Genomic DNA, 57,671 nt, shown 5'->3' with positions numbered 1-57,671 from the left:
CAGCAGCGCGGTGAACAGCGCGCCGGTGCCCACGTCGGCCCAGCGCACCTTGGCGCTCGGCAGGATCTTGTAGATCAGCGCAAAGACGATGGTCATCAGCCCCACGGACAGCACCTGGTTGATGACCTCGACCAGCAGCGCCCATTCGCCGAACCAGCGCGACCACCAGCGCAAGGTCGCTGCGATGCCGGCCGACAGCACCAGCGACACCGCCAGCAGAAAGCCCAGGCAGAGGATCAGCCCGAGGCCCAGCAGGCGCGCCCGCACCAGCGACCACGGGCCTGAACTGCGCGGCGTGGGCACGCACCAGATCTGGTCCAGCGAGCGCTGCAGTTCGGCCAGCACGCTGGTCGCGCCGATCAGCGTCAGCACGATGCCCAGCAAGGTCGCGCCCAGGCTTTTGTGCGGCTGGTTCACGCTTTCCAGCAGGCCCTGGATCGCAGCCGCGCCGGTCGGTCCCATCAGCTCGCGCAACTGGTCGAAGATCTCGCCGCGCGCAGCCTCCGGCCCGAAGACCAGGCCGGCCACACCGATGACGATCAGCAGCAGCGGCGCGGCCGAGAACAGCGTGTAGTAGGCCAGCGCGGCGCCGCGGCTGCTGCCGTCGTCGTCCAGGAAGGCCTGCAGCGTGCCTTTCAGCAGGCTCCAAACGCCGCCGTCGCCCGGCGGTGCCGGGCACGGCTGCCCGGACGCCGTGCCCGGCACCGGCTTGGGGGCCAGCGCGGGGTGGACGGGGGGAGTTGGCGGGCCCATCGGCGAGAGCCGGTCTCTGTCAGCGCGGCGCCGGCTGCGGTGCCTGCCCGGGCGCGCGCACCACCAATTCACGCATCACGCCGCCTTGCTGCACGCTGCCGGTCGTTGCGCCCTCGCCTTCGATGCGGCGCAGGCAGGCTTCGCGCTGGTCATTGGGCAGCGGCGCGCAGCGCGCCACCGCGTTGGTGTGCAGCTGCTCGGGACTGACGCTGGTCAGCTGGCCGCGGCGCGCAGCGTCCTGCGCGGCGCCGGCTTCGCGCAGGCAGGCCGCGCGGTCGGTGTCGGGCTTGGTCGCGCAGGCCTGGCGCTCGGCCTGGTAGCTCGACACCGTGGGCGTGGCCGCATGGCCGGCGGCGGCCAGCGTCAGGCTGGCGATGGCCAGCAACGCGGCGCGCGCGCCGCGGCGCATGGGGTGGGGGGTAGAAGGGGCAATCAAACGGGTCATGGCAGTCTCCTGGGCCGGCCGGCTGGCAAGCAGGGCGGCCTCTGTTGATGAACAAGAAAATCGACGCCGACGGCGCGGCGCGTGTGCTCAAAGCGCGGCCGCTGGCGTGCCTTGGGCGGGACTGGAAGGGCTGCGCGGTGCATTGGCCTGTGCCTGGGCGCTCTGGGTGGGCACCGGCAGCGCAGGCGTCACCACCGCGCCGCCTTCGTCCTCCCAGCGCGCCACGTCCTGCTTGTGCGCGGCCTTGTGGGCGAGGTGCTTGCGTTCGTCGGCGCGCTGCACGGCGCGTTCGACCACCCGGCGGACAAACTCGGTGGTCAGCGCGGTCAGCACGATCAGGGACAGTTTCTTCAGCATGGTGTTCACTCCTGGCGGGCAAAGAGAAGAGCGGGTTGGACAGGGGACCCTCACGGCTCAGTCACGCCGCAGGATCACGGTGTGGCGCTTGAGCGGATCGGGTGAGGGCGGGGCGAGTCCGGCGGCCGCAGCGAGCAGGCGGGCGTACTGGCCCAGGCGGGTGCCGTCCTGGGCCCATAGCTCGGCGCGCTGCGGCCGCACGCAAAGCAGGCGCAGCGCGGGGTCGGCCGGGCCGCCGTGGAAATAAGCCTGGTCCATCGGCGCCCACATGTCGCGTGCCAGTGCCTCGTCGCGCAGCACCACGCCGCCGCCTTCGACGGTCACGTAGCGCTGGGCGCCGGGGTCGGCGTAGGTCAGCAGCAGGCGATGTTCGCCCGGCAGTGCGCGCACCAGCTCGCTGGCGGCGGGGGCGAAGAACCACAGCCGGTCCTCGTCGTCCAGGCGCTGGGTGATCATCGGCCGCGGCACCACGCGGGCGCCGGGGATCGAGACCATCGCGAAGCGGATGTCGAAGGCCATGTCCAGCGCCTGGCGCAGTGCCGCGCCACTGCGGTCGGGGTTCGGCGTACTGGAATGGGAGGTCATGCAGGCTTCCTGGCGGGCCGCGCGAGCGGCGTGTCGGGCGGCGAGCAGGACGATCAGATGATCGATTGACGATGCGCGCCGATGAGCCTTGATGGTGGGCCGCCGGCGCGGCCGCCGGGGTCGGTGCGGACCGCGAGCCCCTGTGGGATCAGGCCGACGCGGCGGGCAAAATAAGACTGCTCCTACACATCCCGTCAGACCCCACCTCTACACTCGGTCCTTTGTTGCGTGCTCGTCGCCGACGACAGCGTCGGGCGCCTCCGCTGATGCCCAATCTCAAGATCTTTGTCGTCGAGGACAGCCCCATCATCCGCGGCAACCTGGTTGCCGCGCTGGAGGAAATGGCGCCGGTGACGGTCGTGGGTGCGGCGGAAGATGCGCAGTCGGCCACGCAGTGGCTGGTGCGGGAAGTGCACGATTGCGATCTCGTGATCGTCGACATCTTCCTGAAAAAAGGCTCGGGAATGGACGTGCTGCGGGCGCTGAAGGAAGACGAGCACCTGGCGGCGCGCGTGGTGCTGACCAACTTCGCCACGCCCAGCGTGCGCAGCCAGTGCGCCTCGCTCGGCGCAGACCGGGTGTTCGACAAGTCCAGCGAGATCGAACTGCTGATCGACTACTGCATTGAACTCGCCGGCCAGGGCGCCGCGGGGCCGCAATGAGGGCGGCGCGGACGGCAACCCTACTGGATCAGGCCGTTCTTCAGCGCGTAGTAGGTCAGCTCGCTGTTGGTCGACAGCGAGAGCTTTTCCATGACGCGCGCGCGGTAGGTGCTGACGGTCTTGACGCTGAGGAACATGCTGTCGGCAATGTGGCTCACCGTCTCGCCCTTGGCCAGCCGCAGGAAGACCTGCAGCTCGCGCTCGCTGAGCGCTTCGTGCGGCAGCCGGTCGAGGTTGCCGGTGATGTTGTCGGCCAGCATCTCGGCCACGCTGGGCGTGATGTAGCGACGGCCACGCGAGACGGTGCGGATCGCGGTGGCGATCTCTTCCGGGTCGCATTCCTTGTTCAGGTAGCCGCTGGCGCCCTGGCGCAGCAGCGTGGTGGCGTAGTGGGCTTCGGGGAAGCCGCTGAGGATCAGCACCGGCAGCTCGGGCCGGCGGGCCTTGATGGCGACCAGCGCATCGACGCCGCTCTGGTCGGGCATCGAGATGTCCATCAGCAGCACGTCGACCTCGTCGCCGCGGGCGATCTCCAGCGCTTCCTTGCCGTTGACGGCCTCGGCCGTGACGCGGAAGTCCACTTGCTCGGTGAGGAACTGGCGCAGCCCCGCACGAACAATGGCGTGATCGTCAACGATGCCAATGCGAATCATGTTTTTCTCCTGCGGGCCAAGATACCTGTGTGGCAGTGTAAGGGGTTGCGATGCGCAGCGTGACAAGGGGATTGACCAGCATCCCGTTCGCCAGCTTGATCGGCCCGCTCGCGGTGGCCCTGGCGCTGCTGGTGCTGCTGGTCAACGAGATGGGCGTGCACAGCGTGGCCTCGTACAACGCCGAGCGCGAGAACGCGCTGGAGACGCGCAATGTCGTGGGCCGGCTGCGCCGCCTGCTGCTGGTCGTCGAGTCTTCGCAGCGTGGCTACCTGCTGACCGGCCGCACCGCCTATCGCCAACCCTATGACAGCACGCTGGACGACCTGAACGGCGCGATTGCAGACGTGCGCGCGCTGGCCGACCGGCGCCCGGCCCAGCGCGACACGCTGCTGAAGGTGGCCGACGTGGCCGCAAGCAAGGTCTCGGAGACGCAGGAGGTTGTGCGGCTGTTCGACACCGGCGACCGCAGCAATGCGATGGCCTTGTTCATGACCGACATCGGCCGCGACTACATGGAGCAGGTCACGCACCAGGCCGATGAGATCAACCTGATCGAGGCCCAGGCCTTCGACGCCGCCGGCCGCCAGCGCGACCGCATGCAGGTCTGGGCCCGGCTGGGGCTGGCCGCAATGGTCGCGCTGTGCCTGGCCGCGGTGTTCGCGATGCAGCGGTTGTCGCGGGACCGTGAGCGCGAGCGGGTGCAGCACCTGCTGGCGCTGCAGGCCGAGCGCGACAAGCTGGAGACCGAGGTCGACCGCCGCACCCACGAGCTGGTGGACCTGGCCAAGCACCTGCAAAGCGTGCGCGAGGACGAGCGCCACCGGCTGGCCCGCGAACTGCACGATGAACTCGGCGGGCTGCTGACGGCCGCCAAGCTCGACGTGGCGCGCATGCGCAAGCGCCTGGTCGAAGCCACGCCCGAGGTCAACGAGCGCATCCTGCACCTGACCAAGACACTGGACGAAGGCATCGCGCTGAAGCGCCGCATCATCGAGGACCTGCACCCTTCGTCGCTGAACAACCTCGGGCTGCAGCGCACGCTGGAGATCCTGTGCGTGGAGTTTGCCCAGCGCAGCGAGATCGCGGTGCACACCGAGATCGACGATGTGCAGATGGCGCCCGACCGCGCGCTGGCCATCTACCGGCTGGTGCAGGAGGCGCTGACCAACATCGCCAAGTACGCCTCGGCGCACGACGTGCATGTCACGCTGCGCCGCGAGGGCGACCAGGTCCGGGTGCAGGTGAAGGATGACGGCCTGGGCTTCGACCCGGCCCACATCCGCCAGGGCGCCCACGGCCTGGCCGGCATGCGCTTCCGGGTGCGCTCCTGCCAGGGCGAGCTGACGCTGCATTCCAGCCCCGGCGAAGGCACCACGGTGCAGGCGACGATGCCGGTGTGAAGCCGCCCCGGGCAGGGCGGCTCTGCGCGCTCAGCGGTGCGGCGCGGCCTGGTCGTCGAGGTAGCGGGCCAGTGCCTGCATGACGCGGGCATGCTGCACTGCCAGTGTTGCCTGCAAGGCCTCGCAGCGGGCCGACTCGCCGGCATTCGCGGCCTGCTCGAGCGCACGGGCGGTCTGCGACAGGCCTTCTGCGCCGATGGTGCCGGCGGTCGAGATCAGGTCATGGGCCAGCGCGGCGGCCTCGCGCCAGGCCGCCCGCGCCAGCGCCGCGGCCAGCTGCGCCGGCTGCTCGGCATGCACGCTGACAAAGCGCTGCACCACCTTGCGGTACAGGTCGCGCTGGCTCAGGCAGCGCTGCAGGCCCAGCGCAAAGGACACGGCTTCTTCGGTGTTGTCGCCGTCCGGTGGCAGGGCCGTGCTGCTGGCGCGTGGGCTGGCCGCAGCCGCCCCTGGCAGGGCCGGCGGCGGGCGCACCGCAGGCGTGTTCGCCGGGACCGGCCGCGGCGCCAGCCAGCGCACCAGCACCTGGAACAGCTGCGCCGGGTCGAAGGGTTTGGTCACGTAGTCGTTCATGCCCACGGCCAGGCTCTTGTGCCGGTCCGAAGGCAGTGCGTGAGCGGTCATCGCGATGATGGGCAGCGTCTGGTGCCGCGCCTCGCGGCGGATCAGCGCCGTGGCCTGGTAGCCATCCATTACGGGCATCTGCACGTCCATCAGCACCAGGTCGAAATGCTGGTCGCGCAGGCAGGCCAGCGCCTCCTTGCCGTCGCGTGCCAGCTGCACCTCCATGCCGGCGTATTCGCGCAGCAGGTCGCCCGCGACGATCTGGTTGGACTCGTTGTCCTCCACCAGCAGCACCCGCTTGCCGCGCAGCATCGCCGGCACCGCCGCCGGGTCGGTCGACTGGCTGGCCGCAGCGGCCTCGCGCTGCTGCACCAGCATGCTGGCATGCTCGGCCGTGCCCACCTGCAGCCGCGCGTCGAAGCTGAATTCGCTGCCTTCGCCAGGCTTGCTCTGCACGCCGATCTTGCCCCCCATCAGCGTCACCAGCTGCTTGCAGATCGCCAGGCCCAGGCCGGTCCCGCCATGCTGGCGCGTGCTCGACGGGTCCAGTTGATCGAAGGGCTGGAACAGCCGTTCGGCCTGCGCCGGCTGGATGCCGACCCCCGTATCGTGCACCGCAAAGACCAGGGTGCAGGTGGGCACTTCGCTGCTGCTGTCCTGCTGCGTGCAGCGCACGGCGACCCGGACCTCGCCGCGTGCGGTGAACTTGACCGCATTGGCGCAGAGGTTGACCAGCACCTGCTCCAGCCGCAGTGCATCGCCCACCAGCACCGGCGGCAGGTCTTCGGGCACGTCCATCTTCAGCGCCAGGCCCTTGTCCTGCGCGCTCGCGCCGATGGCGGCCTGCAGCTTGTCCAGCACCTGCACCAGCAGGAAGGGCCGGTGTTCGAGCGCCAGCTTGCCGGCCTCGATCTTCGAGAAATCCAGGATGTCGTTGATGATCAGCAGCAGCGTGTCGGCCGCGGCCCGGGCCTGGTTCAGGTAGCCGCGCTGGCGCGAGTCCAGCCGGCTGCGCAGCGTCAGGTTGATCAGGCCCTGCATCGCATTCATCGGCGTGCGGATCTCGTGGCTCATGTTGGCCAGGAACTCGCTCTTGGCGCGTGTGGCCGCCTGGGCCTGCTCGCGCGCTTCGGCCAGTGCCTGGTGGGCCTCCTGCCACTGCGCCTGGCGCTGCTGCAGCTGCTGGGTCAGTTCGGCCTGGCGGGCCTCGCTGGCCCGGGCCCGGGCCATGGCCTGCTCAGCCACGCTGCGTTGCTGCGCGAGCTGCCAGCCCAGCTGCCGATGGGCCCGCAGCAGCCGGCTGCCCAGCGCGGCAATGCCCAGTACCGCCACGGGCATCCAGCTGGCCGCGGCCAGCAGCCCGGGCGGCGAGCCGGCCAGCCCGAACACCATGGCCAGCTGCACCAGCGCCCAGAGGCCGAAACCGGCTGCGACGTGGCGCGCCTCGCGCTTCTGCGATTGGCGCGCCAGGGACAGGAACAGCAGTGCCAGCGTCCCCTGAAAGAAGACGCCCGCGACTGCCAGAAATTCGCTGGGATTCATGGTGGCCACGGCCTGCTGCCTGTTCAGGAGCTCGGGTTGAATTCAGACTAGCACCAAGCTTGGCGCGGCGCCATGCGGGCATTGCCGCGTCTGCACTGCAGGCTGTGCGAACGGTCGCCTTTGCTGCACGCAATGGCAGTCTGGAGCAGGCCCGTGACAGTCCTTGTTCAGCGGCTGTTCAGGTGCCTGAAACCACTTTGGCGCCGATGGGATCAGTGCGCGTGGCCACCGTCCATCGCGTGGCGCTGGACGCGGTTGCGGCCGGCGCGCTTGGCCTGGAACAGTGCCTGGTCGGCCGCGCGGACCAGCCGGGCGCTGTCGCTGGCCGCGTGCAGCGGCGCGCAAGCCAGGCCGATGCTGATGGTCACCACCTGCTGCGGACTTGCCGGGTGCGGCAACTGCAGCGCCTGAACTGCTGCGCGCAGCCGCTCGGCGACCACGGCTGCACCTTCCGAGTCCACTTCCTGCAGCAGCGCGATGAATTCTTCGCCGCCGTAGCGCGCCAGCATGTCGCCTGGCCGCACCAGCGCGCGCTGCAGCGCCTGCGCAACCTGGCGCAGGCAATCGTCGCCGCAGGCGTGGCCGAGCTGGTCGTTGAGCGGCTTGAAGTGGTCGATGTCCATCATCAGCACCGCCACCGACGGCGTGCCGTGTTGCTCCCGCCACCAGGCACCAGCCAGCGTGTGGTCGAGAAAGCGGCGGTTGCCCACGCCGGTCAGCGCGTCGGTCCAGGCCAGCGAGCGCAGCGCGGTGTGCTCGCGCTGCAAGGCCTCGCCGCGGGCGATCTGGCTGACCTGCGAGACGACGCTGCGCAGCGCATAACCCAGCACCGCGCTGACCACGCCTGCCGTGCCCCAGGCGTAGTCCACACGGATCAGGAACAGCGAGACCACCAGCAGCGCGCCCGGCACCACCAGCGGCCCGGCCGCATGCACGCTGCGCACCAGCGCCGCAGAAGGCTGCGGCAGCGCCAGCCCGGCCTGCGGTGGCCGCAATGCCAGTGAGGCCAGCAGCGCGAATGCAACCGTGACCACCGCGCCGTATTCCGGGCCATAGGCTGGATCGCCGGCAATGAAATGGTTGTTCCAGCCGGCCACGCCCATGTAGAGCAGCGCGTGCACCAGCAGCGCGCCGAACAGCGTGCGCTCATCGGCTTCTTCGGCCGCGCACCAGCGCACCAGCGCACCCAGCACGATGAACAGGTTCTGCGCGTCGAACAGCCACATCATCGTGTGCACGCCGGGCTGGTCCTGCGCGCCATGCACCGTCAGCACGTTCCAGGTGATCAGGAAGTAGCCGAAGCCCAGCGCCAGCGCCAGCAGCGCGTCGATGCCGCGCACCCAGCGCTGGCCAAGGGGCTGCCAGCTGCTGGCCAGCAGAAAGGTCAGCGGCACGGCGGCCAGGTGGAAGGCCAGCATCGCGCCGCGGTACATCTCGTTGGCCAGGCCCATCACCCATTCGTGCCACAGGTTGCCAAAGCCGCCGGCCGTCCACACCAGCAGGCTGGCCGTCACCAGCCACCAGCCGGTGCGCGCCGCGGGTTGCTGCTGCTGCCAGCCGCGCCAGGCGGTGGCCAGCCCGGTCAGCAGCGGCGCTACCACCATCGCCAGATAGGCCACGCCGCCCGCAGCCTCAGGCCAGGCAAGCGGGAGGCCGAATTGCAGCAGCAGGAAGCCCAGCGGCAGCGAGATACAACGAGTTACAACATGACGCACGGCACGATTCTGACCCAAGCCGCCGCCGCCTTTGCGCGGCGCAGCGTCAAAGGCAATCTTTACCCGGGCAAGGGCAAACCGCCACACCAGGCGGTGACATAGGCCGGCGCCGCCGCGGTGCTGTGCGGTGCCGCCACCGGGGCCTGCGGCTGCAGCACCAGCGGCAGCACGCCGGCCCAGACCGGCAGGTCCAGGTCCTCGGCGTCGTCCTGCGGTCCGCCGCTGCGCACCTTGCAGGCGGCCTCGTTCAGCGGCAGGGCCAGCAGCGTGGTGGCGGCGAATTCCTTGTCGTTGCCGGCCCGCGCCTCGTGCTCGCGGCCCGGTGCAATCTTGTGCATGAACAGGTCCATCAGCCGGCGCTTCTCGACGTCACCTGCCACCGCCTCGAAGCTGCCATAGACCACGGCCGAGCGGTAGTTCATCGAATGGTTGAAAGCCGACTTGGCCAGCACCAGCCCGTCCATCAGCGTGATGGCCACGCTGACCTGCTGGCCGCTGCCCAGCAGCTTGACCAGCCGGCCGCCGTTGGAGCCATGCACATACAGCCGCTCGCCGTCGCGCCAGCAGGCGGTGGGGATGCAGTGGCTGCTGCTGCCGTCATGGAAGGCGATGTGGCAGAGGTAGGCGGCGTCGAGGATGGCGTGCAGCGTGGCCGCGTCGTAGCGGGCCAGCTCGGCCAGGCGTTTGACGCGGGTGCGGGCACTGGGCGGGGACATGGGGCAACTCCTCGGGTGCGAACTGGAAAGCGGCGCAGCATAAGCAACAATTGGCCCCTCACCTAGAGCCATTACCCGCCAGTTTTTGGGGCCAACTTCCGCACCGCCATGGACTACGCCCTGCTGCTGCGCCGCTTTGACGACGCGCATCCCTCCGCCGGCTCCCGCCAGGCGCAGCTGCACCAGGGCCTGCGCCTGGCCATCCTGGACGGCCAGCTCGCCGCGGGTGCCGCGTTGCCGCCCAGCCGCCAGCTCGCCGCTGACCTTGGCGTGGCCCGCAACATGGTGCTGTACGCCTACGAACAGCTGGCCGCCGAAGCGCTGGTGCGCACCGAAGGCCGGCGCACCCGTGTGGCGCCGCTGCCGGTGCAGCCGCGGGCCGAAGAAACGCTCGCGCTGCCGCTGTCCCGCCGCGCGCTGTCGCTGAGCGAGCCGTTGGACGGGGTGGACGGCTCGCACCTCGTCACCCCCGGCCCGGACCGTGCCTTCGTGCCCGGCCTGCCGGACCTGCCCTCGTTCCCGCTGGCGCTGTGGCGCCGCCTGCTGGACCGCGCCTGGCGCGAGGCCACCCCGCCGGACCTGGGTTACGCCGGCGTGCAGGGCGACGCCGCCTTGCGCGAAGCGCTGGCCCAGCACCTGCGCGCCAACCGCGGCCTGCGCTGCAGCGCCGGGCAGCTGTTCGTCACCGACGGCACCCAGCAAAGCCTGCAGCTCTGCGCCAGCGTGCTGGCCGATGCCGGCGACACCGCGTGGCTGGAAGATCCCGGCTACGGCGGCGCACTGACGGCCTGCCAGTCCGCCTTGCTGAAGGTGGTCGGCAAGCCGGTGGACGGGGAAGGCCTGCGCCTCACCGAGGCCGACTGGCGCCGCCCGCCCAGGCTGGTCTACGTCACGCCGTCGCACCAGTACCCGCTGGGCTCGGTGCTCAGCCTGCCGCGCCGGCTGGCGCTGATCGCCAACGCCCGGCGCCACGGCAGCTGGATCCTGGAAGACGACTACGACAGCGAGTTCCGCCACACCGGGGCGCCGCTGCACGCGCTGCAAGGCCTGGAGCCGGCCGCGCCGGTGTTCTACTACCTCGGCACCTTCAGCAAGACGCTGCTGCCGGCGCTGCGCACCGGCTACATCGTCGTGCCGGCCGGCATGGTCGCGCCGTTTGCCGAAGCCATGAGCCGGCTGCAGCCGCGCGGCCGCCTGCCCGAGCAGCGTGCGCTGGCCGCGATGCTGCACAGCGGCGCCTACCTGGCCCACCTGCGGCGCATGCGGCGCCTCTACCGCGAGCGCCGCGAAGCCCTGCTGGCTGCGCTGCAACGCCACCTGGCCGACACCGTCGTGCCCGTCGGCCACGGTGCCGGCCTGCACCTGTGCATCACGCTGCCGCCGGGCGTGCGCGATGTGGACGCCAGCGCGCGTGCCGCTGCGCGCGGCCTGGTGGCACGCCCGCTGAGTCAGCACCACTTGCCTGGCCGGCGCGCGGCACCGTGGAACGGCCTGGTGCTGGGCTACGGCCATGTCGGCGCGCAGGCCATGGACCGACAGGTCGCAGTGCTGGCCCAGGCCATCGCGGCTTAGCGCGCAGCGGGCCCGCACGCGGCCGGGCCGATCCAGCGCTCGCTGGTTTGATCTGCCGCAATGGTGAGGTGGCTGCCGCTTTCTACATTGGCAGCACTCTGGCGATCGCCGGCATTGGTGTGGCGCTGTTCAGCGTGTCGCCGGCGCGCTTTCGGCGCACCATCGGCCAGATGGCTTGACGGCTTGATGGCCTGACCCCTCGTGGAGGAAATACCCAACATGCCCGCTCCCGTGATGCCTGCCGGCGAAGTCGGCCTGGTGCGCAACCGCCTGTTCAGCGAGATCGCCATCGGCGACCATGCCGAGATCGAACGCCGCCTCACCGCCGAAGACATCCAGCTCTTCGCGGTGCTCTCGGGCGACGTCAACCCCGCGCACCTGGACGCCGACTACGCCGCGGCCACCCGCTTCCACGGCGTGATCGCCCATGGCATGCTGGGCGGCGCGCTGATCTCGGCCGTGCTCGGCACCCGCCTGCCCGGCCCCGGCACCATTTATCTTGGCCAGACGCTGACGTTCCTGGCCCCCGTGCGCATTGGCGACCTGCTGCGCATCTCCGTCACCGTCAGCGGCCGCGAAGAGGCCCATCAACGGCTCACGCTGGCCTGCGCCTGCGTCAACCAGGACGGCGTGACGGTGATCAGCGGCGAGGCCCGGGTCATCGCCCCGACCGAGCGGGTCGAGCGCGCGCGCAGCACGCTGCCGGACGTGCGGCTGGAGGCGCACAGCGACGGCCCGCAGCGCCTGATGGACCACGCCCGCACGCTGGGCGCGATCCGCGTCGCGGTGGCGCACCCTTGCGACGCGACCAGTCTCTCCGCCGCGCTGGATGCACGGGCTGCCGGCCTGATCACGCCGGTGCTGGTGGCGCCGCGCGCCCGCCTGGAGGCGCTGGCCGCCGAGCTCGGGCTGGACCTGGCAGGCATTGCCATCGAGGACGTGCCGCACAGCCACGCCGCGGCCGAGCGCGCGGTGCAGCTGGCCGCCAGCGGCCTGGTCGAAGCCTTGATGAAGGGCAGCCTGCACACCGACGAGCTGATGGCCGCGGTCGTCAACGGTGCCACCGGCCTGCGCACCGCGCGCCGCATCAGCCACTGCTTCCTGATGCAGACCCCCGCCTACCCGCGGCCTTTCATCATCACCGACGCGGCGATCAACATTGCGCCAACGCTGGAGGACAAGGCCGACATCATCCGCAACGCCATCGACCTGGCGCATGCCATCGGCGTGGCCGCGCCGCGCGTGGCCATCCTTGCTGCCGTCGAGACGGTGAACCCGAAGATGCCCGCCACGCTGGACGCCGCCGCGCTGTGCAAGATGGCCGACCGCGGCCAGATCAGCGGCGCGCTGCTGGACGGCCCGCTGGCCTTCGACAATGCCGTGTCAGTCGCGGCGGCCACCATCAAGGGCATTCGCTCCGAGGTCGCAGGCCGGGCCGACGTGCTGGTCGTGCCGGACCTGGAGAGCGGCAACATGCTGGCCAAGCAGCTCGAATACCTGGGTGGCGCGCACAGCGCCGGCATCGTCATGGGCGCCCGCGTGCCCATCGTGCTGACCAGCCGCGCCGACAGCCGCGAAGCCCGCATCGCCTCCTGCGCGCTGGCGGTGCTGCTGGCCCACGGCTACCGGGCCACGCCGCCATGAAGACCGAGATGCATCTGGTGCTGAACTGCGGTTCGTCGAGCATCAAATTTGCGCTGTTTGAAGGGGGCGATGGTCCCTTGCCGCGCGAGCCCGAATGGGGCGGCAAGGTCGAAGGCATCACCGGCGCGAAGCCGCGCCTGACCAGCGCTGCAGCCGGCCAGCCTGCGGTGGCCGAAGACGTGGCGCTGCGGGCTGAGGCGCCCTACCACGACGCGCTGGCCATCATCGAGGCGCGCGTGCTGGCGCAGCTGGCTGGCCGGCCGCTGTCCGCCGTGGCCCACCGCGTGGTGCATGGCGGCGCCAAGTATTCGGCCCCGGTGCGGGTGGACGCGCATGTGCTGGCTGATCTGAAGGGCTACATCCCGCTGGCCCCGCTGCACCAGCCGTTTGCGCTGGAGGCCATCGAGGTGCTGCTGCAGACGCGGCCCGGCCTGCCGCAGGTCGCCTGCTTCGACACCGCCTTCCACCACACGCTGGCCGAAGTCGAGCAGATGCTGCCGCTGCCCTACGCCGCCTGGGAACGCGGCCTGCGCCGCTATGGCTTCCACGGCCTGTCGTACGAATACCTCGGCATCGCGCTGGCCGATCGCCACGGCGAGGCCGCGCGTGGCCGCACCCTCGTGGCTCACCTGGGCAGCGGCGCCAGCCTGTGCGGCATGCAAGGCCTGCAAAGCGTCGCCACCACCATGGGCTTCTCGGCGCTGGACGGCCTGATGATGGGCACCCGCTGCGGCGCGCTGGACCCGGGCGCCGTGCTCTACCTGATGGAAATCGAAAAGCTCAGCCTGCAGCAGGTCGGCCACCTGCTGTACCACGAGTCCGGCCTGCTGGGCCTCTCCGGCATCTCGGCCGACCCTCGGGAACTGCTGCCGCTGGAAGCCGACACGCCGCGCGTGCAGGCCGCGCTGGCGCTCTACGTGCGCCGCATCGTGCGCGAGATCGGCGCGCTGGTCGCGGTGCTCGGCGGGCTGGACCTGCTGGTCTTCAGCGCCGGCATCGGTGAACACAACCCCGAGATCCGCGCCCGCGTCTGCGCCGGCCTGGGCTACCTCGGCCTGGCGCTGGACCCGCCCGCGAACGCAAGCCACGCCCCGCTGATCTCCACCCCCGAGAGCCGCGTGCGCGTCGCGGTCGAGCCCACCAACGAGGAATGGATCGCCGCGCGCCATGCGCAGGCGCTGCTGGCCCGCGGCTGAGCACGAGCGCCCCGGCCGCCACCCTTCCCCCGGATGCGGGATGGCGGCGGCCACGGCGCTGCCGACAATGCCGGCATGGCACTGACCGACGAACAGCGACAGGCAATCCGCGAGGAAGAGCAGTTCAGGCTGCAGCTGCGCGAGGAACTGGCCAATAGTTTGCCGCGCGCGGCGCCCGGCCCGCTGGAACGGTTGGCCGCCTTCTTCGACACCAAGGCCGGTTTCTGGCTGCTCACCACCGTGCTGGCCAGCGTCACCGCCACTGGCTTCGGCACCCTGCAGCGCTACCTCGACCGTAACGAGATCCGAGAGCGCGAGGTGGCCGAAGCGACCCGCCGCGACACTGAAACCCTGCTCAAGCTGGGCCCGATGCTCACCTCGGACAATCGCAGCCAGGTCGACATGGCCATCGTTCTGCTGGATGGCCTCACGGCCCGCAAGGGCGTTGACGACGTGGTGGCCGGCCAGGTGCGCCGCCTGTTCCAGGCCACGCTGACCGCAGGCCTGAAGTCCGACGCAAGCGACCCTGAGAAAACCCAGGCCCAGGCCATCATCGCTTTTGCCGACAGCGCCCGTACCGCGGCCATTCAGCGCCCCGGCGCCGCTGCCTCCGAGCCGGCCGCCACGCAAGCCAGCGTCAGCGCGGCGGTCGACCAGCTGACGCTGCCGGTACGGGTCTACCTGCAGATCGGCAGCGACGACGACCGGCCGCGCGCGACCGCCGCCCTCGAGGCGCTGCGCCAAGCCGGGCTGATTGCGCCGGGAGTCGAGCGGGTGCCGCCCAGCAGCGCACCGCGCAGCAACGAGCTGCGCTACTGCGGCGACAAGGTCGACCCCGCCGCGCTGCAGCGGGTACGCGAAGCCGTGGCAGCCGCCGTCTCGCCGCCGCCCGCCGAGAAAGTGCTGCAGCCTTCGCAGTGCGGCAAGGTGCGCGCCAACCACTTCGAGGTCTGGTACGCCCGCGCTGCTCCCTGAGGGCCGCTGCTGCCGTCAGGCGCCGGCAAAGCGCTGGCCGATCTCGCGCAGGGAGTCCTGCACCCGCGCGGTGATGGCCGAGCCGCCGTGGGCCGAGAGCACCAACTCATGCGTGGCCCGGGTCATGCCCACGTAGAGCAGGCGCGCCGCGTCTTCCAGGGTTTCGGGCTTCATCGGCATGGCCTGCAGCCCGGCCACGAACACGTGCGGGAACTCGAGGCCTTTGGCGCTGTGCAGTGTCAGCAGCTTGACCGAAGGCCGGCTCCAATCAAAGCGCCGGAAGGCCTGGGCATTCATCGACTGCAGCGGCAGCTTGCGCCTGGTCAGCGCCTGCTCGATGGGCCGCATCAGATATTTGGCCCGACACAGGACAGCCATGTCCTGCAGCGCCGTGCCTTCGGCATGGGCCTGGGCAATGCGCTCGGCCAGCAGCTCCGCCTCCTCCCGCTCGTCCCTGGCGTTGATGAACACCGGCAAGCTGCCGCGACGGCCGGCGCTGGCCGGGGCCACCAGCGGGATCTCGTCTTCGCCGCGCGATTCGCCTGCGCCTTCGAGCAGGCTGTGCGCGCAATGCACCGCCAGCGCCAGGACTTCGGCGGTGTTGCGGTAGTTCATCTTGAGCACGCTGGTACGGCCGCGTGCCTCGATCTCGACGTTCGCGAAATTGAACTTGCGACGCTTCTTCTGGTAGATCGATTGCGCGTCGTCGTACAGCACCAGCAGGCTGTTGGTGGCCGGGTTCACCAGCCTGGTGGCCATGCGCAGCCAGGCGTCTTCGAAGTCGTGCGCCTCGTCCACCAGCAAGGCGGTGTACTGGCCGCCGGGCACGAAGCCGGTCTGCAGCGATCGGTCCACCACGTCCACCAGCTGCCGGAACTGCGCATCCTTGTCGGGCGCCGGCGGTACGTGCAACTGGTAGCTGTCGACCACATCCTTGCACCAGTGGTGGAAGGTGCGCACCTGGACTCGTTCGTCCACGCCGCGCTCGCGCAGCTGCGCGCCAATGCGGTCGGCCAAGGTGCGGTTGAAACACAGCACCAGCACTGGCTGGTCTGGCCGCGCGGCGGCAGCCAGGTGCTGCGCGCGGTAGATCAGGATCATGGTCTTGCCCGATCCCGCCGCGCCGTGGATCACCCGGTGGCCTTCGCCCAGCGTGCGCGCGATCTGCTCCTGCTGCAGGTCCATCACCTGCAGCAGGTCCGGCAGCTGCGGCGCGGGCACGTCGTCCAGAGCCAACGCGCCCTGGGTCGACATGCGCAGCTCGGGGAACAGGTGCCAGCGGATGCGGTCACGCTGCGGCAGCGTCAGCGTGTGCGGGTAGCTGACGGTGAACATGCCCCACAACCGCTTCTGGAAGTCGCCGGCGTCCAGCGTGTCGGCCAGGTCGTCGCGCAGCAGCGTGGTGTGTGGCGCGAACAGTTCGGCGAAGTCGCTGCCAGCCACATCGCCGGCCTGCAGCCCGGAGAAGACCACGCCCCAGCCATACGGGAAGATCAGCTTGCCGCGGAACGAACCCGCGCCATGCGTGAGCAGCGGGTCGTGCTGCATCACGTTGACCAGTTCCATCGCGTAGTCGCGTGCCTGGCGAAGAGGGTTGGCTTCGGTCACGCGCCCGCGCGGCGTGTTCAGCGTTACCGCGTCGCGCGTCGCCTCGGCCAGCGTGGCCTTTTTCCAGTCCTTCACCTCCAGCAGCAGCACGCCCTGGCGCGGGCTGAGGATCACGAAGTCCGGCTGGCGCGCCTTCGGGCCGACCGGCACGTTGTGCCAGACCAGGTAGTCGTCGTCCAGACAGCGCTTGAGCTGGTTCAGCACCCTGCGTTCACCAGTGTTGCAGCGGCTGTCGACGTTGCTGAGTCCTTGAGGAAAGATGGCCATCGAAGCTCGCGCAAGACTTCGCGCCTTGTGTCGGAGTGAAGCGCGGACGAGGCGCGGAGACGGTCAGTCAGAATCCTAGTGCAAGTCAGCGCCTACCCGGCACGCGCCTGCTCGCCAAAGCCAAAGGAGTTCACATGCCCCTCCTCACCCCCGCCGAACGCCGAGCCCTGCGCCGGCAATGCCCGCACATCGTCACCGGCTTCACGACGCTGACGCCCGCCGAGGAGTTTGCCGCGATGGCGGCCTGGTGCGAGGCGCAGCAGGTCGAGCACGACATGTATGGCGAGGGTGCGGTGGTCGAGGATTTCGAGGCCAAGGTGGCAGGCTTGCTGGGCAAACCGGCGGCGGTGTTCATGCCCAGCGGGGTGATGGCGCAGCTGGCGGCGGTGCGCGTCTGGACCGAGCAGGCGCGGCTGCCGCGTTTTGGCCTGCATGCGACTTCGCACCTGGCGCAGCACGAGGAGCAGGCCTTCGAGGCCTTGTTGCAATGCCACGGCGTGGTACTGGGCCATGCGCTGCGGCCGTTGGTGGCGGGTGACCTGGCGGCTTGCAAGCAGCCGCTGGCCTGCTTGCTGGTGGAGCTGCCGATCCGCGAGGCCGGCGGGCAGTTGCCAAGCTGGGACGAGCTGACCGAACTGTCTGCTGCGGCGCGCGAAAGAGGCATCGCGCTGCAAATGGACGGCGCGCGGCTGTGGGAAAGCGTGGCCTTTTATGGCCGGCCGCATGCCGAGGTGGCGGCGCTGTTCGACTCGGTCTACGTCTCCGTCTACAAAGGCATTGGCGGCGTGGCCGGCGCGGTGCTGGCCGGCAGCGAGGACTTTGTCGCCCAGGCCCGGCTGTGGCGGCGCCGTTTTGGCGGCACGCTGCATCACCTGAGCCCGATGGTGGTCTCGGCCGCGATGCGCTTCGACGAACGCCTCGCGTTGATGCCCGCCCTCTACGCCCGCACCGTGGCCTTCGCCGAAATGCTGAACGCCGTGCCCGGCCTGCGCGTGAACCCGGGCGTGCCGCACACCAACATGTTCCACCTCTACGTGGACGCACCGATGGACGCGGTGATGGCCGCCCGTGACGCGCTGGGCGCCGAGACCGGCCACTGGCTGTTGGACAACGTGCGTGCCGCCGAGGTGCCTGGCTGGAGCCTCAGCGAGCTGTACCTCGGCGACCGCCTGCTGGCGCTGGACGACGCGGTGCTGGCGCCGCTGTATGGGCGGCTGCTGGCCGATGCGCGGCGGTTGCCGGCGTGAAGGCGGGCCTCGCGTTCAGGACGGCGCCCGCCAACGCTCGCGCAGGTCGTCCAGCGCGGGCACGCAGGCCATCACCACCAGCACCAGCGCGAGTGGCACGGTGCACAGGTAACCAAAGCCCTTGAAGCCCCAGGCGCCCAGCAGCCCGCCAAGGAAGAAGCTGGCGGCCAGCGCAAGCAGCATGCGCAGCCGCTCGCTGTTGGCCCGCACCGGCGGCGCGCTGCTGCGGCTGTCGTTCCAGTAGACCAGCTTGCCCAGCTCGATGCCGATGTCGGTGATGGTGCCGGTGATGTGGGTGGTGCGGATCTCCGAATGCGTGATCTTGGACATCACCGCGTTCTGCAGGCCCATGATGAAACACAGCAGCATCACCGTGCCCGGCACGAACAGCCCGCGCAGCCCTTCGAGCTGCGCGCCGGCCAGGCCAAAGCACAGCAGCAGCCCGGCCTCCAGCAGCAGCGGCCAGGCGTATTCGGCGAACAGCTGGCGCCGCCGCGCATGGTTGACCAGCACCGCCGAGGCCATCGCGCCCAGCACGAAGCTGACCAGCCCGCCCAGGCCCGACAGCACCACGTCGCTGACGCCCAGCACCAAGTTGTCGGCCATGGCCGAGACGATGCCCGTCATGTGCGAGGTGTACTGGTGCACCGCCAGGAAGCCGCCGGCGTTGGTCGCCCCGGCCACAAAGGCCAGCGTGTAGCCTAGGTGGCGGTTGGCCTGCGCCGTGCGCGTGCGGCCGGTCAGACGGCGGGCGTAGTTCAGGGGCATGGCTTGGGAGCGGTGCTGCGGCTTCGGTGCCTTTGCAGAGTGTGCCTGCAAAGTCCGGCTGAGCGTTGATGGGCCTGATTCGGGCGATTGCCCTGGCGCGGTCCCTGCTTTTGGGGAACAGTCGCGGCGACGCCGCTCCACCTCTGCAGCTTGTGACCACTCTTGCGCCCTCCGCCGCCGATCCGGCCGCGACGAATTCCTCCGACCCGCGCAGCCGCGCGGACCGGGCCTTCTTCGGCCACCCGGCCGGCCTGGGCTGGCTGGCCTTCTGCGAGCTGTGGGAGCGTTTCTCCTATTACGGCATGCAGGCACTGCTGGTGATCTACCTCAGCAACTACCTGTTCCTGCCCGAGCACATCGGCCAGGTGGCCGGCATCGACGCGCTGCGCGCGGCCATCGAAGGCGTGACCGGGCCACGCAGCACGCAGCAGCTGGCCTCGGTGGTGTTCGGGCTGTATGCCGGGCTGGTCTACCTGACGCCGATCTTCGGCGGGCTGGTGGCCGACCGCTGGCTGGGCCGCACGCGCACCATCGTCATCGGCGCCACGCTGATGGCGCTGGGCCATTTCCTGATGGCCTTCGAGGCCAGCTTCCTGCTGGCGCTGGCCTGCCTGCTGCTGGGCGTGGGCTGCTTCAAGGGCAACATCGCAGCGCAGGTCGGCTCGCTCTACGCGCCGCAGGACAAGCGCCGCGCCAGCGCGTTCCAGATCTTCATGCTGGCGGTGCAGGTCGCGGTGATCCTGGCGCCGCTGGTCTGCGGCACGCTGGGCGAGAAGGTCGCCTGGCACTGGGGCTTTGGCGCCGCCGGCGTGGGCATGGTGATCGGCCTGTTCGTCTACCTGGCCGGTCGCCGCTGGCTGCCGCCGGAGGACTTGAAGGGCGACAAGCAGGTGGCAGCCACCGCGCCGCGCACGCCCATGGCGTCGGCCGAAAAGGCCAGGCTGGTGTTGCTGGTCGTGATGATCCCGGTGCTGATGCTGTCCATCGTCGGCAACCAGCAATACAACAATGCCTTCCCGCTGTGGTCGCAGGATCACATGGACCTGCTGCTGTTCGGCTGGCAGATCCCGGTCACCTGGCTGCAGGCGGTGGACGCCATCATCAGCACCGCGACCATGGTGCTGTCCATCGCCTTCTGGCGCTGGTGGGCCACGCGCCGCCGCGAGCCGGACGAGCTGGTCAAGATGGCGCTGGGCTCGCTGCTGGCGGCGGGCGGCCCGGCCTTGATTGCGGTGGCGGCCATGCTGATCGAAGGCACCGGCGAGAAGGTCAGCCTGGTCTGGACGCTGGGCTACACCTTTGTCAACGACCTGGGCTTCGCCAACATCCTGCCGGTCGGCCTGGCGCTGTATTCGCGCACGGCGCCACGCCGCTTCGAGGGCCTGATGATCGGCGTCTACTACCTGCACCTGTTCCTGGGCAACACCTTCGTCGGCTGGCTGGCCGGCCTGCTGGAAGTCATGCCCGGCCGCGACTTCTGGGCCCTGCACGCCGCGCTGGTGGCCTCGGCCGGCGTGCTGCTGCTGGCGCTGCGTTTCTTCTTCGGCAAGCTGTTGTTGCCCGAAGAAGACGCAGCTGCCGCCAAGGCCTGAGCGGGCCCAGCAGCACGATGCGCCGCCGCATGATTTTTGCCTCATCAACCGCAGTGCCCCGATGACCTCACGCCGCCACTTCCTGATCCAGGCACCTGCCGGCGTGCTGGGCGCCGCTGCCGGCGGGCAAGCCGCCGAGCCTGCGCCCGCCGAGGCACCGCCGCCGGGCGCGCCGCCGGCCTTCGGCACCGCGCTGCCGGTCGGCCCCGAGGTCTCGGCGACGACCTTCGCCGAGGCCGGGAAGCTGATGCGCGTGACGCTCAGTGACGCCGAGCGCGAGATGGCGGCGAGCAGCTGGCGCAGCACCATGCCGGCGATGATGGAACGCCGCGCCGGCCCAAACACGCTGGCCATTCCCGACAGCGTGGCGCCAGCCTCGCGCTGGCAGCCGGCGCACATCCGCGCAGGCGCGCGGCCCGCCGGTTCCGAGCACGACCGCTTCGTGCGCTCGAAGGCTGGCGCTGCGCCGCTGCCCGCCAGCGAGGCCGACATCGCGTTTGCGCCCGTCACCCAGCTCTCGCGCTGGATCGAGCACAAGCAGCTCAGCGCCGAGCGGCTGACGCGCATCTACCTCGCGCGCATCCAGCGGCTGGACCCCAAGGTGCGCGCCGTCATCACGCTGACGGCCGAGCACGCGCTGGCGCAGGCCAAGGCGGCCGACCGCGAGATCGCCGCCGGTCATTACCGCGGCCCGCTGCACGGCATCCCGTTTGGTGTGAAGGACCTGCTGGACACCGCCGGCATTGCCACCACCTGGGGGGCGGAGCCCTTCAAGGACCGCGTGCCCGTGCAGGATTCGGCCGTGGTGCGCCACCTCTATGCCGCCGGTGCGGTGCTGCTGGCCAAGCTCAGCCTGGGCGCGCTGGCGCTCAACGACATCTGGTTCGGCGGCCAGACGATGAACCCGTGGCTGCTGGAAGAAGGCGCGTCCGGCTCCAGCGCCGGCCCGGGCGCGGCGATGGCCGCCGGCCTCGTGGCCTTTGCCATCGGCAGCGAAACCGGCGGCAGCATCGTCAGCCCCAGCATGCGCTGCGGCGTGACGGGGCTGCGCCCGACCTATGGCCGCGTGCCGCGCACCGGCGCGATGACGCTGTGCTGGTCGCTGGACAAGCTGGGCCCGATGACGCGCACGGTGGAAGACGCGATGCTGGTGCTGCAGGCCATCTCGGCGCCGGACCCGGGCGACGTGGCCAGCGTGCCGGCGAAGCTGGACTTCTCGGCCGCCGCACCGGTCAAGGGCGTGAAACTCGGCTACATCGCCAAGTGGCTGGACGAGCCGCCGGCCATCGACGTGGACCGCAAGGCACTGGCCACGCTGCAGTCCCTGGGCTTGCAGGTCGTGCCCGTCACGCTGCCGGACTGGCCGTATGCCGCGCTCAACACCATCCTGTTCGCCGAAGGCGCTGCCGCCTTCGAGGAGCTGACGCTGAGCCACCGCATCAACCAGCTGAAAGTGCAGTTGCCGGACGCCTGGCCCAACATCTTCCGTCAGTCACGCTTCCTCTCGGCCGTGGACTTTGTGCAGGCGGACCGGTTGCGCCGCATGGTGGCGCAGGAAATGGCGCGGCTGTTCGCCGAGGTGGACGTGCTGCTGGTGCCTTCGCTGCGCGAGGAGATGCTGACCATCTCCAACCACACCGGCCACCCGTCGCTGACGCTGCGCACCGGCTTCGCCGAAGTCAGCGAAGCGCGCAGCGACTGGGCGCCGGACCCGGCGCGCCCCTTGCCCAAGTTCAACCCGCCGCGCCGCGTGCCGCATGGCGTCACCTTGATCGGCCGGCTGTTCGAGGAAGGCCGGCTGGCCGAGGTGGGCATGGCGCTGGAGCGGGCGGCGGGGGTGGCCGCGCAACGGCCGGCGGGTTTCGATTGAGCTCCCAGGGCCGGGCTGCACCCAGCCCGGCCCTGTTGGGGGACCAGGAAACTTGGAGCGGACCGGCGGGAACTGGGACACAGGGTCAAGCCGGTGCTTTGCCAGCGTGTAAAACCGGCCGCCGGCCTGAATTTGTCATCGCGATTGCAGAGGCCCTGCCGCCGGCCAGCCGGCACAATGCGGCGAGCCGCCAGCGCGGCGTGCATCGACCCTTCGGGTGAGCGCCACGCCCACCTTCCCGCCCCATGTCCGTCCTGCCTGCTTCCACCACCGCACCGCTGAGCTTCACCCGCTTCGAGATCCGGCCCGCAGAGCGCCTGTTGCTGAAGGACGGCCAGCCGGCCGAGCTGGGCGCACGCGCCTTCGACCTGCTGCTGGCGCTGGCCGAGCGGCGCGAACGCGTGGTCAGCAAGAACGAGCTGCTGGAACTGGTGTGGCCCGGCCTGGTGGTCGAAGAGAACAACATCGCGGTGCAGGTCAATGCCGTGCGCAAGCTGCTGGGGCCGGAGGTGGTGGCCACCATCCCGGGCCGTGGCTACCGCTTCACTGCCGCGCCGCTGGAAGAATCCGCCACTCCCTCACGGCCTGCCGAGGCTGCCACAGCGGTGGTCGAGCCATCAACCCCCGCGCCCGCCCGCCTGCCCACCAACCTGCCGCGTGTGCTGCAGGCGCTGCGTGGCCGCACCGAGGACCTGGCGGCCCTGGGGGCGCTGCTGGACCAGCACGAGCTGGTCAGCATCATCGGCGCCGGCGGCATGGGCAAGACGCTGCTGGCCCAGCACCTGCTGGCCGGCCGGCGCGAGGCCTATGTGCATGGCGTCTGCTGGGTCGAGCTGGCCACCCTGGCCGAGGGCAGCGCGCTGCCGGGCGCCATCGCCCACGCCGCCGGCCTGCGGCTTGGCGCGGGCGAGCCGCTGGCCTCACTGGCGGCCGGCCTGGCGCCGCTGCAACTGCTGATCGCGCTGGACAACGCCGAGCACCTGCTGGACGAGGTGGCCCGGGTCTGCCAGGCGCTGGCGGACGTGGCCCCCGGGCTCAGGCTGCTGGTCACCAGCCAGGCGCCGCTGAAGCTGCCGCTGGAGCGGGTCTACCGCATCGGCCCGCTGGCCGTGCCGCAAGGCCCGCTGCCGGCGGCCCAGGCGCTGGAGTTCAGCGCGGTGGCGCTGTTCGCCGAGCGTGCCGCCACGGCGGATGCCCGCTTCCAGCTGAGCGACGCCAACGTCGCAGCGGTGATCGAACTCTGCCGCGCGCTGGACGGCCAGGCCCTGGCCATCGAGCTGGCCGCCGCGCGCGCGTCCACGCTGGGCGTGCAGCGACTGGCCAGCGCCATGCAGGACCGGCTGCGCCTGCTCACCGGTGGCCGCAACCGCGCCGCGCCGCCGCGCCAGCAGACCCTGCAGGCCGCGCTGGCCTGGAGCCATGGCCTGCTGGCGCCGCGCGAGCAGATGGTGTTCCGCCGCCTGGCGGTGTTCCATGGCAGCTTCTCGCTGGAGCTGGCGCAGCAGGTGGCGGCGGACGAAGCGGGCGTGGGCCTGGACCAGTGGGACGTGGTGGAAGCGCTGGGCGAACTCGTCGAGCGCTCGCTGGTGGCCATGGTGGACGACGAGCGCGACGATGGCCAGGGCCTGCCGCGCTACCGGCTGCTGGACTCGCCCCAGGTCTATGCGCGCGAGCGGCTGCAGGCCGCCGCCGAGTTCGATACCTTGCGCCAGCGCCACGCGTTTGCGCTGGCCGAACGCTTTGCGCAGGAGTGGGACCGGGCCTTCAGCGGCGAGCTGGGCCTGCAGGCCTGGGCGCGCCAGCTGCTGCAGGACAGCGGCAATGCGCAGGACGCCATGGCCTGGCTGCTGCAGGCCGGCGACGCGCGGCGCGCGCTGCAGGTCGGCATCAGCTGGCTGCTGGCCCTGCCCAACATGCGCCATGCCGAGCGGCAGGCGCTGGCGGCCAGCTGCGAGACGCTGCTGCCGCAGGTCGACGATCTGGCGCTGCAGGTGCAGGGCTGGTTCACCTTGTCGCGGGCCGCCGGTCTGCTGAGCAGCCGCGACGTGCTGGCGAAGTCCGGGCAGGCCCTGGCGCTGGCGCGCCGCCTGGCCGCCGAGGTGGGCAGCGAAGCCACCCGCTGGTTGCTGTATGCCGCGCTGGGCAACCTGCTGGCGCGGCGGATGGTGGCCGACGACGAAGCGGGCACCGTGACGCCCGAGCTGCTGGCCGAGCTGCGCACGCTGGAAGACCCCCGCTGGCCGGCCGCGCGGCGCATCTTCCAGGGCGTTCCGCGCGACGTCATGCCGCAGCGCCTGGCGTTCAGGGCCTTGCTGCGGCAGCAGTGGCGGCTGCAGGACGAGGCCGGGGCCGACACCTTGCTGCTGCGCTCCAACCTGGTCGACGCCGAACTGCTGGCCGGTGACACCGAGGCGGCGCTGCAGCTGGGCGAAGCCTTGCTGGCCGACGTGCAAGGTTCGCGCGACGACTACCTGTTGATGGCCGTGCGCATGAACCACGCGGTGGCGCTGCTGCGTTCGGGCCGGCTGGCCGAGGCGCGGGAGTTGCTGGCGCTGGGCTGGCCCTCTGCGTTGCGCCTGACGTGGTACCCCTCCTATGCCGATCATCTTGCGCTGCTGCTGGCGCTGGAAGGCCGCTTCGAGTCGGCGGCGCAGCTGGTGGGCTATGCCGACGCCGCCGTGAGCCGCGAGGACCAGTTCCGCCAGGGCAACGAGAGCGATGCCATCGAATGCGCGATGGCACTGGCGTTGGCCGCGCTGGGTGAAGTGCAGTGCCAGCGCCTGCGCGACGAAGGCCGGGGCCTGGGCGACGAACAGGCCGCGGCGCTGGCGGGCATCTGAGTGCGGCCACGGCGCGCGTTTAAGAAAGCTTAAGGCCAGGCTTCAGGCCGCTGAAGGACGGCGAGGGCCCCGGCGGGCGACAGTCGAGTCCATGCTGAAACGCGTCGAGATCGATGGGTTTCACCGGACTGACCGACCCACCGAACCGCCCCTGGAGCCCCACATGAACGCCCACCGCAACACCCCCCGCCTGTTCTCTGCCGTCGCGTCGCTGGCCATGACCTTCACGCTGCTCAGCAGCATGTTGGGCCTGGCGTCGCACGAACAGGCGGCCGCGGCCGGCCTGCTGGCCCGGGCGCCTGCCGCGGCCCAGCTCGCCTGAGCCGTCCCGTCGTGGAAGTCCCTGCCGAGGCCGGTGGCTGTTGCTGCTGGCGGCCCGCGGTGCATGGCTGACAGCCCCGCGGCCCTGTGCCTGCCACAGGCGCTGAAGCCGCTGCATGGCCGCAGCGAGGACCTGGCCGCGCTCACGGCGCTGCTGGACCAGCATGCGCTGGTCAGCGTGGTCGCCGCTGGCGGCATGGGCAAGACACTGCTTGCCCAGCATTTGCTCGCCGAACTCGCGCCACGCCATGCCGATGGTGCATGCTGGATCACGCTGGCCGCACAGGGCGACGTGGTGCAGGCCATCGCCGGCGCGGTTGGACTTCGGTTGTCTGCGGCCGACCCGCTGGCGCAGCTCTGCGCCGCGCTGGCGCCCTTGTCGATGCTGATCGCGCTCGACGGTGCCGAGCACCGGCTGGACGCCAGCGCGCGCGCCTGCCAGGCGCTGGTGGCCGCCGCGCCGGGGCTGCGCATCGTCGTCACCAGCCAGGCCCCGCTGGTGCTGCCGCTGGAGCGCCTGTACCGCCTCGGCCCACTGGCGGCGCCGCAAGGGCCGGTGCCGGCGGCGCGAGCGCTGGGTTTTGCCGCGGTGGCGCTGTTTGCCGAGCGCGCCGCGCAGGCGGACCCCCGCTTCAGCCTGACCGACGCCAACGTCGCGGACGTGATTGCGCTGTGCCGCGCGCTGGACTGCCAGGTGCTGGCGCTGGAACTGGCCGCCGCCTGCCTGCCGGAGCACAGCGTGGCCGAGCTGGCCGCCTGGCTGCAGCAGCGGCTGCGCCTGCTGATCGCCACGCGCAACCGCATCGCGCCCGCGGCGCGCCAGCAGACGCTGCGCGCGATCTTCGACATGGGCCATGCACTGCTGCCGCCGCAGCAGGCCGCGGTATTCCGCCGCCTGGCCGGGTTGACGGGCCCCTTTGGCCTCACGCATGCGGCGCTGGCCGACGTGCCGAACCTGCCCGCAGTGCTGGCCGCGCTGGCCCGCCGCGCGATGCTGACGCGGGACACCGTGCCCGACGAGCCGCCGCAGTACCGGCTGCCCGATGCGCTGCGCAGCATCGCGCTGGCGCTGCAACCCCCTCGGGGGGCCTGACGCGAAGCGGCAGGTCTGGGGACGCTCTTAAAGCACGCCGCTTCAAAACGCTTAAGCGCCGGTTTCAGCGTGCTTCAGGCCGCTGAAGGACGCACGCCGGCCCTGGCGGCGACAGTGAGGCCATGTTGAAAGCGACCGCGAAACGCTTGCCACCCGCCCACCCCACTGTCCCGCAGGAATCCATCATGAACACCCAAGCCACCACCCGCCTGTTCTCCGCCGTCGCTTCGCTGGCCGTCACATTCGTGCTGCTGACCAGCGTGCTGGGCATCGCCGGCCACGAGCATGCTGCGGTGCAGCCAGGCCTGCAGGCCGCTGGTACGGCGGCGGCTCACATTGCTTGAGCGGCGGATCGAGGAAAACGTGCCTGCGGTGCGTGAATCTGCCCACTGCTGCGCGCCATTCTTGGCTTTGCGGACCCAGGCGTCACGCCGGCCCGGCAGAATGCCGCACGCCGTCGATGAGGGACACCCCGTCTTTCGGATGAGCCGGTCGCTGTGACGATGTCGCCTACGCCCCCTGATTCTTCGCCGTCCGGCGCGCCGCTGCGCTTTGCCAGCTTCGAGATCCGCCCGGCCGAGCGCCAGCTGCTGAAGGCCGGCCAGCCGGCCGAGCTCGGCACGCGCGCCTTCGACCTGCTGCTGGCGCTGGCCGAGCGGCGCGAGCGGGTGGTCAGCAAGCACGAGCTGCTGGAGCTGGTCTGGCCCGGTCTGGTGGTCGAAGAGAACAACATCGCGGTGCAGGTCAATGCGCTGCGCAAGCTGCTGGGCGGCGACGTGGTGACCACGATCCCCGGCCGCGGCTACCGCTTCACCGCGCCGGCCGACGCGCCCGCCGCTGCCGTCGCGGCCCCGCCGTCGCCCGAGGCGGTGCCGGCCGGGGTCCAGCCCAAGGCGCTGCCGACCAACCTGCCGCGCGTGCTGCAGACGCTGCGCGGCCGCACCGAAGACCTGGCCGCGCTCGGCGCGATGCTGGACCAGCACGAGCTGGTCAGCATCGTCGGCGCCGGCGGCATGGGCAAGACGCTGCTGGCCCAGCACCTGCTGGCCCGCCACAGCGAGGCTTACGCGCACGGCGTCTGCTGGGTCGAGCTGGCCACGCTGGACGACGCCGCGGCGCTGCCCGGCGCCATCGCCCAGGCCGCCGTCCTGCAGCCCGGCCCGGGGGAGCCGCTGGCCGCGCTGGCCGCCGCGCTGGCGCCGCTGTCGCTGCTGATCGCGCTGGACAACGCCGAGCACCTGCTTGCCGCCGTGGCCGAGGTCTGCCAGGCACTGGTGCATGCCGCGCCCGGCCTGAAGCTGGTGGTGACCAGCCAGGCACCGCTGAAGCTGCCGCTGGAACGCGTCTACCGCATCGGTCCGCTGGCCGTCCCGCAAGGGCCGCTGCCAGCCGCGCAGGCGCTGGGTTTCAGCGCGGTGGCGCTGTTCGCCGAGCGCGCGGCGAATGCCGACGCCCGTTTCGCGCTGACCGACGCCAACGCCGCCGACGTGATCGACATCTGCCGCGCGCTGGACGGCCAGGCGCTGGCCATCGAGCTGGCCGCCGCGCGCGCGCCCACGCTCAGCGTGCAGCGCCTGGCCAGCGCCATGCAGGACCGCCTGCGCCTGCTCACCGCCAGCCGCAACCGCAGCGCCCCGCCGCGCCAGCAGACGCTGCGCGCCGCGCTGGCCTGGAGCCACGGCCTGCTGGCCCCGCGCGAGGCGGTGGTGTTCCGCCGCCTGGCGGTGTTCAACGGCAGCTTCTCGCTGGAACTGGCGCAAGCCGTGGTGGCCGAGACCGGCCCGCAAGCCGAAGCCGCCGGGCTGGACGAATGGGGCGTGGTAGACGCCCTGAGCGAGCTGGTGGACCGCTCGCTGGTGGCGCTGGCCGAAGCCCAGCACGACATGTCCGACCTGCCGCGCTACCGGCTGCTGGATTCGCCGCGCGCCTATGCGCTGGAACAGCTGCAAGTGGCCGGCGAGGCCGCGGCGCTGAAGCAGCGGCATGCCGAAGCCGTGGCCGCACACTTCGAAGCCGAATGGGCGCGCAGCCACAGCGGCGAGCTGGGCCTGCTGGCCTGGGAGCGCCAGCTGCTGCAGGACGCCGGCAACGCGCACGACGCGCTGGCCTGGCTGGACGCCGCCGGCGACGCGCGCCGCGCCTTGCAGATCGCCAGCACCTGGCTGCTGACGATGTCGGTGGGGGTGGAGTCCGAGCGGCTGGCAATGGCGGCGCGCTGCCAGGGCTGGCTGGCCCGGCTTGGCAGCGACGAGGCGCTGGCGCTGCAGGCCCGCTGCCTGCTGATGATCGGCCGCCGCGGCTACCACGACGTGGCCGAGGCCGAGCTGGCGCTGGCCACGGCGCGCCGCGCCCAAGCCCAGCAGCCCGACCGCTGGCTGCTGTATGCCGCGCTGTCGCATTGCGTGCTGCGCCGCACGCTGGTCCTGTCGGCCGAGGCGGTGCCGCCGGAGATGCTGGTCGAGCTGGCGGCGCTGGAAGACCCGGCCTGGCCGCCGCACCGCCGCCTGTGGCGCAGTGAACCGCTGGGCCTCATGGGCCTTGTGCAGGGCGGCGCGGCCGTGGCCCAGGGCTTGCGTCTGCTGCGCGAGCACCTGGCGCTGGTGCAGGCCGCCGGTGGCAATGCGACGATGGTGCTGTTCAACCTGGTGGACGGCGAGCTGACCACGGGCGACGCCGAAGCCGCCGTGCGCACCGCCCAGGGCTTGCTCGACAGCCTGCAGGGCCTGCGTGACTCGCACCGCTTCACGATGATGGTGCAGATGAACCTGGCCGCGGCGCTGCTGCGGCTGGCGCGTTGCGCCGAGGCGCGCGCGCTGCTGGAGAGCGGCTGGCCGGTGTCGCTGCGCTTCGAGTGGTATCCGTCCTACGCGGATCACCTCTCGCTGCTGCTGGCGATGGAAGGCCGCCCCGAGCTGGCGGCGCGCGTGCTGGGCTATGCGGACGCGGCGGTGGCCCGTGAAGCGCAGATTCGCCACGCCAGCGAGATCGACTCGGTGCGCCGGACCACTGCGCTGGCCGGCGCCGCGCTGGGCGAGGCGGTGTTCCAGCAGCTGCGCCAGCAAGGTCAGGCGCTGGCCGACGAGCAGGTGGCGGCGCTGGCCTTCAGTGAGGCCCGAGCCTGAGGCGTCGCTTCAGCGCTGCCCTTCGAAGTGGAACAGCTGCACCAGCCGGCCGTTGGCGAGCGAGTCGCCGAACAAGCCGCTGATCGCGTGGAAGAAGTCGCTGCGGAAGACGATGAGGCGGTTGAAGCGCATCGGGATCTCGAACAGCTGTTCCCAGGTCGCGTCGCGCTGGCGTTCCCAGTCGGCAAAGCTCTGCTTGCGGTTGGGCGGCAGGTGGCGCTTCTGGAAGTCCAGGAACGAGCCGTAGCCGCTGGCCTTCAGCGTGGCGGCGTCCGGCCGGCCGGCCCAGCCGGTGGCGCGGTGGCGGTAGAAGCTGGTGCCGCCCTGGCAGTGCTCGGGCAGGCTGAGGTAGAGCACACCGCCGTAGATGTGCGGCTGGGTGGGGCTGTCGACGTGCACATCGGCGCGTGCGGCGTCCGAAGCCAGGCTGGCGCGCAAGGCGCCGGTGTCCGGCGAGTCCCATTTCAGCGGCTGGCCCAGCCAGTCGGCAATGCGTTGCATCGCGGCCATGCAGGGCTGAGGCGGCGTCTGCACGCCGGGGAAGTTAGCACCCTGCTGGTAGGTGGCGGCCTGCTCGCACAGCGCCAGTGCCTGGGCGCGGAAGGCCAGCGGGTCGGGCAGGAAATCGTCGACGACCAGCAGGTCGCGCTCCGCGGCGGCGGCCTCCAGCGCCGCGAAATCCAGCGCCGAGGTGGCACGCAGCAGGCCGGCGGCAGGTGGGCGCGGCGTGGCGGTGTCGGGTTGCACAAAGCCCAGCGTGAGGCGCTGGCGTGCGGTGTCTGAAAGCGCGTAGGCGCTTTCGGCGCTGGCCAGTGCTTCGGTTGCCGCCCAGCGCTGGTACTGCAGACGGGCCAGCGCTTCGTGCCATTCGGCGCGCGCCGGGCCGGTGTTGATTGCCAGCAGGTAGCTGGCCTCCGCCTCGGTGGCTCGGCCCAGCGCCTGCTGCAGGCCGGCGAGTTCGGCACGGGCTTCGGCGTCGGCCGGGCGCAGCGTGCAGGCTTGCGCAAGCTCGGCCGCGGCGTCGGCCAGCTGGCCTTGGCGGGAGAGTGCCGAGGCCAGGTTGACGCGGTAGTCTGCGGCGTCCGGCCGCTTGGTAATCGCGTCGCGCAGGAAGGCCATGCCGATGTCGGCCATGCCCAGGCCCAGGTAGCAAACGCCTGCCAGGTGCAGCGCTTGGTCGTTCGCCGGCTCGGCCGCCAGCACGGCCTGGTAGCGCGAAAACGCGTCCTTCAGCCGGCCTTGCGCATGCAGCTCGCGGCCCTGGGCCAGCAGGCGTTCGACGTCCACCGCGGGGCGGGCTGGCTTGGGCACGGGGCGCGGGGGGCGGAAGGGCAGCATGGCGGCGGGACCGGAGCGGTGCAAGACGGGACGCCCGATTGTCACGGACGGTCACCAGCGCGTGCTGTGCGTGGTCAAGCGTTCACCTGGAACCGCTATGCTTGCGGCCTTCTTCCCGGAGACCCGCATGACGACGTTTGCCCGAACCCTTGCCGCGCTGTCGGCCGCCACCCTGGTCGCCCTGATGCCGGCGCACGCGGGCAGCTTCACGTCCTCCGCGTCGTCTGCGGCGTCCGACTCGGTGGGCAGCGTGTCCGACTCTTTCCGCGGTTCGAGCAACTCCTCGTCCAACGACCGCCAGGCCGCCAATGGCCACTACGAGATCCAGCAGGTGCTGGCGGTGGCCGGCCAGCCGGGGCGTGTGCAACTGGCGCTGAAGTCGCTGGACCGTGACGGTGAAACGCTGACGCTGGAACTGCCGCAGCTGACGCTGGCCCGCGCCAACCTGGGTTCGGGCGACGTCATCACCGCCACGCCGCGGCCCTATGGCACGCAGTTCGCGGTGGCCGCCAGCAACGAGGCGTTTTTCCTGGTCGTCCAGGACGCCTGGCTGAACGAGCTGCCGAGCCGTCCGGTCACGCTTTGACGCTTTGACGCTTTGAAGCGCGGCTCCTGGGGCGCGCTGCTTGGCGCGTGCCTGATCCTGCTGGCGGGCACGGCCAGCGCAAGCTCGCTGCAGTTCTGCGACCTGCCGGCAGTCCTGAACAGCGCCCAGCAGGACCGCATGTTCCGCTTCGCCGCGGTGGTGCGGCAGGTGCTGCAGCAGTCCGGCACCAGCGCGGCCATCATCGCCCGCTCCGGCCAGAACCTGGACCGCTTCGGCCAGCGCTATTCGCACACCGGCGTGGCGTTGGCCGACAGCGCCAATGGGCCGTGGTCCGTGCGCCAGCTGTACTACGCCTGCGACGAGAAGCTGCCGCGCCTGTTCGACCAGGGCGTGGCCGGCTTCATCTCCGGCACCGACAAGCCCGATGAAGGCTACGTCTCGCTGCTGCTGCCCACGCCCGAACAGGCCGATGCGCTTGCGCGCCTGGCGCTGAGCAACGCCGAGGCGCTGCGCCTGCTCGGCGCCGACTACAGCGCCAACGCCTTCCCCTTCAGCACCCGCTACCAGAACTGCAACCAGTGGGTCGCCGAGCTGCTGGCCGCCGCCTGGGGCCCGGTGGCGCTGCAGCCCGAGCAGCCGCGCGAACGCGCCCAGGCCTGGCTGTCCGACCACGGCTACGCGCCCACGCTGATGGACGCCAGCGCCCCCTGGCTGGCACTGGTCAAACCCTTCATCCCGTTTGTGCACGACGACGACCACCCGGCCGACGAAGCCGCCAGCCGGCGCTACCGGGTCAGCATGCCGGCGTCCATCGAAAGCCTGGTGCGCGACAACGCGCCGCAGGTCCAGCGGGTGGAGCTTTGCCATGCGGGCACGCGCGTGGTGGTGCATCGCGGCTGGTTGCCGCTGGGCGCGGGCTGCGAGCCCGGCGAGGGCGACGAGGTGCTGGCGCTCGATTGAGCCAGGATTCAGACGGGCTTGGGTTGCCCAGTCCCGACCGTGGTTCAAATAAATGGGGTCAGAGTCAATTTATCTCGCGATACCTTGGGTGGTGCGGCCGTCATCTCCTGGATAAATTGACTCTGACCTCATTTATTTGCGCTGCGACGGTAGCGGCGCAGGATTCGGGCGGCGAGACGCCGGATTGAGCAGTACAGTGTCAGTCATGGCGTGCAAACCGAGTAATTTAGTGCCAATATGCCAGCCATGACTGACACCATCCGCCTGCCGGACGAGCTGGGCCGGCTGCTCAAGGCCAGGCGCGAAGCCGCCGGCTTGACCAAGAAGGACCTGGCCCGGCGCGCCGGCAAGGTGCGCGAGGTCATCTATCGCCTGGAAGACGGCGAGGACGTGACGGTCTCTTCGCTGCTGGCGGTGCTCTCGGCGCTGGGGCTGGGGCTGCGAGTCGAGAAGGCCGGCATGCCGTCCTTGCAGGAGGTGGCGGCACGCTTCAACGACGACGGGGATGACGAAGGCAGTGGCGATGCTGCCTGAGAAAGTCCGCGAGCTGGCGGTGGCCATTGATGGCCATGCGGCGGGCCAGCTGATCAAGCGCTCGGTCTACGAATACCGCTACCTGGACCCGCGGCCGGACCAGCCCGCCATGGCGTTGCTGATGCCGGCCAGCCAGCAGGCCACTTGGCAGGACGGCGACCTGTTCGCGGTGATGGACCAGAACCTGCCCGAGGGCGATCTGTTCATGCGGCTGCGGGCATTGTTCCCGAAGCAGCCGATGACGCCGATGCGTTTGCTTGCGCTGGTCGGTGCCAACGGCATTGGCCGGCTGGGTTTCAGCTTGCCGGACGCCGACCCAGCGCCGCCCGCGCCGGCCTTGGACCGTGCCACGCTGCTGAAGACGGCCTACACGCCCGAGGTGTTCGACGAGCTGGTGCGCGCCTATCTCAGCACCGGCGCGGGCATTGCCGGCATGCAGCCCAAGATCATGGTGCCCGAGCGGCCCACGGTGCCGGTGCCGTCCTTGATCGTCAAGGCAGCCAGCCCGTCATATCCAGGTCTCGCTGCCAATGAATACCTGTGCTTGAAAGCCGCGCAGCATGCGGGCATTGCCACGCCCACTTTCGAGCTGTCGGACGATGGCCAGATGCTGGTGCTGGACCGGTTCGACCTGGTGGCCCGGCCCGACCGGCGGATCGAGCGCCTGGGTTTCGAGGACATCGCCGCATTGGCCGGGCTGCGGGTGCGCGACGTGCTGTCGGACCGCAAGTACCAGGGCAGCTACCAGCGCGTGGCCGAGCTGCTGAAGCAGCTGCAGCTGCCGCGCGAGAACCTGCACCGCTTCTTCGAGCAGGTCGCCTTCACGGTGATGGTGCGCAATGGCGATGGGCACCTGAAAAACTTCGGCGTGCTCTATCGATCATCGCAAGAGGCCTGGCTGGCGCCGATGTTCGACGTGGTGACCACCGCCATCTACCGCTACACCCGCTACGAGGGCGGCCCCGAGCTGGAGGACCGCACGCTGGCGCTGAAGCTCTTTGCAGGGCGGCACCACGGCAAGGCCTATCCGACGACCGAGGAGCTGCTCACCTTCGGCCGCAAGGTGTGCGAGGTGAGCCAGCCGGCGCAGGTGCTGCAGCGCATCGCGGCCGCGATGGCCGAGGTGCTGGACCAGGCCCGCGGTGACACGCGTGTGCCGCCGGGGCTGCTGGGCCAGATGGCCGCCACCTGGGAAAGCGGCATGGCTTATGCGCGCTGACCCCGCTCAGCGCGGAATCTTCGCCGCTTCCACTTCCATCTGCGAGACCAGCGCGTCCAGCTGGTCGACCACGGCCTGCACCGTGGCGCGCTGGGTCAGGTCCACGCCGGCTTGCTTCAGTTCGGCCATCGGGTGGTCGCTGCCGCCTGCCTTGAGCATGGCCAGGTAGCGGGCGGTGGCGGCCTTCTTGGACTCTTCGCTGCCGGTTGTCATGCCTTTGAACAGCTGGGCCGAGGAGGCGAAGCAGGTGGCGTACTGGTAGACGTAGTACGGCGAGTGGAAGAAGTGCGGGATGCGGGCCCAGGTCCACTGGTAGAAGTCGTCCACCGTCACGGCGTCGCCGTAGTAGGTCTTCAGCAGGCCGGCGTAGAGCTTGTTCAGCACCTCGGTGGTGACCGGCTCGCCCTTTTCGACCAATTGGTGCGCCTGCAGCTCGAAGTCGGCGAACAGCACCTGGGTGTAGAAGGTGCCGATGATGCTGTCCACCGCATGCTGCAGCAGCAGGAAACGCTCCTTGGGGTCGGTGGTTTTCTTCAGCAGGGTTTCGAGCAGGAAGCGCTCGTTGGTGGTGGAGGCCACCTCGGCGACGAAGATGGTGTATTCGGCGGTGCTGTAGGGCTGGGTCTCGTAGGCCAGCACGGTGTGCATCGCGTGGCCGCCTTCGTGGGCCAGCACGAAGGCCGCGTCCATCGTGTCGTTGTAGTTCAGCAGCTGGAACGGGCCCACGCCGTAGACGCCGGCGCTGTAGGCACCGCTGCGCTTGCCTTCGTTTTCATAGACGTCGATGCGGCCACCGGTCATGAACTTCCTGTAGCGCTGCACATAGTCCTCGCCCAGCGGCGCAACCGACTCCAGCACCAGGCCCAGCGCCTTCTTGTACGGGTAGCTTTCGTTGCTGGCGAACAGCGGGCGCGAGCTGTCGTACAAGTGGTAGTCGCTCAGGCCCATCAGCTGCTTGCGCAGCTTGGCGTAGCGCTGCAGCGGCGCGGTGCCGGCGCGGGTGGTGGCCACCAGCGTCTCGACCACGCTGCGCGGCACGTTGTTGTCGCTCAGTGCCGCGTCCAGCGTGGTGGGGAACTTGCGGGCCTGGGCGTTGAACCAGTCGCGCTGCAGGATGCCCGCATAGATCGCGGCATAGGTGTTGGCCTGCGCGCCGTAGGTGCCCACGTGCGCCGCGGCAGCCTTGGCCCGGTCGGCCTGGTTGGGGTTCTTGGCCAGCAGGCCCTGGTAGTTGCCCGGGCTCAGCAGCACGCTCTGGCCGTCGCTGGTGGTGATGGTCGGGAACTTGATGTCTGACGTGCTCAGCTCGTCATAGGCGTTCATGCTGGCGCGGCCCACCGGGCCGGCCAGCGAGAGCAGCTGCTCGCCCTTGGCGTCCAGCACATGCGCCTGCTTGCGGAAGCTGTCGGTGATGCCGAAGGCATAGGGCTTCAGCGCTGGCGTGGCGGCCAGCCAGCCCTTCACTTTGGCCTCCGGCAGCGTCAGCAGCTCCGGCTGGAACCAAGCCGCAGCCGCCTCGAACCTGGCGAATACCGCCAGCGCGCGCTGGAAGCGGCCGGCCACTTCCTGGTCCCGCCCGTCGGCGTCTTTCTGGAGCTGCGGGTAGGCATACAGCTTGGTCTGCAGCTTGCCGATCTCGTCCATCGTCTGGTAGGCCTTCAGCAAGGCTGCCGGGCCCTTTTTCAAGCTGCCTTGCAGCTTGCCGAAGTCCGCCATCAAGGCTTCCATGCGCTGCATGTCGGCGTCCCAGGCCGCCCAGTTCGCATAGATGGCGCTGAAGTCCCAGCGGTATTCGGCGGGGATCTCGCTGCGCACCCGCGTGGCGGGCTTGTCGCCTTCGGCAGCAAGGCTCTGGAAGGCGGCGGCGGACAGCGCCAGGACGGCGGCGGTGGCGCAGAGGGTGCGCAGCAGGGGGGTACGACGGGGCATGAAGTGGCGGCGTCCCTCGTGAAGACGCGCGGCTGGGGAATGAAGGCGGCAGTCTCGCCGGGCGCAGAGGCTGGCGTCAAGCAAGGACCGATGTGTCAGGCAGATGAGGTGAGCAGCCAGGGCGCTCCGGACTTGCCCCAGCTGTTGCGACCGGCCCACTGTCAAACCGGGGCGCTCGCTCACCTTGGGCCCGGGCGCTATCGTCGCTGCACATCCTGCTTGCGCCCAGCAGTACGGGCGGAGAGGCTTCGTCGGGACCTCTCTTGGGCCGCGCTCACGCGTGGCCAGCCGGCGCGGATGGCTTCTCTCACCTGCGGCCAGGCGCCAAGGCGCTCCGCGCCGCGAACATCAACGAAAAGGATGCTTCGATCCGTCGGAGCCTGGGAAGAAAGCACATGAAAAAAGCGATCCTTTGCCTGGCCGCGGCCCTGTCCGTGGTCGCCGCCTTCGCGGGCACCTACCAGCCGGTGGACGTCAGCAAGCTGCCTGAAGCCAAGCAGAGCAAGCTCGGCCTCTACCTCTCCGCGCCCGAGGCCTACAAGATGAAGACCGATGGCGGCGCGCACGTGCTGTTCATCGACATCCGCACCAAGGGCGAATTCCAGTTCCTCGGCACGCCGTCAGTCACCGACCAGAACATTCCGTACATGGAGCTGGACGACCCGGTCAGCTGGGACAAAAAGAACAACCGCTACGCAATGTCGCCCAACTCCGACTTCGTCAGCGCCGTGGCCGCGCTCGCCGCCCGCATGAACGACAGCAAGACCGACGCCGTGATCCTCATCTGCCGCTCCGGCGACCGCTCCTCCCGCGCCGCCAACCTGCTGCAGGAAGCCGGTTACACCAAAGTGTATTCGGTGGTGGACGGCTTCGAGGGCGACATGGGGCCGACTGGCCGACGGGATGTGAACGGCTGGAAGAACGCGGATCTGCCGTGGTCGTACAAGGTGACGGAGGGGCAGGCGTATACGCGCTGAGGTCCAGATCCTGCCCGACCCCTAACATGCGCGCACACGCCCGCGCAGATGTGTGGGGCGAACAGAGCGGGGTCGGTGTGACAGCGGTGGTGACTTTCTTCGACGGGGCGCGCGAGCACTTTTTCCGGCCCCTGACCTGGCAAGACCGGGAGGCTTGTGCGGCCAGTTTGCGCAGCCTGCACGAGCGGGTGCACGGGCCGCAGGCCGACTATGCAGAGTCGCTCACGCGGGAGGTGGTGCTGGAGGTGATTCTGCGAGTGCTGGCCCAGCCCGCATACCGCCCGGCGTCGCTGCAGCAAGACGGGCCGGTGGACGCGGAGGCCGAGCGCACCTGTGCGCTGGAGATGCTGCGGGCCTTGAAGGAGTACGGCTGGCTGGAGGACTACAAGGATCCCATCGACCTACGGCCCACGCTCAAGCTCACCCGGGCCGGCAAGGCCTTTGCCGAGGTGTTTGCCGACCTGGACAACTCGCGCAGCAAGACCCGCCAGCGCAACATGCGCTCGGCCAAGAAGTCCCTGCTGGCGTTTCTGGACGGGCGCGACGAGGACGAACTGCTGGACGCGCACGACTACGCCACCCGCGTGGTGCAGGACATGCAGGACGACATCGAATACTTCCGCAGCCTGATGCAAAGCCTGACCCGCGAGGCGCTGACGCAGAAAGTGGCCTGGGGCGAATTCAATGACTTTTTGGAGCGGCGCTTCGCCCAGGAAATGTCGGTGCGGCTGGTGGCCGATTCGGTGGACCGCCACCGCACCCAGATCGTGGACTTGCTCGAGCAGATCCGCGCCTTCCCGGCCGAAGCCCGCACGGTGCTGGATGGCGCCCTGGCCCAGCGCGCCAGCCGGCTGGTGCCCGAGCTGCAGGGCCGCAGCGCCAGCCTGTGGCTGTGCCAGCGCATTGAGCAAATGATTGACGCCGCCTGCGACGTCAAGCTGCCCATGCTGCGCAGCGAGATGCACAACTACGTGCGCCGCTTCACCAGCCTGCTGCGCCAAGCCTTGTCTTTGGACTATGGCGCGGAGTCGGCCATGGGCCGCAGCCTGGCATGCCTGAAGGAAGGCGACGAGGCCAGCAAGGCCGAGTTCCTCGACCTGCTGAGCCAGCGCCTTGCCACGGCCGAGATCCGGCTGCCGCTGGCCGGTGTGCGCTGGACCCAGCGCGAGCGCCAGCTCACCGAAGGCGACGAGCCCACCTGGCAACTGCGCGCCGACAGCCGCGTAGAGGCCGCGATGCGTCGCGCCGAGGCCGAGGCGTTCGTGATCAGCGAGGCGCACTTGCTGGCCCGGCTGGACGCGCGGGCTGCCGGTGCGCCGCTGCGCCTGTCCGAGCTGGCGCCCGACGATGCCGAGGGCGTGCTCACCGCCTTGCATGTGGTGGGCGCGGTGCGCGCCGGCGGTGCCCAGGCGCGCTACCAGGCGACCCGCCTGGGCCACCGTTTTGAGACCGCCTATTTCTCTGCCGATGACTATGAATTGCGGCCCGTCGCCCAGCGCGAAGACCCGCCGCCAGAAGCTCCGCCGACCCCACGCCGATGACCGAACACCTGCCCCTGCTGCCCTACCTGGAAGCCCGCCTGGCCGCACAAGGCACGGGCAGCGTCTCGCGCCGCCGTTTCAGCGAGATCTGCGCCCGGCTGCTGGCCAGCGGCATCGTGTGGCGCGAGTATTCGCGGCCCGAACAGGCGCTGTATGACGACGCCAGCGCGGTGGAAGACCTGCTGCGTGAGTGGTTCGACGTGCTGGGCTTTGTGCTGGTGCACGACGTGGACGCCAACCTGTTTCGGCTCTACCCGCCGGGCGATGACGGGGACGATGAAGACGGCGTGAAGCGCCTGCGGGCCAAGCTCTCGCGCGACCTGGTGGCCGCGGCCCTGGCACTGCGCTTTCTCTACACCGAGGCCCTCACCGGCAAGCGCGAGCTGGTCAACCAGGAGCTGGCGCTGAGCGTGGAGGAGCTCTCGCAGGCCCTGGTCTCGCTGCTGGGCGTGACCCTGCCCTCGGCCCAGGGCGAGCGCGCCAACCTGCTGCGCGAGTTGCGCAAGCACAGGCTGGTCCGCTTCAAGGATGCGGATGGCCTGGGCGGCATGGAGACGCTGTTCAGCGTGCTGCGGCCGGTGATGTCTTTTGTCAGCGACGAAGCCTTGAACGATGTGCTGCGTCTGGCCGACGAGCGCCGGGGTGCGGCCACAGGCGTGCCGGCAGACACCCCCAAGGAGGTCTGAGTTGCGCATCGCCAGGCTCATCACGGTCCACTGGGGCACCATCGAAAACCGCGACTGGCCGCTGGCCGGGTCCACCTTGCTGACCGGCGAATCGGGTTCGGGCAAGTCCACCTTGCTGGACGCCATCCAGGCCGTGCTCACCGCCGCGCGGGCGGGCGTGTTCCATTTCAACGCCGGGCAGAACGAGTCCACCCAGGGGCGGCGCGGCGGCAAGGAGCCGCGCACGCTGCATTCGTATGCCCTGGGCCAGTCGGGCAGCGATGTGTTCCTGCGCCGCCGCGCCACCTGCTATGTCGGGCTGGTGATGGAGGCCAGCTCGGCGGCCGGTGAAACCGCTGCGCCCTTTACCGCGGTGATGGGCGTGGAGGCGCACGAGGAGGCTGGCCGCGCCGAAGGCGGCAAGCCGCTGTTCTTCATCGTGCGCCAGGCCCTGGGCCTGCAGCACTTTCAGCAGCCCGCGGCCGACGGCCAGCGCCAGCGGGTGCTGGGATTGAAGGACCTCTATGTGCAGCTGCAGCACCGCCTGGGGCTGCAGGCCGAGCAGGTCCAGCGCTTTGAGGGCAAGGACAGCTACCTGCAGCACCTCTACGGCGCCATGCTGGGCAAGAAGTTTGTGCCCGAGGTGGACGCCACCCGCTGCGCCAAGGCCCTGGTCAAGGCCATGGCCTACAAGGAGATCGGCAACGTCAACGACCTGGTGCGCGACGAGATCCTGGAAGAGAAGGACTTCTCGGCCGACGTCGGCAAGATGCGCCAGTTGATGCAGGAGATCGCCCGGCTCAAGACCGAGGCCGAGCGCCTGAAGCTCAACATCGACCGCCTGCAACTGGTGGACGAAGCCGCCGGTGACACCCTGGCCTTGCTGCGCCGCCATGTGGTGACGCTGGCCGCCCATGCGCTGCGCCTGCAGCAGGAAGGCCTGGCCGAGCAGCAGGCCGCGCAGCGGCGGCAAGCGCAGTTGCTGGCGCAGGCCACGCAGTCCAGCCAGCGCCTGGCGCGCATCGAGGGCGACCAGCAACAGCTGCAGGAGGAGCTGGCCCGCGTGCAAGGTCAACTGGCACAGAGCGATGTGGCGCAGGAAAAGCAGCGCCTGAGCCTGGCTGCGCTGCAATCGGCCGAGCTGTTCCGCAAGGAATGGAATGCGGTGCGCAGCGCTGCCAGCCAGATGGACACGGTGCTGGGCCATGTGCAGCAACTGCTGCAGCTGGACCTGGGCCTGTTGCCGGCGCTGCACGCGGCGGTGCAAGCCCTGGCCCCGGTGGCCCGCCAGGCCCAGAAACTCTGGGGCCCTGCGCACGGGCCGCTGATGGCCGAGGCCAGGCTGGACGATGACCTGGCGGCCTTTGAGATCGAGCCGCTGGACCAGGCCCTGCGCGCGCTGGAGCAGGCGCTGTGCGGCGACGGCGTGTCGGTGAGCAGCGTGCTGATCGAAGCCCGCAGCACCCTGCACGGCCAACAAATGGCCTTGAAGGACGAGCAGGTGGCGCTGCAGGCCGAGCAGGCCTTGCTGCAGGCCGGCCGCTCGCCTGCGCCGGCCGATGTGCAGGCGGCGCTGAGTCTGCTGGAGACCGAGCTGCCGCAGAGCCGGCCCCGCATGCTGGCGGCGCTGGTGGAGCCCAAACTCGGCAGCCCGTGGCAGGCTGCCATCGAGGGCTACATGGGCCGCGACCGCTTTGCCCTCATCGTCGAGCCCGAGGCGGAAGAAGCGGCCATCAAGCTGATCAAACGCCGCTTTGCCCAGCGCTCGCCAAAGCTGGTGCAAGGCAGTCGCGCCATGGATGACACCAAGGGCATGGCGCCGGCCGCAGGCTCGGTGCTCGGCGAGTTGAAGTGCGAGCACCCGGTCGGCTGGGCCTACCTGTTGGCCTTGTATGGCCGGGTGCGCAAGGTGGACAGCGAGGCCGAGTTGCGCCGCACCCCGCAAGGCCTGATGCAGCAAGGCCTGGGCAGCCGCGCCTACGGCATGTTCGCCTGCCTGGCCGCCGATCAGGAACTAGCCTTCGGCCTGGAAAGCCGGCAACGCCGCCTGGCCTGGATCAGCGCCCGGCTGGATGCGCTGGCGCCCGAGCTGGCTCGCCTGCACCAGCTGGACTTGTCGCTCAAGCTGGTCTCCGGCTGGTTCAGCCGCGTGGCGGCGGCGCCCCTGGCCAAGGCGCTGGAAGAGGCCCTGGCCACCCGTCTCAGGCATCTGGATGTGGCCCTGGCGCTGGCCCGGCTGGACACCTCTTCCATCGACGCGCTGGAGCAGCACAAGGCCCATCTGGACCAGCGCCTGCAAACCTGTGGCCGGCAGCGTGACGAGGAAATGCAGGCCGTGGGCGTGCAGAACAGCGAGCTCAAGCGTCTGGAGCGCACGCTGGGCGAGCTGCAGCAGCGCCTGCCCGGCCTGGCCTTGAACCTGACCCAGGCCCAGGTGTGGGTGGCGCGCTTTGTGGGCGCCGCGCCTGGCCAGGCCACTGAGCTGCAGCTGCTGGAGGAGGCCCGCCAACTGGGGCTTGCCGACGAGCCTGCCACCACCACGCTGCGCAGCCGCATGGACAGCACGGCCGAGCTGCTGCGCACCCATTTGCAAACCCTGCGCAACCATGTGGGCACCTACCTGGCCGGCGCCCGCACCGACGACGAGCGTTTCCAGTGGACCGAGCCCCCGCGTGCGTTGGACCAGTTGGAGGCCGTGCTGGCTTCGCTTCTGCAGGTGCAGCAGGCCGTGCGCGAGCAGATGCGCCGGCAGGACGGCATTGGCCTGGCCGAAAACCTGGCCAAGCTGGAAGAGGCCGAGGTGCGCTTCAACACCGTCTTCACGTCCAGCTTCTGCTTCAAGGTGCGCGATGACGTGCGCTCCGGCCTGAACACGCTGCGCAAGCTGAACAACGAACTCAAGACCATCCAGTTCGGCGTGGATGGCTACGAGCTGGTGCACGACTGGATTCCGCGCTTCAAGCGCTACTTCGATTTCTTCGAAGCACTGGACGGCGTGGTGGACCAGCTGGAGAAGGCGAAGATCGCCATCTTTGATGCGCCGCAGCTCTCGGCCGAACACCGCGACACAGCCCAGGACATCAAGCAACTGCTGCTCTCGCAGGACCAGATCGCCTCCGAGCGCGCGCTCAAGGAGCTGGCCGACTACCGAAACTACCGCCGCTACGACATCCACCGCATCGTGGCCGGCCATCGCACCCCCATGTCCACCTGGGGCACGGGCTCAGGCGGTGAGCTGGAGACGCCGTTCTACGTCATTCGCGCCGCCGTGCTGGCCCATGCGCTGGGGCATTTCGGCCGCACGCAGGGCGCGCCGGCGCTGCGCCTGATGCTGTCGGACGAAGCCTTTTCGAAGATGGACGAATCGCGCTCGCGCGCCGTGCTGCGCTTCCTCTCCGTCAACATGGGCCTGCAGCTGATCGTGGCCATGCCCACCTCCAAGTCCGGCGCCATCAAGCCCGAGTTCGACAAGGAATACACCTTCTCCAAGCTCGCCGCCGAGCACGAAGGCCAGACCGTCTACTGCAGCGAAGTGCACGAGAAAGACCTGCACCGCGAGGCCCTGGGCCAGCTTTGGGAGGCGCATGCCCGCCATGCACGGGAGCAGGCGCGGGCGGACTTCGAGTTGAAAGAAAGCCGCCCGTCTTGAGCGCGCCACTTCACCCCTTGCAGCAGCGCCTGTGCCACGCGCTGCTGCGAAAGGCCGAGCGCAGCCAGGGCCAGCGCAGCGTGCTGCTCAGGCTGGACGCCGCGACGCTGCCCGAGTTGCACCAGGCCAGCAGCCCCGAGGAGGCCGAGCGCATCACGCTGCTGCTGCAGGAGTTGCAGGCCACCGGCTGGGTTGCGCTGCGGCTGCGCCCGCCGCAGCCCTTCCAGACCCTGGCCGACCGCCAACCCGCGCTGGCCCTGCTGGATTTCGACGCGCTGGCCGCCTGGTGCGGCTTCGTGCCGCAACAGGAAGCCTGGAGCCGCCAGCTGGTGGCCGCCCTGGCCGAGGTCGCCACGCTGCAAGTGCCCCAGCCCGCCGCGCTGCTGGACTACCTGGTCCGCAACCCGCTGGCCGCCTTTCGCGGCCGGCCCGTGGCCGAATGCGTGCACATCCTCAACATGCTGGCCCAAGCCTGCCAGGGCGGCGAGGTGCTCTACACGCGCGAACTCTCGGCGCGCTGCTTCGGTGGCCACAGCAAGGTGCTGGACAGCCGGGACGAACTGCTGCGCCTGTTGGGCGCGCCACCCGGCCAGTGCCAGGAAGCGCCCGTGCAATGGCTGGTCAGCGCCCCGCCCGGTCCGATCACCGAGGTGATCCTGATCGAAAACGGCGTCAGCTTCGAGCGCATGGTGCGCCAGCGTCAGGTCGCGTGGGCCGGGGCCGCGCTGGTGCTGGCCTCCGGCTTCAAAGGCGCGGCCCGGCGCCTGCGGCGGCGCGCCGGTTCCTCGCTTTACTGGCACGCCGCCTCGCCCGGTCAGCCCGCCGCCAGCCAGGTGACCGCCTTCGAGGCCTGGCTGTACGAGGAACCCGGCGCGCCCGCGCTGGCCGTCAGCTTCTTTGGCGACCTGGACTTTGCCGGCATGCAGATCCTGGCCCAGCTGCGCCAGGTGTTTGCCGGCTGCCGCAGCTGGCGCCCTGGCTACCTGGGCCTGCTCGCTGCGCTGGAGGCCGGCCAGGCCCACGCGCCCGACGAGGCCGACAAAACCGGCCAGACCGACCCTGGCAGCACCGGCTGCGAACTGGCCGACACGCTCCTGCTGCCTGCGCTGCGCGCGCACGGGAAGTGTGTGGATCAGGAGGGGTGGGTGGGCGGGTAGCGCCGCGCAGCCCTCATGTCGTCCGGCGTGACACGAGGCGAAAACATGGCCCAAAAATCAGGCCCACTTGCCAGGCTCGGCGACTACACGAGGTCCCCGAACGCCGCTCGCTCCAACACCTCATGCTGCCGCCGCCAGTCCGGCATCTGCTGCGCCACCAGCGCCCAGAACGCCCGCGTGTGGCTCTTCTCCACCGTGTGGCAAAGCTCGTGCACGACCACATAGTCCTGCACGCTGGCTGGCAGTTCCATCACCCGTGGATGGAACTCCAGGACGTTCTGCGCGTTGCAGCTGGCCCAGCGGCTCTGGAAGTGGCGAATGCGCGCCGCCCTGGCCTGCAGGCCGGACTGCCGCTCCCAGTGCCGCACGCGCGCCAGCAGCTTCTCGTGCGCCCGGTCCCGGTAGAAGGCATTGAGCAAGGGCGCCAGCGCCGCCGAGCTGATGCTGCGCCCGGCCGGGTTCTCGATGACGAAGCGCGATGCGGTGAAGTGCAGCGTGGCATGCGCCAGCTTCGGCGCATGCTGCACCTCGGTGAAGTAGGTGCGCCCGCAGTAGCGCAGCCGGCTGCCTGTCACGATCTGCTCGTCTGCGGCCGGTGCCTCGACCAGCGCCCGTTTCTCGCGAATCCAGCGGGCGCGCTGCCGCACCAGGGCCTCCTGCGCTTCGAGCCCGACCGCCGGCCCGCGCAGCAGCACCGGCCGGCCACGCTCCACCGTCACGTAGTGCCGCTTGAGCGTGGCATCGGCCTTGAAGCGCCATTCGATGGTCGTCTGACCGTACTGCAGCTGTGGCATGGGGTCAGTTCTTCAGCAGGATGTCCAGGATGCGGCCGGCATGCTCGCGCGCCACCGCGCGCTCCCAGCCGGCCAGCGGCATCAGCAGCTTGCGCAGCAAGTCGCGCATCTCGGGGTGCAGGTCCAGCATCTGCTTCCAATGGCCGGCCGCCAGCGTCTGGCTCAGCGTCGGGTCTTCAACGAGCTTTGCCGTCGCCGCGCGCGCCGTGTCCTCCCCCAGCAGGGCGGCCAGGTAGCGGTACACCGCCGAGTGCGCCGGCGTCTCGAAGCCCGTCTTGTCTTTGTCGGTCACTCGCTGCCCGAACAGCGCCAGCTGCTCCAGGAACTGTGCCTGGCTGATGCGGCCGGCCTTCTCCTCCTCCAGCAGCTTTTCCAGCTCCTCGGCCAGCTTGTCGAAGAAGGCCGGGTCCTTGTCGCGGCCGGTGACGATGGTGTGCTTAAGCTGGTTTTTCATCACCAGCGCCTGGCTGCCCGGGCTGGCCAGCTGCTTGAGCCGTGCCATGTCGCTGGCATCCAGGATGGACACCTCGCGCCCCAGCAGGCTCTTGGCCGGGCTGGCGGCGATGTACTCGTCCAGCAGGCGCTGCAGCAGTGCGGACTCCAGCTGGGTGATGCGCTCGCGGTAGGTGGCGTCCGGCAGCTTGTCGCGCAGCATCAACCTGATTTCGGCAAACAGCGTGAAGTAGGGTTTGAAGGGCAAGCCCCGCACATCGGGCAGGATGATGTCGATGCTGCGGTTGAATTGCTTGGACAGTGCCAGGAAATCTTCCACCGCATCCAGCCGGCTCGCCGGATCCAGGAAGCGTTCGGCATCGTCCTTGTAGGCCTCGCGCCCGCTCACCGGGTCGTGCTTCTTAGGCAGCAGCTTCAGCAGGCGCTCCAGCGTGCTCTGCAGCTTGGGCAGCTCGGTCTCCACGCCTTGCCACACCTGCGCCGGCTGCACCTCGCCACCGTAGAGCTTGAGCGCCTGATCCAGGTGCTCCACCACGCCGTGGTAGTCGACGATGTAGCCTGCGTTCTTGCCCGGCAGCGTGCGGTTGACCCGCGCAATCGCCTGCAGCAGCGTGTGTTCCTTGAGCGGCTTGTCCAGGTACATGGTGCTGACGATGGGCGCATCCCAGCCGGTCAGCAGCATGTCGGACACGATGATGAGCCCCACATTGTTGGCCAGCGGCTGGCCGTCCTTGCCCTGGCTTTCGTCGCCATAGGGCAGCGGGAACAGCTTGCTGACGAAGTGGCTGATCTGCTCGGCCGGCAGGGCCACCGGCCGCTTGCCGGCCTTCAGCTCATCGCGGATGCGCTCCTCGATGCTCTGCACCTTGGTGACTGGCAGCTTGTACTCGGCCGCCTCTTCCTCGACCGTGGCGCCGGTCCGCGTGCCGGTGACGGCGGCCAGCGAGATGACCACCTGGCTCTGGAAGGTCGGCAGCCCTTGGGTGGCGCGCTGGGCCATCAGCGCGTCCAGCAGGTCCTTGTAGCGCACGGCCATGTCGCGGCCGTTGCACACCAGCATGGCCTTCAAGCCCTTGGCCTGCACATGGCCGACAAAGTGCTCCACCAGGTGCGCCGCCACCTGCGCCATGCGGTCGCCCGCCTGGCGCCAGCGGGCCAGCAGCGCCTTCTTCAATGCCAGCTGGTGCCCTTCGGGCTGCGCTTCACCGAACTGCTCGTTGAAGGCGGCGTCCAGCTGCGCATCGGCGGCCAGCTTGACCCAGGCGTCCTGGTACTTGATGGGCAACGTGGCGCCGTCGGCCACCGCCTCGTGCAGGCGGTACTCGTCGATGTAGGTCTCGCCCCCGAACTCGGCCAGAGTGTGCTTGTCGTCGTTCAGCAGCGGCGTGCCGGTGAAGGCGATGAACTTGGCGTTCGGCAGGCTGGCGCGCATGAAGGCCGCCAGGAAGTCGTACTGGCTGCGGTGAGCTTCGTCGACCAGCACATAGAAGTTGGGCTTGGCGCTCAGCACGCGAAAGTGGATCTTCTCGCGCTTCAGCGCTACCCACTTCGCATCCAGCAGCACGCCGTCGGCGGCGTGCCGGCCGAAGTGCTCGTTGCGTTCCTCCACCATGAAGAAGTCCTTGCCGTCGCGCACGCGCCGGTGCCGCATGGCCTGCAGGACCTCTTCCGCCTCCTCGGGCTCGCCGCTGGCACCGCCCTCAGCATGGGCGTTGGGTTCGTCCCATTCCTGGAACTTCTGCACCGTGCTCGTGAACACGCTGCCGTAGTCGTTGCCCAGCATCCTCACCAGCCCGGCCACCGACACGGCCTGGATGGCGCGAATGCCCACGGCATGGAAGGTGTCAAAGATTTGCCTGTCCAAGTCGCGCCGGTCGGTCAGCACCAGCACCGTGGGGTTGGCCAAGCCGGTGCTGTCGGCGCGCAGCAGGCGGGCCAGCAAGGCCATGGTCAGCGACTTGCCGCTGCCCTGCGTGTGCCAGATGACCCCGCCCAGGGGCGTGGGGCTGGTGAGCCGCGCCACGGTCTTGCGCACGGCGCGCCACTGGTGGTAGCGCGGCAGCTTCTTCACCGTCTTGCCGTCGCGCGTTTCGAACAGCACGAAGTGCGCCACCAGCGCCAGAAAGCGGCTGGGCTCGAACAGCGCCCACAGCAGTTGCTCCTGCTCGCCCGGTTCGCCGCCCAGCAGTGCCGCCATCTCGGCCAGCTCAGGCGCTTCCAGCCGGTAGCGGGCATAGAAGGCGGGCTTGGTGAGGATGGCGCCGTACAGGCCCTGGCGGCGGTTCAGCCCCACGCACACCTGATTGAACACGAACTGCGCTGCAAAGCTGCGCTGGTAACCGTCCAGCTGCGCCAGCGCCTCGTCCAGCCGGTGGTGGCTGGCCTTGCATTCGATGATGGCCAGCGGCAGGCCGTTGACGAACAGCAGCAGGTCGGGGCGGAACAGCTCGCCGTCGGCATTGCGGCCCACGTACTGATCCACCACATGAAAGTCGTTGCGGCTCGCGTCGCTGGCATCCAAAAAGCGCACGCTGCGCGGCTGGCCGGCCAGGTCCTTCACCTGGATGTCCGAGCGGTGCAGCACCTGCTGCCACAGCGCCTGGTTGGCCGCCAGCAGCTCGTCGTTGGCGCGCTTGCGCAGCTCGATCAGCGCCGCATCTACGCCGCCGGGCGCCTCGGCCAGCCAGGGGTTCAGCGCCAGCAGCCGCGGGCGCAGCACGTCTTCCAGCACCGGGGCCAGGTGGCGGTGCTCCACCTTCACCGCGTGGCCGGGCCGGTGGCTGTAGCCCAGTTGCACCAGCGTGCGGATGGCCGGGCGCTCCACGCCCTGAAGTTCTGCGGTCATGGCCCTCCCTGGGCGCTTTGCTCTGGCTTGAATCGAGACGCTTGGATCAGGCCGCCGGGCTCAAGCCCAGCACATGCCAGTAGGGCTTGAACCCCTCATGCACGCAGCGCGCCACCAGCGCCAGAAAATCGCGCATGTCGCCGTCCACATGGGCCTTGTCCAGCGCCTCGTAATAGGCCAAGCGTTGCTCCACCGGCAGCACGATGGCCGGAAAGCCCGCCTTCAGCAGTTCCAGGTTCAGCAGCAGCCGGGCCGTGCGGCCATTGCCGTCCACGAAGGGGTGGATCTTCACGAAGTCCACATGCAGGCGGGCGGCGCGCTCCACCGGGTGCAAGCCGGCGGCCTGGGTGTCGTACCAGTGCAGCAGCGCCGCCATCTGTTCGGGCACCTGCAGCATGTCGGGCGGCACATGGCGGGCGCCGGCGATGGTGACATTGAGTTGCCGGTAGCGCCCGGCGTTCTCGTCGTCAATCTGACGCAGCACCAGGCGGTGCAGGTTGCGGATCTGCCATTCACTCAAGGGTTCTTCGCGGCGCACCACGTCTTCCACGTAGAGGATGGCGTCGCGGTGGTTGATGGCCTCGAAGTGCTCGCGCAGCAGCTTGCCGCCCACGGTGATGCCTTCGAGCACCACCTTGGTTTCCATCAGCGTGAGGGTGTTGCCCTCGATGGCGTTGGAGTGGTACGTCCAGCGCAGCACCAGGGCTTCGTGCAGGTTGCGCAGTGCGGCGGCCGGCAGCGGGCGCAGCGCATCCAGGCGCGCCTTGAGCGCATCAAGGGCGGCGAAATCAACCGGGGCGACCGGGTCAGCAGTAGGCGGGGTCATGCAGCCTCCGAGACGGGGGGAGTGTGCGTTGCATTGTCAACCTTGACGCGCCATTCGCCGGTCAGGAGCTTTTGCATCAGGCCGCGTTTGAGGAGGCCATAACTGCGTTGCTTGGCAAAGAGAGCACGGAGCTTTGCGGAAGTAGCTTCGCAGACCGCAGTGATTTGCTCCCGCTCAACTTCCGGGGGCATCGGCACAGAGACATCTCGCAGGGATTTCAAGTTGATGACCTGCTGCGCGGAGCCAATCATGCCGCCCAATAGCTCTGCCTTGCCTGCTGGAGACGAAAGGTAGCAGTGAAGGTATTTCGAGAGTGCCAAGCTTCCCGTGCGAATCATTCCAGCCTGCCGGGCAATGTTTGCGCCCTTTAAGGTCGCAGGTACGACCGCTGTTTCGCCGGGGTACCCGACCAGCGAGACGAGCAACTCTCCACCTTTGAGGATGGTTCGCTTGAACTGAGCTGAAACCTCGGAGGAGATCGTGCGAAGGTCCTGCGCAAACTCGCCGTCCTTGATGTCGCCACCACGCACCATCGGAACACCACCTGCAACGGGCTCGCCAGGCTGGACTACGCCATACGTGATGTTCTCTACAGCCAGGTCGCCCAGAGTGCAGAACTCCCAACACCGGGGCACTATCCCGATGGGCCCTTCCTTGAACTCTTCGTGAGGAAGCCAAGTGCTGCTGGCATTTAGGACGCCAACACCCCGGCTGAACAGCGTCTGCATCAGGCCCCGCTTGAGGGTCTGGGTGGCTTCAATCTCGCGCGCAATCACGTCCAGCTTGTCGTCCACGGCCGTCAGAATGGCGGCGATCTTCTTCTGTTCACCTCTTGGAGGAAGTTCCACGGGAATGGACTTGATGATCGACAGGTTCAGCCCTCCACGTCCACCTTCGCCCGAGGAAAGTGCCCGTAGTTCCTTGTAGCGCCAATCAAGGTTATGAAACAGGAAGTCGGTCTCAAAGCCGTCTGACGGATAGATGGCTGCAAGGGACTGATTTGTTGCTACTTCAGCTTCTAGAACAGCAACACATCCTCTCGTCTTGCCCTGACCAGCTAGCGCCATGACTATGGATTTCCTTGGGAAGACCTTGGCAGCAGAGTTCTCAAGGCCCAGCTTGGATATCTGCTTTTCGGTCCTTCGTACTCGTCGCTGGTGCACTTCTCCTGAGCTCATCCAAGGCACTTCGGGTGGGTTCCAATAGCTGTCCTCGGATGTAGCGGGAGTACCACCCGCGCTGACATCTGTCAGCTCGCCAATGAGCTTGACCTCCCAACCCGCAGGCCGGTGCGGGGGCGTCGACACTTCGACTTGGTCAGCATGGGAAGCTCTCATGCGCCGACCTCTGCAAGGCCAAGTTCTGCCAGATAGCCATTGAGCCGCGCATCAATCAGCGCCTCTTCCTCGGCCAGTTCCGTCAGTTGCACCAAGGTGGCCGACACATCGACGGTCTGCTCGGTTTCCCCGTTGTCGATGTACCGCGCAATGTTGAGGTTGCCGTCATTGCCGCGAATCTCGTCGAGCGAGACCACGCGGCAGTAGTTCTCCACCTCGGTCTGCTGCTCGAAGGCGGCCTTGTGCGTGCGGACTATGCGTTCGATGTCCTCGGGGCGCAGGCTGTTCTGGGCCTTGCCTTCCAGGTAATCGCGGCTGGCGTCGATGATGATGAGCTTGCCCTTGAGCACGGGGGGCTTGCGCTTGTTGAGCACCAGCACGCAGGCCGGGATGCCGGTGTTGTAGAACAAAGAGGAAGGCAGGCCGACGACGGCCTCGATGAGGTCGCCCGGCTGGCCGCCGCTGGCGGCATCGGTGCCGAAGAGCAGGCCCTCGCGGATCCTGCCCTCCTCGCCGCTGCGGAACAGCACGCCGTGCGGCAGGATGATGCCCATGCGGCCGTCGGCCTTGAGGCTGGCCAGCATGTGTTGGGCAAAGGCCAGGTCGGCATAGCCGCGCGGCGGCACGCCATAGCTGAAGCGGCCGAAGGGGTCGCTGACGGTCTTGTAGCTGGGCGTCTTGGGCTTCTTGTTGCCTGCGCCGCCTTCGCTGTCCTGGGCGGCTTCGGCTTCCAGCTCCAGCGGCGTCCACCAGGCTTTGGCCGAGAAGGGCGGGTTGGCGATGACGCGGTCGAAGGTCTTGAGGTAGCCGCCGTCCAGGTGCCTGGGCTCCACCAGCGTGTCGCCGCGCTCGATCTCGGCCCGCATGTTGTGCAGGTAGAGGTTGAGCTTGGCGATGGCCCAGGTGCCCAGGTTCTTTTCCTGGCCGTAGAGCAGGGCGTTGGGGCGGTCGCCCATCAGCGTGCCGCCGGGCAGCCTGGCGATGTGGTGCGCGCTCTCCACCAGCATGCCGCCGCTGCCGCAGGTGGGGTCGTACACGTGGTGGCCGGGCTGCGGGTCGATGAGTTCCACCACGAGCTGCACCACGGCCTTGGGCGTGTAGAACTCGCCGCCCTTCTTGCCGGCATCGTCGGCGAACTGCTTGATGAGGTATTCGTAGGCATCGCCCAGCATGTCCGCCTTGTAGAGGTCGGCGTTGCCCAGGCGGTACTGGTTGAAGTGGCGCAGCAGGCGCTGCAGCGTGGCATCCGCCAGTACGCGCTTGTCACCGTACTGGGTGGCGGTCAGCACATGCTGCAGCTCGGGGTTGTGGGCCTCGATGTCCGCGAAGGCCTTGTCCAGCGCCTCGCCGATGTCCTGGCTGCGCGAGATGAGCGTGGGCCAGCGGGCGTCGTTGGGGAAGACGCCCCACTTGGCTTGAACCTCGACGTCCGCGTCAAACGGGCTGAGGCCTTCGTCGTGTCGCAGCTGCTGGACCCGTTCGTCGAACACGTCGTTGAAGCGCTTGAGGAACAGCAGGCCGAAGATGTAGTTCTTGAAGTCCGACGAGTCGATGGAGCCGCGCAGGATGTTGGCGGACTCCCAGAGCCAGGATTCGAGGGTGTCGAGGGTGAGGGGCATGGGGTGGTCGTGAAACAGTAAGGTTCAGCGCTGGCCTTGGCGGTAGGCCTGGAGTGTGGCGGCTTGCAGCAGCGCGTGGCCCTGCTGAAATGCGGGGTCTTGGCTGACCAGGCGGGCTGCGGCGGGCGAGAGCCAATGCAGCAGTTCCATCACGCGGGCGTGCTGCAGTTGCAAGCGGGCCAAGGCCTCGTCCGGGGTGCTGGGGGCAGGCGCCTGCACGGCGGGCACGCGGCGATGGCGGGGCTTGGTCTCTTCCCGCAGCGCGCCTTGCTTCCAGATGGGTTCGTGGTGGGCAACGCCATTGCGCAGATAGGTGCACAACTCCAGGCGAGTTTGCAGGGCGTCTCGGTTGGCCTGCTGCCTCCAGAAGGCTTCATGCGGGTAGCGATGCCCTGACACCAAGACGGGCAAAATTTGGTGCCAAGACATACGGCGCCCAGCTGCATCTCGCTCCACTTCCAGCAAGGCTGGCCAGAACCCCAAGGTCAGCTTGGCCACTACGTCATCTGGGGTAGGCGCTGGCCTCCGTGGCGTGCCGTTTGCCGAGTGGGTAATCTTGTGCACGCTGTCGACCGAGTGCTTCGACAGTCGGATGTGGTGGTACCAATCACGGGCCCCCGCTGAGCCCCTGACGCCATAGTGAGCACTCAGCGCCACGTGAAAGCCATTGCGCATGGCCACCTCCACCCATTTCAGAATGTGGTTGAAGTGCGTGCAGAGGTCTTCATGCCAGCGGTAGATGGCCAACAGCTCTTCATCGGTCTGCGGTTGGAAGAAGGCTCGGTAGCTATTGAGGCGTGGAGCGGAGATGGTCGCGATCAGCGCCGGAATGTCGGCAGAGTTCGGCATGCAGTGGGGATTCCCGTTTTTGTTATACTCGCGAGGTAGGCGCTTGGGCAACACAGACTGACAGGTCTCTCTTCGGACAGACGTCACTCTCCAAGTCGCAAGAGAGGGGGCGGCCGCGTAAGCGGCCGTTTTCCTTTGTGTCACGCAGGGCTGACCTCCAGGATGAGGCTGGCAAACCGGGTCTCCAGACCTTCCAGCTCGGCTTGGAGCTGTGCGCGCTCCGCACGAAGTGCCTCGAGGTCCACCTGACAGACTTCCTCTACAGCATCCACATAGCGAGCCACGTTGAAGTTGCAGTCGTTCTGCAGGATGTCTGCCTGTGACACCAGGCGGGCGTAGCCCTCAACATCCGCCCTGGCTGCATACGCGGTCTCGATCTTGGTGAGGTCCTGCTCACGAAGTCCGTTCTGGGTCTTCCCATGCTCGTACTCGCGGCTTGCGTCGATGAAGAGCACATGCTCATCGCGCTTGTCCTTACGCAAGACCAGCAATGCAATTGGCAGCGGCGTGTTTGGAAGCAGCTTGGCTGGCAGCGCGATCACTGCGTCCACGAGGTTTTCCTCCAGCAACTGCCTGCGAATTTGTAGCTCTGCACCGCTGCGGAAGAGGACACCATGGGAGACCACCACTGCCATTCGGCCGTGACCAGGCTTGAGCGTCTCCACCATGTGGCTGATAAAAGCGTAGTCAGCCGTACCGCGAGGCGGAACTCCGCGTCGGTAGCGCCCGTAGGGATCGGTTGCGGCGGCCTCTTGCCCCCAATCCTTCACATTGAAGGGTGGGTTTGAAACCACCACGTCGAACCGCTGCAGTTGGCTTCCAGCCACCAGGCGCGGGTCTTTGAGGGTGTCTCCCCACGCCAGTTTAGCGGCGAGCTCCTCATGCACAAACATATTGATTTTTGCGAGGGCCCAAGTGCTGCCGTTCTTCTCTTGGCCAAACAGCTGACAGCCCTCGCCGCCGGAGCGCACACGCGCGAAGGCGCTGCAGGTCAGCAACAACGTGCCAGAACCGCAGCACGGATCACCAACGCTTTCCCCAGCTTCGGGCTGGAGGAGTTCGGCGATCAGCCGCGAAACCTCGGGCGGGGTGAAGAACTCGGCACCACGCTTGCCAGCGACGACGGCGGCCTCGCTGATGAGCGTTTCGCAGGCAAAGCCAGCCGCCTCGGCACTTGCGCCGCTTCGAAAGTCGAACTCTGGCAAACCGAGGCAGCTCAGCAGATCGGCGATGAGGTGTTGCCTTTGCTTGGGTTCGCCCAGCAAGGAGGAGTCGAAACGGACGCTGTGAAAGGCGTCTTGCAGCAGCGGGTGTTGCTTCTCCAAATCGGCCAGTGCCCGGTCAATACGCTGCCCGATATCGGGCATGTGCTTAGCGTTGAGCAGCCGCTCAAACGGTGGCAACAAGCCGACATCCGCGTCGAGCGCAACTGCATAGTTAGCTTCGTCGGCAGTACGGTCAGAGGCGTACTTCAACACCAGCAATGCCAGGAGGTGGTCACGGAACTCCCCAGCATCGGCTACGCCACGAACTGAATCGAAGCTGCGCCGGAGTGCATGACGGATGGCCTGTTTTGCTTCGGCGTCAAGCATGGTCACCTCCACGGTGCGAAAAGAGGTCGGCCATCTGAGCTACCTCAATAGCATCCAGTTCTGTCAACCGATGCCGGATGGCAGCGATCCGCCCCGCCAGTTGGACAATCTCGGCGATACGGCGTTGACATCCCATATCGGGAAGGTCTACCTCCAGCGTCTGAAGAGCAGTCTTGGTCAGCGCTTTAATGCTGGTGCCGGTCAGCATTTGCTTGAGCTTGGCGCCGGTGGTCGGCAGGTTGAGAAACCACACCAAGTAACCGGCATCCAACCCAGAAGCCGGTCGGATCACGTTCAACTGACCCACCGGCAGAACTGGCAAGTCCGCCCCTGTAAAAAGCCATGCCCTGTAATAGTCGCCCCGTGAGGGGATGACCACATCACCCTCTCGCAGGCAGTTCGAACGGTACTTCTCTGCCACAACAACCCGCGGCAGTTCGCTCCAGCTCACTGGAGTCGAAGACACAACATCCCGGATGGCCAACGCACGGACGTTGCCTTCAGGATGCTCTTGCGGTGCTTGATCGCGAAAGACCACTGCTGTGTGGACTTCCGCCAAGTCGTTGAGGGTGAGAATGGCTTTCATCGAATAACTCTACTGTTGACGCAGTGTAGCGCCGCTCGCATGGGAGTGCAAGCAGTAGAGTTATTTGTTCATGCTGGGCCCGCCGTTCTCCAGTCCATCGCGCTGTCCAAGAGGCGCCAATGGAGAGCAAAAGCCCCATAGCTTTTGCAGCTTACGGGGCGCTCTACAGACGTCAAGCGTCGATGTCCGCCGCCCGCAGCGCATTCGTCTCAATGAAATCCCGCCGCGGTTCGACCTCGTTGCCCATCAGCATGGTGAACATCTTGTCGGCTTCGATGGCGTCTTCGATCTGGACGCGAAGGAGGCGGCGGACGGTGGGGTCCATCGTCGTTTCCCAGAGCTGGTTGGGGTTCATTTCGCCCAGGTCTTTGTAGCGCTGGCGGAAGTCGCCGGCGTTGGTTTCCTTCTGGCGTTCGCCTTCTCCGCGCTTCACCACGTCGAAGACGGCTTCGACTACGGTGTCGTGCAGCGCGGCCTTGAGCACGAGCGCGCTGGTCTCGGCGGATTCGAGGTTTTCCAGGACAAGGTTACAGAAGGTCAGGCGTACAGGCGCTGAGGTCGATGACTGGCCGCCGCGCCGCGTGAACCATCCTCACTGGCCGGCGGCTGCGCAGCCGGGACCAGCCTTCAAAGCGACTCGATCTCGTCGAGCATCTGCTGCAGCGGGCCGGCCACGACGCCCCACACGATGACATCGTCAATGTCGGCATAGCCATGGGCCCACTGGTTGCGCAAGGCCACCGCTTGGTTCAGCTCGCCGATGCGGGCGGCGATGCCGGCGTCCAACTGGCGCACCCGCCCCAGCGCTTCACCCAGGATCAGGAACTGCCGCTCGACGGCCGCGCGCAACAACTCGTCGCCCAGGTAGTCGTCCAGCGTCTTGCCGGCCGTGAAGCGCAGCGCACGCGCCGCAGCTTCCTTGGCGTCCCAGAGGTTATTTGCGCAGCTCAGGCGCCATAGACCGGCTGGCGCTCCGCGCTGACCCGTTGCTTGAAGTACGGGTTGCGGATGGCGCGCTCCACCACCAGATCCACCGGCCGCGCGAAAAGCCGCTCCAACCCTTCCTTCAGCCCGAAGAAAGCCTCGGCATAGCGCACGGGCGGCAGGTCTTCGAACACGACGAGGAAGTCGAGGTCGCTGGACTCAGCATCGAAGTCGTCACGGACAGCCGAGCCGAACAGGTCCAGCCGCCTCGCATGCGCTTCCTTGCACAGCGCCGCGATCGCTTCATGCCGCTCGGTGACAAGGGTGGGGACTTGCATGAGCGGCATTCAAACCGTGGCTTGCGGCGACGTCAAGCGTCGATGTTCGCCGCCCTCAGCGCATTCGTCTCAATGAAATCCCGCCGAGGCTCGACCTCGTCGCCCATCAGCATGGTGAACACCTTGTCGGCCTCGATCGCATCTTCGATCTGGACGCGCAGCAGGCGGCGGACGGTCGGGTCCATCGTCGTTTCCCAGAGCTGGCTGGGGTTCATTTCGCCCAGGCCTTTGTAGCGCTGGCGGCCCACCGAGCTTTCGGCTTGGGTCATCAGCCAGGCCATGGCCTGGCGGAAGTCGCCGGCTTTGGTTTCCTTCTGGCGTTCGCCTTCGCCGCGCTTGACCAGCGCGTCTGCAGTGAGCAGGCCCTTGAAGGTGCGGCCTGCGGTGGCCAGGGCTTCGTAGTCGGCACCGTGCACGAAGTCCGGGCTGATGATGCTGGACTTGATGTTGCCGTGGTGGCGGCGGCTGATGCGCAGCAGGTGCTTGTCGCTGCGTTCGTCGAAGACGGCTTCGACTTCGGCGTCGTGCAGCGCGGCCTTGAGCGCCATCGCGCTGGTCTCGGCGGATTCCAGGTTGTCCAGGTCCAGCACCAAGCCGTCGGAAATGGCGCGCAGGGCTTCGACGTCCATCCAGGCGGACAGGCGGTTGATCACGTTGGTGGCGGTGACGTACTGATTGGCCAGGTCGTTCAGCTGCTCGCCATTGATGGCAGGCTGGCCGTTGGCGGGGTCCACCGCAGCGCCGTCCAGTGCGACCTTGAGCAGGTAGGCGTCCAGCTCGTGGGCGTCTTTCAGGTACTGCTCGTGCTTGCCTTGCTTGACCTTGTAGAGCGGCGGCTGCGCGATGTAGATGTGGCCGCGCTCCACCAGGTCGGGCATCTGGCGGTAGAAGAAGGTCAGCAGCAGCGTGCGGATGTGGGCGCCGTCCACGTCCGCGTCGGTCATGATGATGATGCGGTGGTAGCGCAGCTTGTCGGGGTTGAAGTCGTCCCCGCCCATGCCTTTGCCGATGCCGGTGCCCAGCGCCGTGATCAGCGTCAGGATTTCCTGGCTGGACAGCAGCTTCTCGTAGCGGGCTTTCTCGACGTTCAGGATCTTGCCGCGCAGCGGCAGGATGGCCTGGAACTTCCGGTCGCGGCCCTGCTTGGCGGAGCCGCCGGCGGAGTCGCCCTCGACGATGTAGAGCTCGGTCTGCGCGGGATCGCGCTCGGAGCAGTCGGCGAGCTTGCCGGGGAGGCCGCCGCCGGAGAGGGCGCCCTTGCGGACGGTCTCGCGGGCCTTACGGGCGGCTTCGCGGGCGCGGGCGGCGTTGAGACCTTTGTCGATGATGCGCTTGCCCATCGTGGGGTTGGTCTCGAAATACATCATCAGGCCCTCGTAGGTGGAGGAACCGACGACGGACTCGACCTCGGGGGAGAGGAGCTTGACCTTGGTCTGCGACTCGAACTTGGGGTCGGAGTGCTTGATGGAGATGACGGCGGCGAGA

Annotated in this window: 45 protein-coding genes and 2 pseudogenes (1 of these 47 running past the window's edge); 23 read left to right on the top strand and 24 right to left on the bottom strand. The window is 68.8% G+C overall.

The genetic code is table 11. From position 1 onward, the window contains the following. The 4 genes from ACAH41_RS04290 to ACAH41_RS04275 all read right to left on the bottom strand — a co-directional run. Positions 1-753: the 5' portion of a YihY/virulence factor BrkB family protein gene (locus ACAH41_RS04290; protein ID WP_325652510.1), read on the bottom strand. The gene continues 252 nt to the left of window position 1, outside the view; the window shows 753 of its 1,005 coding nt (coding positions 1-753); it begins with the start codon at positions 751-753; the stop codon falls past the left edge of the window. Positions 754-772: 19 nt separating this feature from the next. Continuing rightward, positions 773-1,198, bottom strand: a complete 426-nt coding sequence (locus tag ACAH41_RS04285; protein ID WP_325652508.1) for a hypothetical protein — start codon at positions 1,196-1,198, stop codon at positions 773-775. An 87-nt stretch (positions 1,199-1,285) separates the two neighbouring features. Beyond that, positions 1,286-1,555 (bottom strand): hypothetical protein, encoded by a 270-nt coding sequence (locus ACAH41_RS04280; protein ID WP_325652507.1) that lies wholly within the window; start codon positions 1,553-1,555, stop codon positions 1,286-1,288. Positions 1,556-1,612: 57 nt separating this feature from the next. Next, the gene (locus tag ACAH41_RS04275; protein WP_325652506.1) at positions 1,613-2,140 is read right to left on the bottom strand and encodes a pyridoxamine 5'-phosphate oxidase family protein; all 528 of its coding nucleotides are present in this window, start codon (positions 2,138-2,140) and stop codon (positions 1,613-1,615) included. Positions 2,141-2,406: 266 nt separating this feature from the next. On the opposite strand from ACAH41_RS04275, the gene ACAH41_RS04270 reads away from it, so the two are divergent. Continuing rightward, entirely contained in the window at positions 2,407-2,802 is a 396-nt protein-coding gene (locus tag ACAH41_RS04270) for a response regulator transcription factor (RefSeq protein WP_325652505.1), read from the top strand. A gap of 20 nt (positions 2,803-2,822) precedes the next feature. Here the strand turns inward: ACAH41_RS04270 and ACAH41_RS04265 are convergent, their stop codons facing one another. After that, a complete protein-coding gene (locus tag ACAH41_RS04265) occupies positions 2,823-3,455 on the bottom strand; it encodes a response regulator transcription factor (protein WP_141291274.1) in 633 nt (210 codons plus the stop codon). A gap of 50 nt (positions 3,456-3,505) precedes the next feature. Between ACAH41_RS04265 and ACAH41_RS04260 the strand changes: the two genes are divergently transcribed. After that, positions 3,506-4,855 (top strand): CHASE3 domain-containing protein, encoded by a 1,350-nt coding sequence (locus tag ACAH41_RS04260; RefSeq protein ID WP_325652502.1) that lies wholly within the window; start codon positions 3,506-3,508, stop codon positions 4,853-4,855. Between the two features lie 30 nt (positions 4,856-4,885). Here ACAH41_RS04260 and ACAH41_RS04255 read toward each other — a convergent pair whose 3' ends face one another. The 3 genes from ACAH41_RS04255 to ACAH41_RS04245 all read right to left on the bottom strand — a co-directional run bounded on the left by ACAH41_RS04255 (position 4,886) and on the right by ACAH41_RS04245 (position 9,392). Next, positions 4,886-6,961, bottom strand: a complete 2,076-nt coding sequence (locus ACAH41_RS04255; protein ID WP_325652500.1) for a response regulator — start codon at positions 6,959-6,961, stop codon at positions 4,886-4,888. Positions 6,962-7,173: 212 nt separating this feature from the next. After that, entirely contained in the window at positions 7,174-8,676 is a 1,503-nt protein-coding gene (locus ACAH41_RS04250; RefSeq protein ID WP_325652499.1) for a diguanylate cyclase, read from the bottom strand. Between the two features lie 59 nt (positions 8,677-8,735). After that, positions 8,736-9,392, bottom strand: coding sequence for a pyridoxamine 5'-phosphate oxidase family protein (locus ACAH41_RS04245; protein ID WP_325652498.1), 657 nt, complete (start codon positions 9,390-9,392; stop codon positions 8,736-8,738). A 108-nt stretch (positions 9,393-9,500) separates the two neighbouring features. Between ACAH41_RS04245 and ACAH41_RS04240 the strand changes: the two genes are divergently transcribed. The 4 genes from ACAH41_RS04240 (at position 9,501) to ACAH41_RS04225 (ending at position 14,779) form a co-directional block, all read left to right on the top strand. Further along, the gene (locus ACAH41_RS04240) at positions 9,501-10,964 is read left to right on the top strand and encodes a PLP-dependent aminotransferase family protein (protein ID WP_325652496.1); all 1,464 of its coding nucleotides are present in this window, start codon (positions 9,501-9,503) and stop codon (positions 10,962-10,964) included. A gap of 219 nt (positions 10,965-11,183) precedes the next feature. Then, a complete protein-coding gene (locus ACAH41_RS04235) occupies positions 11,184-12,608 on the top strand; it encodes a bifunctional enoyl-CoA hydratase/phosphate acetyltransferase (RefSeq protein ID WP_325652494.1) in 1,425 nt (474 codons plus the stop codon). Next, positions 12,605-13,804 (top strand): acetate/propionate family kinase, encoded by a 1,200-nt coding sequence (locus ACAH41_RS04230; protein WP_325652492.1) that lies wholly within the window; start codon positions 12,605-12,607, stop codon positions 13,802-13,804. The genes ACAH41_RS04235 and ACAH41_RS04230 overlap by 4 nt, the downstream gene beginning before the upstream one ends. A gap of 75 nt (positions 13,805-13,879) precedes the next feature. Continuing rightward, positions 13,880-14,779, top strand: a complete 900-nt coding sequence (locus tag ACAH41_RS04225; RefSeq protein ID WP_325652490.1) for a hypothetical protein — start codon at positions 13,880-13,882, stop codon at positions 14,777-14,779. Positions 14,780-14,794: 15 nt separating this feature from the next. Here ACAH41_RS04225 and ACAH41_RS04220 read toward each other — a convergent pair whose 3' ends face one another. Next, complete coding sequence (locus tag ACAH41_RS04220) at positions 14,795-16,654, bottom strand: NERD domain-containing protein/DEAD/DEAH box helicase (RefSeq protein ID WP_325652488.1); 1,860 nt, start codon at positions 16,652-16,654, stop codon at positions 14,795-14,797. Positions 16,655-16,788: 134 nt separating this feature from the next. On the opposite strand from ACAH41_RS04220, the gene ACAH41_RS04215 reads away from it, so the two are divergent. After that, positions 16,789-17,901, top strand: a complete 1,113-nt coding sequence (locus tag ACAH41_RS04215; protein ID WP_325652486.1) for a beta-eliminating lyase-related protein — start codon at positions 16,789-16,791, stop codon at positions 17,899-17,901. A gap of 27 nt (positions 17,902-17,928) precedes the next feature. Here the strand turns inward: ACAH41_RS04215 and ACAH41_RS04210 are convergent. Beyond that, positions 17,929-18,669: pseudogene (locus tag ACAH41_RS04210) on the bottom strand (YoaK family protein); the annotation flags it as partial. A 152-nt stretch (positions 18,670-18,821) separates the two neighbouring features. Between ACAH41_RS04210 and ACAH41_RS04205 the strand changes: the two are divergent. From ACAH41_RS04205 to ACAH41_RS04175, 7 genes are all read left to right on the top strand, one after another. Continuing rightward, complete coding sequence (locus ACAH41_RS04205; RefSeq protein ID WP_325652484.1) at positions 18,822-20,261, top strand: peptide MFS transporter; 1,440 nt, start codon at positions 18,822-18,824, stop codon at positions 20,259-20,261. A 61-nt stretch (positions 20,262-20,322) separates the two neighbouring features. Then, the gene (locus ACAH41_RS04200) at positions 20,323-22,131 is read left to right on the top strand and encodes an amidase (protein WP_325652482.1); all 1,809 of its coding nucleotides are present in this window, start codon (positions 20,323-20,325) and stop codon (positions 22,129-22,131) included. Positions 22,132-22,376: 245 nt separating this feature from the next. Beyond that, on the top strand, positions 22,377-24,971 hold the full coding sequence (locus ACAH41_RS04195) for a winged helix-turn-helix domain-containing protein (RefSeq protein ID WP_325652481.1): 2,595 nt from the start codon (positions 22,377-22,379) through the stop codon (positions 24,969-24,971). Positions 24,972-25,134: 163 nt separating this feature from the next. Continuing rightward, a complete protein-coding gene (locus tag ACAH41_RS04190) occupies positions 25,135-25,293 on the top strand; it encodes a hypothetical protein (RefSeq protein WP_325652479.1) in 159 nt (52 codons plus the stop codon). A gap of 63 nt (positions 25,294-25,356) precedes the next feature. Next, positions 25,357-26,385: a hypothetical protein gene (locus ACAH41_RS04185; RefSeq protein ID WP_325652477.1), complete on the top strand. Its 1,029-nt coding sequence runs from the start codon at positions 25,357-25,359 to the stop codon at positions 26,383-26,385. Between the two features lie 185 nt (positions 26,386-26,570). Next, entirely contained in the window at positions 26,571-26,729 is a 159-nt protein-coding gene (locus ACAH41_RS04180; RefSeq protein ID WP_325652475.1) for a hypothetical protein, read from the top strand. A 159-nt stretch (positions 26,730-26,888) separates the two neighbouring features. Further along, positions 26,889-29,507: a winged helix-turn-helix domain-containing protein gene (locus ACAH41_RS04175; RefSeq protein WP_370538193.1), complete on the top strand. Its 2,619-nt coding sequence runs from the start codon at positions 26,889-26,891 to the stop codon at positions 29,505-29,507. A gap of 9 nt (positions 29,508-29,516) precedes the next feature. Here ACAH41_RS04175 and ACAH41_RS04170 read toward each other — a convergent pair whose 3' ends face one another. Next, positions 29,517-30,818 (bottom strand): DUF6445 family protein, encoded by a 1,302-nt coding sequence (locus tag ACAH41_RS04170; RefSeq protein WP_325652471.1) that lies wholly within the window; start codon positions 30,816-30,818, stop codon positions 29,517-29,519. A 154-nt stretch (positions 30,819-30,972) separates the two neighbouring features. Between ACAH41_RS04170 and ACAH41_RS04165 the strand changes: the two genes are divergently transcribed. From ACAH41_RS04165 to ACAH41_RS04150, 4 genes are all read left to right on the top strand, one after another. Then, positions 30,973-31,431 (top strand): hypothetical protein, encoded by a 459-nt coding sequence (locus ACAH41_RS04165; protein WP_325652470.1) that lies wholly within the window; start codon positions 30,973-30,975, stop codon positions 31,429-31,431. 12 nt (positions 31,432-31,443) lie between these two features. Next, the gene (locus ACAH41_RS04160; protein WP_325652468.1) at positions 31,444-32,352 is read left to right on the top strand and encodes a DUF2145 domain-containing protein; all 909 of its coding nucleotides are present in this window, start codon (positions 31,444-31,446) and stop codon (positions 32,350-32,352) included. Positions 32,353-32,598: 246 nt separating this feature from the next. Further along, positions 32,599-32,886, top strand: a complete 288-nt coding sequence (locus ACAH41_RS04155; protein ID WP_325652466.1) for a helix-turn-helix domain-containing protein — start codon at positions 32,599-32,601, stop codon at positions 32,884-32,886. Next, a complete protein-coding gene (locus ACAH41_RS04150; RefSeq protein ID WP_325652464.1) occupies positions 32,876-34,105 on the top strand; it encodes a type II toxin-antitoxin system HipA family toxin in 1,230 nt (409 codons plus the stop codon). Before ACAH41_RS04155 ends, ACAH41_RS04150 begins: the two co-directional genes overlap by 11 nt. Before the next feature lie 6 nt (positions 34,106-34,111). On the opposite strand, the gene pepF is transcribed toward ACAH41_RS04150, so the two are convergent. Continuing rightward, a complete protein-coding gene (gene pepF / locus ACAH41_RS04145; RefSeq protein WP_325652461.1) occupies positions 34,112-36,034 on the bottom strand; it encodes an oligoendopeptidase F in 1,923 nt (640 codons plus the stop codon). Between the two features lie 395 nt (positions 36,035-36,429). Between pepF and ACAH41_RS04140 the strand changes: the two genes are divergently transcribed. The 5 genes from ACAH41_RS04140 to ACAH41_RS04120 are packed head-to-tail and all read left to right on the top strand — an operon-like array spanning position 36,430 to position 44,023. After that, complete coding sequence (locus tag ACAH41_RS04140; RefSeq protein WP_325652459.1) at positions 36,430-37,011, top strand: rhodanese-like domain-containing protein; 582 nt, start codon at positions 36,430-36,432, stop codon at positions 37,009-37,011. A 26-nt stretch (positions 37,012-37,037) separates the two neighbouring features. Continuing rightward, the gene (locus ACAH41_RS04135; RefSeq protein ID WP_325652458.1) at positions 37,038-38,552 is read left to right on the top strand and encodes a Wadjet anti-phage system protein JetA family protein; all 1,515 of its coding nucleotides are present in this window, start codon (positions 37,038-37,040) and stop codon (positions 38,550-38,552) included. After that, the gene (locus ACAH41_RS04130) at positions 38,549-39,238 is read left to right on the top strand and encodes a DUF4194 domain-containing protein (protein ID WP_325652456.1); all 690 of its coding nucleotides are present in this window, start codon (positions 38,549-38,551) and stop codon (positions 39,236-39,238) included. The genes ACAH41_RS04135 and ACAH41_RS04130 overlap by 4 nt, the downstream gene beginning before the upstream one ends. A gap of 1 nt (position 39,239) precedes the next feature. After that, positions 39,240-42,866, top strand: coding sequence for an ATP-binding protein (locus ACAH41_RS04125; RefSeq protein ID WP_325652455.1), 3,627 nt, complete (start codon positions 39,240-39,242; stop codon positions 42,864-42,866). Further along, positions 42,863-44,023 carry a hypothetical protein gene (locus tag ACAH41_RS04120; RefSeq protein ID WP_325652454.1) on the top strand — a complete coding sequence of 387 codons (1,161 nt, stop codon included), beginning with the start codon at positions 42,863-42,865 and terminating at the stop codon, positions 44,021-44,023. The genes ACAH41_RS04125 and ACAH41_RS04120 overlap by 4 nt, the downstream gene beginning before the upstream one ends. An 83-nt stretch (positions 44,024-44,106) precedes the next feature. On the opposite strand, the gene ACAH41_RS04115 is transcribed toward ACAH41_RS04120, so the two are convergent. The 12 genes and pseudogenes from ACAH41_RS04115 to ACAH41_RS04060 form a co-directional block, all read right to left on the bottom strand. After that, positions 44,107-44,817 (bottom strand): SprT family zinc-dependent metalloprotease, encoded by a 711-nt coding sequence (locus ACAH41_RS04115; RefSeq protein ID WP_325652453.1) that lies wholly within the window; start codon positions 44,815-44,817, stop codon positions 44,107-44,109. 4 nt (positions 44,818-44,821) lie between these two features. After that, the gene (locus tag ACAH41_RS04110; protein WP_325652452.1) at positions 44,822-48,115 is read right to left on the bottom strand and encodes a type I restriction endonuclease; all 3,294 of its coding nucleotides are present in this window, start codon (positions 48,113-48,115) and stop codon (positions 44,822-44,824) included. Positions 48,116-48,161: 46 nt separating this feature from the next. After that, the gene (locus ACAH41_RS04105; protein WP_325652450.1) at positions 48,162-48,941 is read right to left on the bottom strand and encodes a Fic family protein; all 780 of its coding nucleotides are present in this window, start codon (positions 48,939-48,941) and stop codon (positions 48,162-48,164) included. After that, positions 48,938-50,278 (bottom strand): restriction endonuclease subunit S, encoded by a 1,341-nt coding sequence (locus tag ACAH41_RS04100; RefSeq protein ID WP_325652448.1) that lies wholly within the window; start codon positions 50,276-50,278, stop codon positions 48,938-48,940. Before ACAH41_RS04100 ends, ACAH41_RS04105 begins: the two co-directional genes overlap by 4 nt. Further along, positions 50,275-51,897 (bottom strand): class I SAM-dependent DNA methyltransferase, encoded by a 1,623-nt coding sequence (locus ACAH41_RS04095; protein ID WP_325652447.1) that lies wholly within the window; start codon positions 51,895-51,897, stop codon positions 50,275-50,277. The genes ACAH41_RS04100 and ACAH41_RS04095 overlap by 4 nt, the downstream gene beginning before the upstream one ends. A 24-nt stretch (positions 51,898-51,921) precedes the next feature. Beyond that, complete coding sequence (locus ACAH41_RS04090) at positions 51,922-52,746, bottom strand: hypothetical protein (RefSeq protein WP_325652446.1); 825 nt, start codon at positions 52,744-52,746, stop codon at positions 51,922-51,924. A 140-nt stretch (positions 52,747-52,886) separates the two neighbouring features. Continuing rightward, positions 52,887-54,338 carry an N-6 DNA methylase gene (locus ACAH41_RS04085; protein ID WP_325652445.1) on the bottom strand — a complete coding sequence of 484 codons (1,452 nt, stop codon included), beginning with the start codon at positions 54,336-54,338 and terminating at the stop codon, positions 52,887-52,889. Beyond that, positions 54,331-54,924 (bottom strand): restriction endonuclease subunit S, encoded by a 594-nt coding sequence (locus ACAH41_RS04080; RefSeq protein ID WP_325652443.1) that lies wholly within the window; start codon positions 54,922-54,924, stop codon positions 54,331-54,333. The genes ACAH41_RS04085 and ACAH41_RS04080 overlap by 8 nt, the downstream gene beginning before the upstream one ends. Positions 54,925-55,096: 172 nt before the next feature. Beyond that, positions 55,097-55,357 (bottom strand): annotated as a pseudogene (gene gyrB / locus ACAH41_RS04075) (DNA gyrase subunit B); the annotation flags it as partial. Between the two features lie 194 nt (positions 55,358-55,551). Next, positions 55,552-55,875: a HepT-like ribonuclease domain-containing protein gene (locus tag ACAH41_RS04070; RefSeq protein ID WP_325652626.1), complete on the bottom strand. Its 324-nt coding sequence runs from the start codon at positions 55,873-55,875 to the stop codon at positions 55,552-55,554. Further along, positions 55,872-56,195, bottom strand: coding sequence for a nucleotidyltransferase domain-containing protein (locus tag ACAH41_RS04065; protein WP_325652441.1), 324 nt, complete (start codon positions 56,193-56,195; stop codon positions 55,872-55,874). Before ACAH41_RS04065 ends, ACAH41_RS04070 begins: the two co-directional genes overlap by 4 nt. Before the next feature lie 23 nt (positions 56,196-56,218). Further along, positions 56,219-57,671, bottom strand: a 1,453-nt coding sequence (locus ACAH41_RS04060) for a toprim domain-containing protein (RefSeq protein ID WP_370538192.1), incomplete at its 5' end; no start/stop codon positions are given.

The sequence above is a fragment of the Ideonella sp. genome, assembly GCF_041287625.1.
GTDB lineage: Bacteria > Pseudomonadota > Gammaproteobacteria > Burkholderiales > Burkholderiaceae_C > Ideonella.
Note: the sequence above shows the minus strand (reverse complement) of the source record. Positions and strands in the feature narration are given on the sequence as shown.

Coding starts and splice junctions, on each gene's coding strand:
- ACAH41_RS04285 (WP_325652508.1), bottom strand. CDS start 1,198: ATGACCCGTTTGATTGCCCCTTCTACCCCCCACCCCATGCGCCGCGGC.
- ACAH41_RS04280 (WP_325652507.1), bottom strand. CDS start 1,555: ATGCTGAAGAAACTGTCCCTGATCGTGCTGACCGCGCTGACCACCGAG.
- ACAH41_RS04275 (WP_325652506.1), bottom strand. CDS start 2,140: ATGACCTCCCATTCCAGTACGCCGAACCCCGACCGCAGTGGCGCGGCA.
- ACAH41_RS04270 (WP_325652505.1), top strand. CDS start 2,407: ATGCCCAATCTCAAGATCTTTGTCGTCGAGGACAGCCCCATCATCCGC.
- ACAH41_RS04265 (WP_141291274.1), bottom strand. CDS start 3,455: ATGATTCGCATTGGCATCGTTGACGATCACGCCATTGTTCGTGCGGGG.
- ACAH41_RS04260 (WP_325652502.1), top strand. CDS start 3,506: ATGCGCAGCGTGACAAGGGGATTGACCAGCATCCCGTTCGCCAGCTTG.
- ACAH41_RS04255 (WP_325652500.1), bottom strand. CDS start 6,961: ATGAATCCCAGCGAATTTCTGGCAGTCGCGGGCGTCTTCTTTCAGGGG.
- ACAH41_RS04245 (WP_325652498.1), bottom strand. CDS start 9,392: ATGTCCCCGCCCAGTGCCCGCACCCGCGTCAAACGCCTGGCCGAGCTG.
- ACAH41_RS04240 (WP_325652496.1), top strand. CDS start 9,501: ATGGACTACGCCCTGCTGCTGCGCCGCTTTGACGACGCGCATCCCTCC.
- ACAH41_RS04235 (WP_325652494.1), top strand. CDS start 11,184: ATGCCCGCTCCCGTGATGCCTGCCGGCGAAGTCGGCCTGGTGCGCAAC.
- ACAH41_RS04230 (WP_325652492.1), top strand. CDS start 12,605: ATGAAGACCGAGATGCATCTGGTGCTGAACTGCGGTTCGTCGAGCATC.
- ACAH41_RS04225 (WP_325652490.1), top strand. CDS start 13,880: ATGGCACTGACCGACGAACAGCGACAGGCAATCCGCGAGGAAGAGCAG.
- ACAH41_RS04220 (WP_325652488.1), bottom strand. CDS start 16,654: ATGGCCATCTTTCCTCAAGGACTCAGCAACGTCGACAGCCGCTGCAAC.
- ACAH41_RS04215 (WP_325652486.1), top strand. CDS start 16,789: ATGCCCCTCCTCACCCCCGCCGAACGCCGAGCCCTGCGCCGGCAATGC.
- ACAH41_RS04200 (WP_325652482.1), top strand. CDS start 20,323: ATGACCTCACGCCGCCACTTCCTGATCCAGGCACCTGCCGGCGTGCTG.
- ACAH41_RS04195 (WP_325652481.1), top strand. CDS start 22,377: ATGTCCGTCCTGCCTGCTTCCACCACCGCACCGCTGAGCTTCACCCGC.
- ACAH41_RS04190 (WP_325652479.1), top strand. CDS start 25,135: ATGAACGCCCACCGCAACACCCCCCGCCTGTTCTCTGCCGTCGCGTCG.
- ACAH41_RS04185 (WP_325652477.1), top strand. CDS start 25,357: ATGGCTGACAGCCCCGCGGCCCTGTGCCTGCCACAGGCGCTGAAGCCG.
- ACAH41_RS04180 (WP_325652475.1), top strand. CDS start 26,571: ATGAACACCCAAGCCACCACCCGCCTGTTCTCCGCCGTCGCTTCGCTG.
- ACAH41_RS04175 (WP_370538193.1), top strand. CDS start 26,889: ATGTCGCCTACGCCCCCTGATTCTTCGCCGTCCGGCGCGCCGCTGCGC.
- ACAH41_RS04165 (WP_325652470.1), top strand. CDS start 30,973: ATGACGACGTTTGCCCGAACCCTTGCCGCGCTGTCGGCCGCCACCCTG.
- ACAH41_RS04155 (WP_325652466.1), top strand. CDS start 32,599: ATGACTGACACCATCCGCCTGCCGGACGAGCTGGGCCGGCTGCTCAAG.
- ACAH41_RS04150 (WP_325652464.1), top strand. CDS start 32,876: ATGCTGCCTGAGAAAGTCCGCGAGCTGGCGGTGGCCATTGATGGCCAT.
- pepF (WP_325652461.1), bottom strand. CDS start 36,034: ATGCCCCGTCGTACCCCCCTGCTGCGCACCCTCTGCGCCACCGCCGCC.
- ACAH41_RS04140 (WP_325652459.1), top strand. CDS start 36,430: ATGAAAAAAGCGATCCTTTGCCTGGCCGCGGCCCTGTCCGTGGTCGCC.
- ACAH41_RS04135 (WP_325652458.1), top strand. CDS start 37,038: ATGCGCGCACACGCCCGCGCAGATGTGTGGGGCGAACAGAGCGGGGTC.
- ACAH41_RS04130 (WP_325652456.1), top strand. CDS start 38,549: ATGACCGAACACCTGCCCCTGCTGCCCTACCTGGAAGCCCGCCTGGCC.
- ACAH41_RS04115 (WP_325652453.1), bottom strand. CDS start 44,817: ATGCCACAGCTGCAGTACGGTCAGACGACCATCGAATGGCGCTTCAAG.
- ACAH41_RS04110 (WP_325652452.1), bottom strand. CDS start 48,115: ATGACCGCAGAACTTCAGGGCGTGGAGCGCCCGGCCATCCGCACGCTG.
- ACAH41_RS04105 (WP_325652450.1), bottom strand. CDS start 48,941: ATGACCCCGCCTACTGCTGACCCGGTCGCCCCGGTTGATTTCGCCGCC.
- ACAH41_RS04100 (WP_325652448.1), bottom strand. CDS start 50,278: ATGAGAGCTTCCCATGCTGACCAAGTCGAAGTGTCGACGCCCCCGCAC.
- ACAH41_RS04095 (WP_325652447.1), bottom strand. CDS start 51,897: ATGCCCCTCACCCTCGACACCCTCGAATCCTGGCTCTGGGAGTCCGCC.
- ACAH41_RS04090 (WP_325652446.1), bottom strand. CDS start 52,746: ATGCCGAACTCTGCCGACATTCCGGCGCTGATCGCGACCATCTCCGCT.
- ACAH41_RS04085 (WP_325652445.1), bottom strand. CDS start 54,338: ATGCTTGACGCCGAAGCAAAACAGGCCATCCGTCATGCACTCCGGCGC.
- ACAH41_RS04080 (WP_325652443.1), bottom strand. CDS start 54,924: ATGAAAGCCATTCTCACCCTCAACGACTTGGCGGAAGTCCACACAGCA.
- ACAH41_RS04065 (WP_325652441.1), bottom strand. CDS start 56,195: ATGCCGCTCATGCAAGTCCCCACCCTTGTCACCGAGCGGCATGAAGCG.